Origin of the sequence: Streptomyces laurentii, assembly GCF_040635425.1 — a bacterium.
In the GTDB taxonomy this organism is placed as follows: Bacteria; Actinomycetota; Actinomycetes; order Streptomycetales; family Streptomycetaceae; genus Streptomyces; species Streptomyces laurentii.
This window is the reverse complement of record NZ_JBEYHT010000053.1, coordinates 606-55,554: the sequence shown is the minus strand read 5'-3', so window position 1 is coordinate 55,554 and position 54,949 is coordinate 606. Positions and strand designations below refer to the sequence as shown.

At 73.7% G+C, this 54,949-nt stretch carries 53 protein-coding genes and 1 pseudogene; 18 read left to right on the top strand and 36 right to left on the bottom strand.

Features of this window, described 5'->3' with window-relative positions; genetic code table 11:
- Nucleotides 1-102: 102 nt before the first annotated feature.
- From ABZ693_RS27510 to ABZ693_RS27500, 3 genes are all read right to left on the bottom strand, one after another.
- Nucleotides 103-294 carry an I78 family peptidase inhibitor gene (locus tag ABZ693_RS27510; RefSeq protein ID WP_359882454.1) on the bottom strand — a complete coding sequence of 64 codons (192 nt, stop codon included), beginning with the start codon at nucleotides 292-294 and terminating at the stop codon, nucleotides 103-105.
- Between the two features lie 250 nt (nucleotides 295-544).
- A complete protein-coding gene (locus tag ABZ693_RS27505; protein WP_359882451.1) occupies nucleotides 545-1,822 on the bottom strand; it encodes a glycosyltransferase in 1,278 nt (425 codons plus the stop codon).
- 88 nt (nucleotides 1,823-1,910) lie between these two features.
- A complete protein-coding gene (locus tag ABZ693_RS27500; protein WP_359882448.1) occupies nucleotides 1,911-2,438 on the bottom strand; it encodes a transglycosylase family protein in 528 nt (175 codons plus the stop codon).
- A gap of 226 nt (nucleotides 2,439-2,664) precedes the next feature.
- Here ABZ693_RS27500 and ABZ693_RS27495 point away from each other — a divergent pair, with 226 nt between their 5' ends.
- The gene (locus ABZ693_RS27495) at nucleotides 2,665-3,447 is read left to right on the top strand and encodes a DUF8842 C-terminal domain-containing protein (protein WP_359882446.1); all 783 of its coding nucleotides are present in this window, start codon (nucleotides 2,665-2,667) and stop codon (nucleotides 3,445-3,447) included.
- Nucleotides 3,448-3,635: 188 nt separating this feature from the next.
- A complete protein-coding gene (locus tag ABZ693_RS27490) occupies nucleotides 3,636-3,962 on the top strand; it encodes a hypothetical protein (RefSeq protein WP_359882444.1) in 327 nt (108 codons plus the stop codon).
- A 94-nt stretch (nucleotides 3,963-4,056) separates the two neighbouring features.
- Here ABZ693_RS27490 and der read toward each other — a convergent pair whose 3' ends face one another.
- The 4 genes from der to ABZ693_RS27470 all read right to left on the bottom strand — a co-directional run bounded on the left by der (nucleotide 4,057) and on the right by ABZ693_RS27470 (nucleotide 8,191).
- Complete coding sequence (gene der / locus ABZ693_RS27485) at nucleotides 4,057-5,505, bottom strand: ribosome biogenesis GTPase Der (RefSeq protein ID WP_359882441.1); 1,449 nt, start codon at nucleotides 5,503-5,505, stop codon at nucleotides 4,057-4,059.
- Between the two features lie 78 nt (nucleotides 5,506-5,583).
- Entirely contained in the window at nucleotides 5,584-6,228 is a 645-nt protein-coding gene (locus ABZ693_RS27480) for a lysophospholipid acyltransferase family protein (RefSeq protein WP_359882439.1), read from the bottom strand.
- Entirely contained in the window at nucleotides 6,225-6,917 is a 693-nt protein-coding gene (gene cmk / locus ABZ693_RS27475; protein WP_359882436.1) for a (d)CMP kinase, read from the bottom strand. The genes ABZ693_RS27480 and cmk overlap by 4 nt, the downstream gene beginning before the upstream one ends.
- Before the next feature lie 185 nt (nucleotides 6,918-7,102).
- Nucleotides 7,103-8,191, bottom strand: coding sequence for a prephenate dehydrogenase (locus tag ABZ693_RS27470; protein WP_359882433.1), 1,089 nt, complete (start codon nucleotides 8,189-8,191; stop codon nucleotides 7,103-7,105).
- Between the two features lie 171 nt (nucleotides 8,192-8,362).
- Here ABZ693_RS27470 and ABZ693_RS27465 point away from each other — a divergent pair, with 171 nt between their 5' ends.
- From ABZ693_RS27465 to ABZ693_RS27455, 3 genes are read left to right on the top strand one after another with little or no spacing between them, the layout of a single operon-like run.
- Nucleotides 8,363-8,698, top strand: a complete 336-nt coding sequence (locus ABZ693_RS27465) for a DUF952 domain-containing protein (RefSeq protein WP_359882431.1) — start codon at nucleotides 8,363-8,365, stop codon at nucleotides 8,696-8,698.
- Nucleotides 8,699-8,744: 46 nt separating this feature from the next.
- The gene (locus ABZ693_RS27460) at nucleotides 8,745-9,212 is read left to right on the top strand and encodes a Rieske (2Fe-2S) protein (RefSeq protein WP_359882429.1); all 468 of its coding nucleotides are present in this window, start codon (nucleotides 8,745-8,747) and stop codon (nucleotides 9,210-9,212) included.
- A gap of 25 nt (nucleotides 9,213-9,237) precedes the next feature.
- The gene (locus ABZ693_RS27455; RefSeq protein ID WP_359882427.1) at nucleotides 9,238-9,945 is read left to right on the top strand and encodes a nucleotidyltransferase domain-containing protein; all 708 of its coding nucleotides are present in this window, start codon (nucleotides 9,238-9,240) and stop codon (nucleotides 9,943-9,945) included.
- A gap of 37 nt (nucleotides 9,946-9,982) precedes the next feature.
- Here ABZ693_RS27455 and ABZ693_RS27450 read toward each other — a convergent pair whose 3' ends face one another.
- Together ABZ693_RS27450 and ABZ693_RS27445 are read right to left on the bottom strand one after the other, a co-directional pair.
- Nucleotides 9,983-10,864 (bottom strand): ABC transporter permease, encoded by an 882-nt coding sequence (locus ABZ693_RS27450; RefSeq protein ID WP_359882425.1) that lies wholly within the window; start codon nucleotides 10,862-10,864, stop codon nucleotides 9,983-9,985.
- Nucleotides 10,861-11,772, bottom strand: a complete 912-nt coding sequence (locus tag ABZ693_RS27445; RefSeq protein WP_359882423.1) for an ABC transporter ATP-binding protein — start codon at nucleotides 11,770-11,772, stop codon at nucleotides 10,861-10,863. Before ABZ693_RS27445 ends, ABZ693_RS27450 begins: the two co-directional genes overlap by 4 nt.
- 132 nt (nucleotides 11,773-11,904) lie before the next feature.
- On the opposite strand from ABZ693_RS27445, the gene ABZ693_RS27440 reads away from it, so the two are divergent.
- Both ABZ693_RS27440 and ABZ693_RS27435 read left to right on the top strand, forming a co-directional pair.
- A complete protein-coding gene (locus ABZ693_RS27440; protein ID WP_359882420.1) occupies nucleotides 11,905-13,215 on the top strand; it encodes a sensor histidine kinase in 1,311 nt (436 codons plus the stop codon).
- A complete protein-coding gene (locus ABZ693_RS27435; RefSeq protein WP_359882417.1) occupies nucleotides 13,212-13,874 on the top strand; it encodes a response regulator in 663 nt (220 codons plus the stop codon). Before ABZ693_RS27440 ends, ABZ693_RS27435 begins: the two co-directional genes overlap by 4 nt.
- Here ABZ693_RS27435 and ABZ693_RS27430 read toward each other — a convergent pair.
- From ABZ693_RS27430 to pnuC, 5 genes are read right to left on the bottom strand one after another with little or no spacing between them, the layout of a single operon-like run.
- Nucleotides 13,865-14,608: a nucleotidyltransferase domain-containing protein gene (locus ABZ693_RS27430; protein WP_359882476.1), complete on the bottom strand. Its 744-nt coding sequence runs from the start codon at nucleotides 14,606-14,608 to the stop codon at nucleotides 13,865-13,867. The genes ABZ693_RS27435 and ABZ693_RS27430 overlap by 10 nt on opposite strands.
- 41 nt (nucleotides 14,609-14,649) lie before the next feature.
- Nucleotides 14,650-15,678, bottom strand: coding sequence for an ADP-ribosylglycohydrolase family protein (locus ABZ693_RS27425; RefSeq protein ID WP_359882415.1), 1,029 nt, complete (start codon nucleotides 15,676-15,678; stop codon nucleotides 14,650-14,652).
- Nucleotides 15,675-16,451 (bottom strand): NUDIX hydrolase, encoded by a 777-nt coding sequence (locus ABZ693_RS27420; RefSeq protein ID WP_359882413.1) that lies wholly within the window; start codon nucleotides 16,449-16,451, stop codon nucleotides 15,675-15,677. Before ABZ693_RS27420 ends, ABZ693_RS27425 begins: the two co-directional genes overlap by 4 nt.
- On the bottom strand, nucleotides 16,448-17,533 hold the full coding sequence (locus ABZ693_RS27415) for an AAA family ATPase (protein ID WP_359882411.1): 1,086 nt from the start codon (nucleotides 17,531-17,533) through the stop codon (nucleotides 16,448-16,450). Before ABZ693_RS27415 ends, ABZ693_RS27420 begins: the two co-directional genes overlap by 4 nt.
- Nucleotides 17,530-18,204 (bottom strand): nicotinamide riboside transporter PnuC, encoded by a 675-nt coding sequence (pnuC, locus tag ABZ693_RS27410; protein ID WP_359882409.1) that lies wholly within the window; start codon nucleotides 18,202-18,204, stop codon nucleotides 17,530-17,532. The genes ABZ693_RS27415 and pnuC overlap by 4 nt, the downstream gene beginning before the upstream one ends.
- 287 nt (nucleotides 18,205-18,491) lie before the next feature.
- Between pnuC and ABZ693_RS27405 the strand changes: the two genes are divergently transcribed.
- From ABZ693_RS27405 to ABZ693_RS27390, 4 genes are all read left to right on the top strand, one after another.
- Nucleotides 18,492-19,025, top strand: coding sequence for a hypothetical protein (locus ABZ693_RS27405; protein WP_359882406.1), 534 nt, complete (start codon nucleotides 18,492-18,494; stop codon nucleotides 19,023-19,025).
- A gap of 120 nt (nucleotides 19,026-19,145) precedes the next feature.
- On the top strand, nucleotides 19,146-19,988 hold the full coding sequence (locus tag ABZ693_RS27400) for a DUF4097 family beta strand repeat-containing protein (RefSeq protein ID WP_359882403.1): 843 nt from the start codon (nucleotides 19,146-19,148) through the stop codon (nucleotides 19,986-19,988).
- Between the two features lie 119 nt (nucleotides 19,989-20,107).
- Nucleotides 20,108-21,151 (top strand): ATP-binding cassette domain-containing protein, encoded by a 1,044-nt coding sequence (locus ABZ693_RS27395; RefSeq protein WP_359882400.1) that lies wholly within the window; start codon nucleotides 20,108-20,110, stop codon nucleotides 21,149-21,151.
- Nucleotides 21,148-21,939 carry an ABC transporter permease gene (locus ABZ693_RS27390; protein WP_359882398.1) on the top strand — a complete coding sequence of 264 codons (792 nt, stop codon included), beginning with the start codon at nucleotides 21,148-21,150 and terminating at the stop codon, nucleotides 21,937-21,939. The genes ABZ693_RS27395 and ABZ693_RS27390 overlap by 4 nt, the downstream gene beginning before the upstream one ends.
- 106 nt (nucleotides 21,940-22,045) lie before the next feature.
- Here ABZ693_RS27390 and ABZ693_RS27385 read toward each other — a convergent pair whose 3' ends face one another.
- The 7 genes from ABZ693_RS27385 to ABZ693_RS27355 all read right to left on the bottom strand — a co-directional run bounded on the left by ABZ693_RS27385 (nucleotide 22,046) and on the right by ABZ693_RS27355 (nucleotide 30,343).
- Nucleotides 22,046-23,185, bottom strand: a complete 1,140-nt coding sequence (locus tag ABZ693_RS27385) for a pseudouridine synthase (protein ID WP_359882396.1) — start codon at nucleotides 23,183-23,185, stop codon at nucleotides 22,046-22,048.
- Complete coding sequence (scpB, locus tag ABZ693_RS27380) at nucleotides 23,185-23,826, bottom strand: SMC-Scp complex subunit ScpB (protein ID WP_435842561.1); 642 nt, start codon at nucleotides 23,824-23,826, stop codon at nucleotides 23,185-23,187. Before scpB ends, ABZ693_RS27385 begins: the two co-directional genes overlap by 1 nt.
- The gene (locus ABZ693_RS27375) at nucleotides 23,814-24,983 is read right to left on the bottom strand and encodes a segregation and condensation protein A (protein ID WP_359882394.1); all 1,170 of its coding nucleotides are present in this window, start codon (nucleotides 24,981-24,983) and stop codon (nucleotides 23,814-23,816) included. The genes scpB and ABZ693_RS27375 overlap by 13 nt, the downstream gene beginning before the upstream one ends.
- A 44-nt stretch (nucleotides 24,984-25,027) precedes the next feature.
- On the bottom strand, nucleotides 25,028-25,537 hold the full coding sequence (locus ABZ693_RS27370; RefSeq protein ID WP_359882470.1) for a hypothetical protein: 510 nt from the start codon (nucleotides 25,535-25,537) through the stop codon (nucleotides 25,028-25,030).
- A complete protein-coding gene (locus ABZ693_RS27365; RefSeq protein WP_359882392.1) occupies nucleotides 25,534-26,577 on the bottom strand; it encodes a ParA family protein in 1,044 nt (347 codons plus the stop codon). Before ABZ693_RS27365 ends, ABZ693_RS27370 begins: the two co-directional genes overlap by 4 nt.
- 441 nt (nucleotides 26,578-27,018) lie before the next feature.
- Entirely contained in the window at nucleotides 27,019-28,134 is a 1,116-nt protein-coding gene (ald, locus tag ABZ693_RS27360; protein ID WP_359882389.1) for an alanine dehydrogenase, read from the bottom strand.
- Nucleotides 28,135-28,327: 193 nt separating this feature from the next.
- Nucleotides 28,328-30,343 (bottom strand): tetratricopeptide repeat protein, encoded by a 2,016-nt coding sequence (locus tag ABZ693_RS27355; protein ID WP_359882387.1) that lies wholly within the window; start codon nucleotides 30,341-30,343, stop codon nucleotides 28,328-28,330.
- Nucleotides 30,344-30,676: 333 nt separating this feature from the next.
- On the opposite strand from ABZ693_RS27355, the gene ABZ693_RS27350 reads away from it, so the two are divergent.
- On the top strand, nucleotides 30,677-31,183 hold the full coding sequence (locus ABZ693_RS27350) for a DUF6790 family protein (protein ID WP_359882385.1): 507 nt from the start codon (nucleotides 30,677-30,679) through the stop codon (nucleotides 31,181-31,183).
- A gap of 129 nt (nucleotides 31,184-31,312) precedes the next feature.
- Here ABZ693_RS27350 and ABZ693_RS27345 read toward each other — a convergent pair whose 3' ends face one another.
- The gene (locus ABZ693_RS27345; protein ID WP_359882382.1) at nucleotides 31,313-31,939 is read right to left on the bottom strand and encodes an NUDIX domain-containing protein; all 627 of its coding nucleotides are present in this window, start codon (nucleotides 31,937-31,939) and stop codon (nucleotides 31,313-31,315) included.
- Nucleotides 31,940-32,071: 132 nt separating this feature from the next.
- A complete protein-coding gene (gene pyrG / locus ABZ693_RS27340; RefSeq protein ID WP_359882379.1) occupies nucleotides 32,072-33,730 on the bottom strand; it encodes a CTP synthase in 1,659 nt (552 codons plus the stop codon).
- A gap of 772 nt (nucleotides 33,731-34,502) precedes the next feature.
- Here pyrG and ABZ693_RS27335 point away from each other — a divergent pair.
- From ABZ693_RS27335 to ABZ693_RS27325, 3 genes are all read left to right on the top strand, one after another.
- Entirely contained in the window at nucleotides 34,503-36,305 is a 1,803-nt protein-coding gene (locus ABZ693_RS27335) for a glycoside hydrolase family 15 protein (RefSeq protein WP_359882377.1), read from the top strand.
- 80 nt (nucleotides 36,306-36,385) lie between these two features.
- Nucleotides 36,386-37,795 (top strand): FAD-binding protein, encoded by a 1,410-nt coding sequence (locus tag ABZ693_RS27330; RefSeq protein WP_359882375.1) that lies wholly within the window; start codon nucleotides 36,386-36,388, stop codon nucleotides 37,793-37,795.
- Between the two features lie 109 nt (nucleotides 37,796-37,904).
- Entirely contained in the window at nucleotides 37,905-39,527 is a 1,623-nt protein-coding gene (locus ABZ693_RS27325; protein WP_359882373.1) for a PucR family transcriptional regulator, read from the top strand.
- 34 nt (nucleotides 39,528-39,561) lie between these two features.
- Here ABZ693_RS27325 and ABZ693_RS27320 read toward each other — a convergent pair whose 3' ends face one another.
- On the bottom strand, nucleotides 39,562-40,449 hold the full coding sequence (locus tag ABZ693_RS27320; RefSeq protein ID WP_359882370.1) for an NAD(P)-dependent oxidoreductase: 888 nt from the start codon (nucleotides 40,447-40,449) through the stop codon (nucleotides 39,562-39,564).
- Between the two features lie 113 nt (nucleotides 40,450-40,562).
- On the opposite strand from ABZ693_RS27320, the gene ABZ693_RS27315 reads away from it, so the two are divergent.
- On the top strand, nucleotides 40,563-40,928 hold the full coding sequence (locus tag ABZ693_RS27315; protein WP_359882368.1) for a MerR family transcriptional regulator: 366 nt from the start codon (nucleotides 40,563-40,565) through the stop codon (nucleotides 40,926-40,928).
- A 60-nt stretch (nucleotides 40,929-40,988) separates the two neighbouring features.
- On the opposite strand, the gene ABZ693_RS27310 is transcribed toward ABZ693_RS27315, so the two are convergent.
- The 6 genes from ABZ693_RS27310 to ABZ693_RS27285 form a co-directional block, all read right to left on the bottom strand.
- Nucleotides 40,989-42,056, bottom strand: coding sequence for a glycosyltransferase family 4 protein (locus ABZ693_RS27310; RefSeq protein ID WP_359882365.1), 1,068 nt, complete (start codon nucleotides 42,054-42,056; stop codon nucleotides 40,989-40,991).
- A 73-nt stretch (nucleotides 42,057-42,129) separates the two neighbouring features.
- On the bottom strand, nucleotides 42,130-42,900 hold the full coding sequence (locus ABZ693_RS27305; protein WP_359882362.1) for a hypothetical protein: 771 nt from the start codon (nucleotides 42,898-42,900) through the stop codon (nucleotides 42,130-42,132).
- A complete protein-coding gene (gene recN, locus ABZ693_RS27300; protein WP_359882360.1) occupies nucleotides 42,900-44,645 on the bottom strand; it encodes a DNA repair protein RecN in 1,746 nt (581 codons plus the stop codon). Before recN ends, ABZ693_RS27305 begins: the two co-directional genes overlap by 1 nt.
- Nucleotides 44,646-44,895: 250 nt before the next feature.
- A complete protein-coding gene (locus ABZ693_RS27295) occupies nucleotides 44,896-45,873 on the bottom strand; it encodes an NAD kinase (RefSeq protein ID WP_359882357.1) in 978 nt (325 codons plus the stop codon).
- Nucleotides 45,870-46,685 carry a TlyA family RNA methyltransferase gene (locus ABZ693_RS27290; protein ID WP_359882355.1) on the bottom strand — a complete coding sequence of 272 codons (816 nt, stop codon included), beginning with the start codon at nucleotides 46,683-46,685 and terminating at the stop codon, nucleotides 45,870-45,872. Before ABZ693_RS27290 ends, ABZ693_RS27295 begins: the two co-directional genes overlap by 4 nt.
- Nucleotides 46,686-46,692: 7 nt before the next feature.
- Nucleotides 46,693-47,031 (bottom strand): hypothetical protein, encoded by a 339-nt coding sequence (locus ABZ693_RS27285; RefSeq protein WP_359882353.1) that lies wholly within the window; start codon nucleotides 47,029-47,031, stop codon nucleotides 46,693-46,695.
- A 43-nt stretch (nucleotides 47,032-47,074) separates the two neighbouring features.
- Here ABZ693_RS27285 and ABZ693_RS27280 point away from each other — a divergent pair, with 43 nt between their 5' ends.
- Nucleotides 47,075-47,422 carry an SCP2 sterol-binding domain-containing protein gene (locus ABZ693_RS27280; RefSeq protein ID WP_359882351.1) on the top strand — a complete coding sequence of 116 codons (348 nt, stop codon included), beginning with the start codon at nucleotides 47,075-47,077 and terminating at the stop codon, nucleotides 47,420-47,422.
- Between the two features lie 92 nt (nucleotides 47,423-47,514).
- On the opposite strand, the gene ABZ693_RS27275 is transcribed toward ABZ693_RS27280, so the two are convergent.
- The 4 genes from ABZ693_RS27275 to ABZ693_RS27260 form a co-directional block, all read right to left on the bottom strand.
- Complete coding sequence (locus tag ABZ693_RS27275; RefSeq protein ID WP_359882467.1) at nucleotides 47,515-48,369, bottom strand: ABC transporter ATP-binding protein; 855 nt, start codon at nucleotides 48,367-48,369, stop codon at nucleotides 47,515-47,517.
- A gap of 38 nt (nucleotides 48,370-48,407) precedes the next feature.
- Nucleotides 48,408-49,445, bottom strand: coding sequence for a FecCD family ABC transporter permease (locus tag ABZ693_RS27270; RefSeq protein ID WP_435842558.1), 1,038 nt, complete (start codon nucleotides 49,443-49,445; stop codon nucleotides 48,408-48,410).
- On the bottom strand, nucleotides 49,442-50,497 hold the full coding sequence (locus ABZ693_RS27265) for a FecCD family ABC transporter permease (RefSeq protein WP_435842557.1): 1,056 nt from the start codon (nucleotides 50,495-50,497) through the stop codon (nucleotides 49,442-49,444). Before ABZ693_RS27265 ends, ABZ693_RS27270 begins: the two co-directional genes overlap by 4 nt.
- A gap of 85 nt (nucleotides 50,498-50,582) precedes the next feature.
- Nucleotides 50,583-51,659 (bottom strand): HAD hydrolase-like protein, encoded by a 1,077-nt coding sequence (locus ABZ693_RS27260; RefSeq protein ID WP_359882460.1) that lies wholly within the window; start codon nucleotides 51,657-51,659, stop codon nucleotides 50,583-50,585.
- 79 nt (nucleotides 51,660-51,738) lie between these two features.
- Here ABZ693_RS27260 and ABZ693_RS27255 point away from each other — a divergent pair, with 79 nt between their 5' ends.
- Nucleotides 51,739-53,025, top strand: coding sequence for a DUF1015 family protein (locus tag ABZ693_RS27255; protein WP_359882348.1), 1,287 nt, complete (start codon nucleotides 51,739-51,741; stop codon nucleotides 53,023-53,025).
- 73 nt (nucleotides 53,026-53,098) lie between these two features.
- Here ABZ693_RS27255 and ABZ693_RS27250 read toward each other — a convergent pair whose 3' ends face one another.
- Both ABZ693_RS27250 and ABZ693_RS27245 read right to left on the bottom strand, forming a co-directional pair.
- Nucleotides 53,099-53,911 (bottom strand): tetratricopeptide repeat protein, encoded by an 813-nt coding sequence (locus ABZ693_RS27250; RefSeq protein WP_359882457.1) that lies wholly within the window; start codon nucleotides 53,909-53,911, stop codon nucleotides 53,099-53,101.
- A 357-nt stretch (nucleotides 53,912-54,268) separates the two neighbouring features.
- A pseudogene (locus ABZ693_RS27245) lies at nucleotides 54,269-54,949 on the bottom strand (hypothetical protein); the annotation flags it as partial.

Below are 54,949 nucleotides of genomic sequence, written 5' to 3'. Positions count from 1 at the left end.
GGGGGGGCTGCCACAAACCACAGCAATGGGCGGGGCGGCCCCCGGCCGATCGGCCGGGGCCCTCCCGTCATATGGCCTCGATACCTCCCCGGACCGGTCGGCTCAGCCGCGCCAGGCGCGGGTGACGACGCCGTTCTCGGCCTCGAAGTCGATGCGCCCTTCCATGTACTCCATCGTGACGACCGCGCCCGGCGGCAGGATCCGGACGACCCGCCAGCCGCGGATCCTGGCGAGCCGTTCGGCCTCCTCGACGCGGAGTCCCACATACGTTTCGGGTGCGTGTTCGGGTGTCATACAGATCACGTTAGTACCTTGCCGGTCACGCTTGTGTCACAGCTTCCCGACATACGTTTGACATGGCCCCGTTCTTCACCAACCGTGTCTCCGGGGTCGGATTCCAGCCGTTTACCCGGAATTTCACGCACCGGGAACGCACCGGTGAATATCCACTCCCGAATTCCGCACGAATGCCCCCGACGGGGAATTCCACGCCCGCTCCCCGCACCGTATTCACAGGATCCCCACAGTTTCCCGCGGCGGGCGCTCAGCGGAAGCGGCGGACCAGGGCACCCGCCCGGGACTTCGCCGTGTAGACGGCGTCGACGACGGTGCCGACGGCACGGTGCAGCGCGGCCCGGGCCGGGGCGTGGGCGCGCGGCCGGCCGGCGCCCGCGGCGGCGAGCCCGGTCCAGATCTCCTCGTGCCGGACCGCCGTCCGCGAGGGGTCGAAGCGCTCGGAGGCGGCCAGGGCCGCCTTCGCCGCCCGGGCCCGGGCCTCGTCGTCGTTGATGAGCGCGAGCAGCGCGCCCGCGACGGCGGCCGTGTCGTCGACCGGGACGAGCCGGCCGTCGACGCCGTCCTCGATGATCTCCGCCGGGCCGTACGGGCAGTCGGTGGAGACCACCGGCAGCCCGCAGCGCATCGCCTCGACGATGGTCATGCCGAAGGACTCGCGCCGCGAGGTGACCGCGGCCAGCGAGCCCTTGACCCACTCCGGCTCCATCGGGTGCGCGGTGCCCATGAGGCGGACGTTCTCGCCGAGGCCGAGCCGGTCGATCTGCCGGGCCAGGGTCTTCTTCAGGTTGTCGGCGGCGTCGCCGGTGCCGTAGATCCGCAGCGTCCAGTCGGGGCGGGCGGCGGCCACCTCGGCGAAGGCGTCGATCAGCAGGTCGTACCGCTTGACCGGGGTGAGCCGGCCGGCCGCGACGACGATCTTCGCGGCGGGGTCGGCGGGCGGCACCCGCGGCGCGGGCACGCTGTTGGGCACCGCGTCGATCCGTACGCCGGGCAGCGCGAGCGCCCGGTAGGAGCGGGCGTCGGCCTCGGTGACGGTGGTGACGGCGTCGAGCAGCGCGTACTCGTGGCCGATGTCGCGGCGCAGCCGGTAGCTGTGCCCGTCGAGGATCAGGTGCTCCTGCCCCACGAGCACCGGCCCGCGCGGCGCCTGCCGGGCGAGCTGCACGTTGAGCCCGGGGCGGGTGGCGACGACGACGTCGGCCTCGACGGCGGCGAGGTGCGCGCCGATGCGGGCGTCGGTGAGGGCGCTGTACTGCTTCCAGCGGCCGTCGCCGCGCGGGAAGACCCGGGCGGGGCGGTGGAAGTCGGGGTGGTCGCCGTCGTACCCGGGGCTGTTCTTCCGGATGTCGACCAGATGACGCAGGCTCACTCCGTCGGGGACGCCGAGCACGGGTTCGTCGCGGTGGCGGAACACCGAGACGATCTCGACCTCGTGACGGGCCGCCAGCTCGGCGGCGAGCGTGAAGGTCGCCTGGATCGTGCCGCCGATGTGGTAGCCGTTGTGGAGCAGGAAAGAAACGCGCATGGCTGTGCCGGTCCCCCTGGGGCAAGCGTATGTGGTCGTGGCCGACTGTAGCCGGGTCGCGTCCCCGCGCCCGCCGCCCCCGGCCCTGTCACGAGGGCAGGCTCAGCATCATGCCGACGGCGATGCGGTCCGGGTCCGGGCCGATCACCGAGCGGTTCGCCGCGTACAGCGCCTGCCATCCGCCTTCGACCGAGAAGCGGGCGGCGATCCGGTCGAGGGTGTCCCCGGGCTGGACGACATGGGCGCGGCCGCTCAGGCCGTACCGCCGCGAGCAGACCGGCCAGGCCTGCCAGCCCTGGACGCGCAGGACGTCCTCGGCGACCGTGATCTGCTGGGCGCGGGTGGCGAGGTCGGCGCGCGGGGCGTACCGGCCGCCGCCGAACTCCTCCCAGGTCGACTGCCGGAACTGCAGCCCGCCGAAGAAGCCGTTGCCGGTGTTCGCGTGCCAGTCACCGGCGCTCTCGCAGTCGGCGACGCACCCCCACGGCCAGTGGTCGCGGACGCACGGCTCGACCGGGGTGGGCGCGGCGGCCGCGGCGCCGGGGGCCGGGAGGAGGAACGCTGCCGCGGCGCCGGCGGCGGCCGTGCGCCATCGGAGTGCTCGGGTCTTCGCCATGGGGCAGGCTAGGCAGCCGTTCCGGGCCCCGGCGGGGCCGCCGCGCGGAACACCGTTCACATGTCACCCGGCCGGCGCCGACGCTCCGCGAGGGCGCGCGGCCGTTTCCGCGCAACTTGGCGGCGCTTCACGCGTGACCCCGGCCGAGGGTTCCCCGTTGAACTCGGCATGAGACGACCGGGAGCCGCCCGGCCCGTCACCCCGCGAAGAGTCCAGGGAGCCACCCGTGCCGCGCATGCTCGACGTCAGTGAGGACGTACGCGCCGAGATCGGCGACGAAGAAGCCGACCGACTGCTCGCCGGGGAGAACGCCCCGGGCAGCTACGACTGCACCTCCTGCCGTACGCCCGGCGACTCCGAGCGCGAGCGCACCAGCACCGTGCTGTTCGTCGGCGAGGAGACCGCCGTGCTCGCCTTCGCGCACGCCGGCTGTATCCGGTCCCAGGTGGTCCGGGTCGCCGAGGAGCAGCTCCAGGGCGCGGTCGCCTCGATCACGGCCGCCGACGCCGCCGAGTCCCTCGCCACCGAGAACCCCCGGCAGGCGGTCCTCGGCGTCACCAGCGGTCTGGTGCTGATCGAGGGCGAGCTGCACCCGGCGCTCGTCGTGGAGCCCACCGCCCCGGTCGCCCGCCCCGGCTCGGACGGGCTGACGGACGAGTTCCTGACGCTCCTCGTCGAGCAGGGCTTCCAGCCCGTCGCCGACGTCAACAGCAAGCCCGCGCCGCTGCCCGGCTGGTCGGTGCTGGTCGCGATGGGCCGGCTGCACTCGGTCCTGCAGCCGGGCATGAGCGGCACGGGCCAGGTCGCCTGGTGGCAGGCGCACCAGCCGCTCCAGGTCACCGAGGGCTGGCGGACGGCGGCCAACAAGTCGCACACGGTGCTCGTCTTCGCCGCCCCGGTGGGCGCCATCGGCCAGCAGCCGCGCGAGGACCTGCTGCGCGACGCCCTGGAGAAGGCGGCGGCCAACGGCTGCCTGGTGGCCGCGGCGCTGCCGCTGGCCGGCACGTGAGCGAGCGGCCCGTACCGCGAGGGGAGGACGGGTACGGGTACGAGTACGGCGCGCGGTCCGGGCGGGCGGCGGCTCATTCCGGGCCCCGCCCGCATCCCGCGGACGCCGGGGTCGTTGGCAGATATGTGCACGCATACGACCCATTTCCGCAGCCGTACCCGACTCCGGGCCTCGCCCCCATCCCCGGCATGCGCCCGGCCCGGGACAGCGCGCCGGGATTCCCGGCGTTCTCCACGACGCCGATCTACGACGCCCTGTACGCCGAGTTCCGCCGCGCCTTCCGCACCCTGCCGGGCGACCGCGGCGGCGAGGACGACCTGCTCTTCCGCCCCTTCGGTACGGGCCGGGGTCTCGGCCCCGGTCCCGCCCCGGCCGGCCCGAGACCCGGCGGACACGCCGGCCCGGGCCCCACGGCCGCGGGCACGGGCCCGGGGGCGCTCCCCCGGGCGGGCACCGGCACCGGCCGGGGCTGGTCGGCGTACGCGCTGCCGCCCGGCACCGGGGGCGGTGCCTGAGCGCCCCGTACGGGCGCGTCCGACGCAGGAAGCGGTACGGCCGAGGGCCGGGGTGTCCGACGACGCCCCGGCCCTCGGCCGTACCGCTGTGTGCTTACTTCTTCTTGCCGCGCTTCTCGCGGACGCGCACCGACAGGTGCAGCGGGGTGCCCTCGAAGCCGAACTCCTCGCGCAGCCGGCGCTCGATGAAGCGGCGGTAGCCGTGCTCCAGGAAGCCGGAGGCGAAGAGCACGAACCGGGGCGGCTTGGTGCCCGCCTGCGTACCGAACAGGATGCGGGGCTGCTTGCCACCGCGGATCGGGTGCGGGTGGGCGGCGACCAGCTCGCCGAGGAAGGCGTTCAGACGGCCGGTGGGGACGCGGGTCTCCCAGCCTTCGAGCGCGGTCTCGATCGCCGGGACCAGCCGGTCCATGTGGCGGCCGGTCTTCGCGGAGACGTTGACCCGGGGCGCCCAGGAGACCTGCTGCATCTCGGTCTCGATCTCGCGCTCGAGGTAGTAGCGGCGCTCCTCGTCCAGCTCGTCCCACTTGTTGTACGCGATGACGAGCGCGCGGCCGGACTCGACGGCCATGGTGATGATCCGCTGGTCCTGGACCGAGATGGAGTCGTTGGTGTCGATGAGGACGACCGCGACCTCGGCCTTCTCGATGGCGGCGGCGGTACGCAGCGAGGCGTAGTAGTCCGCGCCCTCCTGGAGGTGGACCTTCTTGCGGATGCCCGCGGTGTCCACGAACTTCCAGGTCTTGCCGCCCAGCTCGATCAGCTCGTCGACCGGGTCGCGGGTGGTGCCGGCCAGCTCGTTGACGACGACCCGCTCCTCGCCGGCGACCCGGTTGAGGAGGGAGGACTTGCCGACGTTCGGGCGGCCGATGAGGGCGATGCGGCGGGGGCCGCCGACGGCGTTGCCGAAGCGCTGCCCGGGCGCCTCGGGCAGGGCCTTCAGGACCTCGTCGAGGAGGTCACCGGTGCCGCGGCCGTGCAGCGAGGAGACCGGGAACGGCTCGCCGAGGCCGAGCGACCACAGCATGGCGGCGTCGGCCTCGCCGGACTGACCGTCGACCTTGTTGGCGGCCAGGACGACCGGCTTGCCGGCGCGGCGGAGCAGCCTGACGACGGCCTCGTCGGTGTCGGTGGCGCCGACGGTGGCGTCCACGACGAACAGGCAGGCGTCGGCGGCGTCGATGGCGAACTCGGCCTGGGCGGCGACGGAGGCGTCGATGCCGAGGACGTCCTGCTCCCAGCCGCCGGTGTCGACGACCTTGAAGCGGCGGCCGGCCCACTCGGCCTCGTAGGTCACCCGGTCGCGGGTGACGCCCGGGCGGTCCTCGACGACGGCCTCGCGGCGGCCGATGATCCGGTTCACCAGGGTCGACTTGCCGACGTTCGGACGGCCGACGACGGCGAGGACGGGCAGCGGGCCGTGCCCGGCCTCCTCGATCGCGCCCTCGACGTCCTCCGGGTCGAAGCCCTCTTCCGAGGCGAGCTCCATGAACTCCGCGTACTCGGCGTCGCCAAGTGCCCCGTGGTCGTGCTGGTCGTTCATGAAGTCCGTTCCTTGATCTTGGTGGTCGGTGGGTCCCCGTCGCCGGGGCCCACTACTGAGCACTACTGAGAGTGTCGCTCAGCGCCCGGTGAGGCGCCTGGCGTTTTCCAGATGGCCGGTGAGCCGGTCCTGGATGCGGTGGGTGGCCTCGTCCAGCGCCTTGCGGGTGCGCCGGCCGCTGCCGTCCCCGGCCTCGAAGGCGTCGCCGAACACGACGTCGACGCGGCTGCGGAACCGCGGCAGCGCCTTGACCAGCCGTCCGGGCCGCTCGGTGCTGCCCAGCACCGCGACCGGGACGATCGGCGCGCCGCTGCGGACCGCGAAGTACGCGAGGCCGGCGCGCAGCGACGCGAAGTCGCCGTCGCCCCGGGTACCCTCGGGGAAGATCCCGAGCACGCCGCCGTGCTCGAGGACCGCGAGGGCGTTGCCTATGGCGGTGCGGTCGGTGCCGGAGCGGTCGACCTTGAGCTGCCCGATGCCCTCGAGGAAACCGCCGAGCGGCCCGACGAACGCTTCCTTCTTGATGAGGAAGTGCACGGGCCGCGGCGCGGTGCCCATGAGCATGGGGCCGTCGATGTTGTGCGCGTGGTTGACGGCGAGGATGACGGGGCCGGCGGCCGGCACCCGCCAGGCGCCGAGGACGCGCGGCTTCCACAGGCCGTACATCAGCCCTATGCCGATGCCACGGCCGACGGTCGCACCCTTCGCGGAGGGCTCGGTCACCGGGCGGCCGCCTCGCTCCGCCGCTCTTCCACCAGGGTCACGACGCACTCGATGACCTGGTCGAGGGTGAGCTCGGTGGTGTCCACCTCGACGGCGTCGCCGGCCTTGGCGAGCGGGGAGGTCTTACGGGAGGAGTCGGCGGCGTCGCGCTTGACCAGGGCCTCGCGGGTGGCCGTCACGTCGGCGCCCCTCAGCTCGCCGGAGCGGCGGGCGGCGCGGGCCTCGGGCGAGGCGGTGAGGAAGATCTTCAGGTCGGCGTCGGGCAGCACGGTGGTGCCGATGTCCCGGCCCTCGACGACGATGCCGTGCTCGGCACCGCGGGCGATGGTCCGCTGGAGTTCGGTGATCAGGCTCCGCACCTCCGGGACCGCGCTGACGGCGCTGACCCGGGAGGTGACCTCCTCGGTACGGATCGGCCCGGAGGCGTCGACGCCGTCCACCGTGATGGTGGGGTGGGACGGGTCGGTGCCGGAGACGATGACGGGCTTGGCGGCCGCGTTGGCGACGGCCTCGGCGTCCTTCACGTCGACGCCGTTGCTGATCATCCACCAGGTGATGGCCCGGTACTGGGCACCGGTGTCGAGGTAGCTCAGCCCCAGCTTGGCGGCGACCGCCTTCGATGTGCTCGACTTGCCCGTGCCGGAGGGGCCGTCGATGGCGACGATCACGGTTTCCACGGTGGGGAACACCTTCCTGGGTGAGCGGCAGACCCCGGCGGACGTGCGGGGACTCCCCCAAGGTTACCGAGTCCCCCGCACCCGTTCGGCCCAGTGGGGCCCAGGGCCGGGCGGGGACCCGTCACCGGGCCCCCGCGTCCGGCCTTGCCGGACCTTGCCGGACCTGGCGTCGGACCTGGTCGGCCGTACGCGCCGGGTCAGCCGGTGCGCAGCGACCAGCCCCGCTCGCGCAGCGCCTCGCCGAGGGCCTGGGCCGCCGCGGGCTCCACCATCAGCTGGACCAGACCGGCCTGCTGGCCCGTGGCGTGCTCGATCCGGACGTCCTCGACGTTCACGCCCGCGCGGCCCGCGTCGGCGAAGATCCGGGCCAGCTCGCCCGGCTGGTCGCTGATGAGGACGGCGACCGTCTCGTACGCGGCCGGGGCCGCGCCGTGCTTGCCGGGGACCCGGGCGCGGCCGGCGTTGCCGCGGCGCAGGACGTCCGCCACGCCCGAGGCGCCCGCGCGGCGGTCCGCGTCGTCGCCGGACTCGAGCGCGCGCAGCGCCCGTACCGTCTCGTCCAGGTCGGCCGCCACGCCCGCGAGGACGTCGGCGACGGGCCCGGGGTTGGCGGACAGGATGTCGACCCACATCCGGGGGTCGGAGGCGGCGATCCGGGTGACGTCGCGGATGCCCTGCCCGCACAGCCGTACCGCCGTCTCGTCCGCTTCCTCCAGGCGGGCCGCGACCATCGAGGAGACGAGCTGCGGGGTGTGCGAGACGAGCGCGACGGCCCGGTCGTGGGCGTCGGCGTCCATGACGACGGGGACGGCACGGCAGAGCGCGACCAGTTCCAGGGCGAGGTTGAGGACCTCGGTGTCGGTCTCCCGGGTCGGGGTGAGCACCCACGGGCGGCCCTCGAAGAGGTCGCCGCCGGCCGCCAGCGGCCCGGAGCGCTCCTTGCCGGCCATCGGGTGCGTGCCGATGTACGCGGTGAGGTCGAGGCCCGTCCGCTCCAGCTCGCGCCGGGGGCCGCCCTTGACGCTGGCCACGTCCAGGTAGCCGCGGCCGAGCCCGGCGCGCAGGGCCTCGGCGAGGGTGCCGGCGGTGAGCGCGGGCGGTACGGCGACGAGGACGAGGTCCACCGGGCCCTCGGGCGCCGCGTCCGTGCCGGCGCCGAGAGCGGCGGCCGTACGGGCGCGGCCGGGGTCATGGTCGCGGAGGTGCACGGTGACGCCACGCGCGGCGAGCGCGAGCGCCGCCGAGGTGCCGATCAGACCGGTTCCGATGACGAGCGCGGTTCTCACTGGGCGATGTCCTTGCGCATGGGGCAGATCCGGGGCGACGCGCGCGTGGAGCCGTACCTCCGGGTGGGCCGGGCTCCGCGTGGCGCTCCGGCCAGCCTAGTCAGCCGCCGGGGGCGGCCGCGTCCCCGCCCGCTCTCCGAGACGGCGGGTGCCGGGGGTAGAAACGTACCCATGCTGCTGCACCTCGTACTCCTGGACGACTGGTCCGCCGATCCCGACCGCCCCTACGCCCCGCCGTCGCTCGCCGACGAGGGGTTCACGCACTGCTCGCCGGACGAGCCGACGATCCTGGCCAACGCCGACACGTACTTCCGGGACGCGCCGGGGACCCTCCTGGTCCTCGTGCTCGACGAGGCGCGGCTGCGCTCCGAGGTCCGCTGGGAGGAGTCGCGGGGCGTGCTCTTCCCGCACGTCCACGGGCCGCTGGACCGGGACGCGGTCACGGCGGTCCTGGAGGTACGGCGGGATGCGGACGGCCGTGCGAGGGAGCTGGTTTCCCGGTCGTAGCGTGTTGCGGCGCGGGGCGCGGCGGGCGCGGGCCAAGCTGGGCGGCATGGAGAGCCCTGAGAGCCTTGAGAGCCCGGAGACATCCCCGACGCCGTCCGAGGCGCCCGCGCACCCGGGGGCCTCGCCCCGCTGCCCGTCCCGCCGGACCGCGCTGGCCGCCGCCGGTGCCCTCGGGGCGGCGGCGCTGGTGGCCGGCTGCTCGGGCGGCGGCAGCGACGACGAGTCGGGCGCGCAGCTGGCGCGGGTCTCCGACATCCCGGTCGGCGGCGGGAAGGTCCTCAAGGACCACAAGGTCGTGGTGACCCAGCCGGTGGCGGGCGAGTTCAAGGCGTTCTCGGCGGTCTGCACGCACCAGGGCTGCACGGTCACCCGGGTCGCCAACGGCATGATCGAGTGCCCGTGCCACGGCTCGCGGTTCCGGATCACGGACGGCGTGATGACGTCCGGCCCGGCGCCCCGCCCGCTGCCGGCCGAGGAGATCAAGGTCACGGGGGACACCATCGTCCGCGCGTGAGCGCCCCCGTTCTAGGGTGACGCGCATGACTCCCGAGGAACTGGTGCGCGATCACACGGTCTACACGTGCGTGATGGGGTCGCGCGCGTTCGGTCTGGCCACCGAGGACAGCGACACGGACCGCCGGGGCGTCTATCTCGCCCCGACGCCGCTGTTCTGGCGCTTCGACAAGCCGCCGACGCATGTGGACGGCCCGGCCGAGGAGCAGTTCAGCTGGGAGCTGGAACGCTTCTGCGAGCTGGCGCTGCGCAACAACCCCAACGTCCTGGAGTGTCTGCACTCCCCCGTCGTCGAGCGGGTCGACGCGACCGGCCGCGAACTCCTCGCGCTGCGCGGCGCGTTCCTGTCCCGCCAGGCCCACGCCACCTTCGTCCGGTACGCCGGGGGCCAGCGCCGCAAGCTCGACGCCGACGTGCGCCAGTACGGCGCTCCGCGCTGGAAGCACGCGATGCACCTGCTACGGCTCCTGGCGAGCTGCCGCGACCTGCTGCGCACCGGCGAGCTGCGCATCGACGTCGGCGCCGACCGGGAGCGGCTGCTCGCGGTCAAGCGCGGCGAGGTGTCCTGGCCGGAGGCCGAGTCCTGGATGAACCGTCTCCAGGACGAGGCCGACCGCGCCCTCACCGCCAGCCCGCTGCCGGCCGCGCCGGACCGGGCCCGGGTGGAGGACTTCCTCCTGCGTACCCGCCGCGCCTCGGCCCTGCGCGACCCGCTGCCGGTCCCGGGCGCCTGACGAAGCCGGGGCGCACCGGCGCCGGCGTCGCGGTCCCTCACACGTCGCGGCGCCGCACCACGTACAGCGTGACGGCCACCGCCGCGACCGCCCACGCCCCGTAGACGATCCACGCCTCGGTGACGGACAGCGGATACCGGCCCAGGCCGTACGGCCGCTCCGGGTTCATCACCAGCCGCTGCCAGGCGCTCAGCGGCATGGCGTTGCCGATCTCCTTGACCCAGCGATAGCGCTCGCCCTGGAACAGCGCCGGTACCAGCAGCAACAGGCCGACGGCGGTGACGATCGAGCCGGCGGCATGCCGGACGGCGGCGCCGACCGCCATGCCCACAAGGGCGCAGAGCGGCGCGAGCAGCGCGCCGGCGGCGACGGCGCGCAGAGCGCCCGGGTCACCGAGCGACAAACCGCCGTAGTCCTTCAGCAGGGACTGGGTGACGCCGAAGGAGACACCGGAGACGACAGCGCCGAGCACGAGCATGACCGCCGCAACGACGGTCGCCTTGGCGGCTACCACCGCCTGCCGGCGGGGCACGGCGGCGAAGGTCGTACGGATCAGCCCGCTGGTGTACTCGCCGAAGACGGTGATCCCGCCCACGGTCGCGGCGATGATCATGAAGAGCTGCCAGGCCGGCGGGACGAACGCCGTGTGCAGCGGATCGAACATCACCTCGGGGAGCGGCGGAGCGCCCGGCTTGACCGGGGGCAGCGCCGGCTGGTGCGCGAGCAGGTCCGCGTTGGACACGGCGGAGTTCACGTTGATGCCGATCACGGTCAGCCCGCCGGTGCCGAGCACCCAGGAGGTCGACCGCAACGAGCGGAGTTTGATCCACTCGGCGGCGAGGAGCTGCCGGAAGCGGGGCGGGGCGACGGCCGGGGGGCGGTAGGCCGGGGCAGGGGCGTGGTCCGGTACGGCGGTCATCGGGCGGCCTCCGTGGCGTATTCGACGCTGTCCTCGGTGAGCGCCATGAACGCCTCCTCCAGGGAGGCCGCGCGGGGGCCGAGTTCGTACAGCCGCGCCCGGTGGGTGAAGGCGAGATCGCCGATCCGGTCGGCGGTCAGTCCGGTCACGGTGTACGAGCCGTCGTCCTCCGCCCGGACCGTCGCGCCCTCGCCGGTCAGCGCCGCGACGAGGGCGTCCGCGTCGGGGGTGCGGACGGCGACCCGCGGCGGTGTGCCGCCGGCCGCGAAGTCCCGCAGGCTCCCGGCCGCGATCAGCCGGCCGCGGCCGATGACGATCAGCTCCTCGGCGGTCTGCTCCATCTCCCGCATCAGATGGCTGGAGACGAGCACGGTGCGGCCCTCGTCCGCCAGCCGTCCGAACAGGCCGCGCACCCAGCGCACCCCCTCGGGGTCGAGGCCGTTGAGCGGCTCGTCGAAGAGCAGCACGGGCGGGTCCCCGAGCAGGGCGGCGGCGATCCCGAGGCGCTGTTTCATGCCCAGGGAGAAGCCGTCGATCCGGCGGCCGGCCGCGTCCGCCAGGCCCACCTCGGCGAGCACCTCGGCCACCCGCCCGCGCGGCAGGCCGTTGCCGGCCGCCAGCGCGGCCAGATGGGCGCGGGCGGTGCGCCCGCCGTGCACGTCGTGGGCGTCGAGCAGGGCGCCGACGTGTCGCAGGCCGCGCGACAGGCCCGCGAAGGGGCGGCCGTCGACGGTGACGGTGCCGGAGGTGGGCCGGTTGAGGCCGAGGACCATGCGCAGGGTGGTGGTCTTCCCGGCACCGTTCGGGCCCAGGAACCCGGTGACCACCCCCGGGCGCACGGTGAAGGTCAGCCGGTCGACGGCGAGGGTCCGGCCGTAGCGTCTGGTGAGTTCGGTCGCTTCGATCACGAGGTCCACGCTGCCGGGCGGGCCGCGCCGGGGCATGGGGCCACGGGCCGCAATCGAGGCGCTCCGGGTAGCCCGTGGGCGTAGGTCCGCGGGCTACTGCCGGGGCCCGGGCCGGCTGCCTATGATCGGCCCATGACAGCCCCGCAGGATGCCGCGCGGCCGCTCCTCGCCGAGGTCCTGTTCTGGTGCGCGGGCATCGCCTACGTCGTCCTGCTCCCCCTGCTCGTGTCGGGCGCCGGCCCCGAAGCGACCGGCCTGCGCCTGCTGCCCGCCGCCCTGCTCGCCGTCCTGCTCGTTCCGCTCGCGCTGCGGCGGCCCCTCCCGGCCCTGGCGCTGCTGGTCGCGGTCTCGTTCGTGGTGACCCTGCGGGCGGACTCGGCGATGGCGGCCGGGCAGCACCTGCTGGGCGGTCCGTATCCGGTGAGCGGGCGGGACCTGGTGAGCGGGCCGCTGCCGGTGGACGGGGCGTTGTCGGGGGGCGGCATGCCCCTCGTACCGGTGCTGCCGGAGACGCAGGCGTGGCAGATCGCGTCCGTACAGGCGGTTCTCACCGATCTCGCCGTCGGCTGGATCGCCGCCGGCACCCGGCCCTGGCGGACCACGGTCGCCGCCGCGCTCGCGGCGCTCGGCGCGCAGCTCGTGGGCGCCGGGTTCTACCGGGAGGGCCGGTCGGCGTTCCTCGCCACCTCGGTCCTCCTCGTCCTGATGGCGGTCACCGCGTGGACGGTCGGCCACTCGGTCCGCGAACGCCGCCGGCACACCGCCGAACTGCGGACCCGGGCCGCCGAACAGGCCGTCGTCGCCGAGCGGTTGCGGATCGCCCGGGAACTGCACGACATGGTGGCGCACAGCATCGGGGTGATCGCCATCCAGGCCGGGGTGGGCCGGCGGGTCATCGACACCCAGCCGGCCGAGGCCCGCAACTCCCTCGCCGCCATCGAGGACACCAGTCGCGACACCCTGGCGGGCCTGCGCCGGATGCTCGGGGCGCTGCGCGCGGCGGACCGCGCGGACGGTGCGCCCCTCGGTCCCGCTCCGGGGCTCGCCGCACTCGACGCGCTGGTGCGGCGGACCCGGGACGCGGGCGTGCGGGTGGACGTCGAATGGCGGGGCGAGCGGCAGACGTTGCCGGCGGAGATCGAGCTGTCCGGCTACCGCATCGTCCAGGAGGCGCTCACCAACGTCGTCCGCCACTCGGGCGCCCCCGCCTGCCGGGTGACCCTCGACTACGGGAAGGACGGTCTGGCCATCGAGATCACCGACGAGGGCCGCGGCCTGCCCGGTCCCGCCGGGGCGCCGAAGCTGCCCGGCGCGGACGGCTACGGGCTGACCGGCATGCGGGAGCGGGCCGCGCTGCTGCACGGCGAGTTCACGGCCGGACCGCGCGTCGAGGGCGGCTTCCGGGTGGCGGCCCGGCTCCCGCTGCCGGCGGCGGTCGCATGACCCGGGTGCTGCTCACCGACGACCAGCCGCTGGTCCGGCACGGGCTGCGGGTGCTGATCGCCGACCGGCCGGGGCTGGAGGTGGCGGGCGAGGCCGCGAACGGCGAGGAAGCGGTACGGCTCGCGGAACGGCTGGCCCCGGACGTGGTGGTGATGGACATCCGGATGCCCGGCATGGACGGCATCGAGGCCACCCGCCGGATCACCGCGGCGCCCGGCACGCCGCCGAAGGTGCTCGTCCTCACCACGTTCGACGACGACGCGTACGTCCATGGCGCGCTGCGCGCCGGGGCGAGCGGCTTCCTGGTGAAGGACATGGACATGGACCAGATCCTCACCGCCATCGAGGTCGTCGCCGCGGGCGACGCCCTCATCGCCCCGAGCGTCACCCGCCGTCTGATCGCCGAGTTCGCCGCCCGCCCCGCCGCGGCCCCGGCGACACCGCGCCCGGTGGACGGTGTCACCGCCCGCGAACAGGAGGTCCTCACCCTCGTCGGCCGCGGGCTGTCCAACACGGAGATCTCCGCGGAACTCCACATCAGCACGGCCACCGCGAAGGCCCACGTCGGCCGGCTGCTGATGAAGCTGGACGCCCGGGACCGGGTGCAGCTCGTCATCACGGCGTACGAGTGGGGGCTGGTGACACCGGGTCAGGGCTGAGCCCGGGCCCGTACGACGAAGTCGTCCAGGGCGGCGAAGGCGCTCGGCTCGTCCGGGAGGGCCGAGGCGTCCTGCGCCGCGTCGAGCACCAGGTGCAGCCGCTCCGTCTCCTCCCGTACGGCGGCGGGGTCCGTCCGCGCCGCCGCGTGTTCGGCCGCCGCCTTGGCGGCGATCAGCCCGGGGAGCCGGGCGGGCGCCTCGGGGACCTCGGCCGCGAGGGTGGGCAGATGGGCCTGGATCTCCCCCGTCCGCATGAGGTGGATGCCGGTGAGCAGGGCCCGGTAGGTGTAGAGCAGCGGCTTGAGTTCGCCGGTCTTCTCGTGGAGCCGCCCCTGGGTGCGCGCGAACCCCCGGTAGTGGTGGGCGTGGTGGGAGGTGAGGACGCCGGGCGCGAGGGCACGCAGCTCCTCGTGGGCGGGGGACGTGTGGACGACCAGCGGCGACAGGAGCTGTTCGAGGACGTAGCCGTTGCGGCGCAGCATCAGCCGGACGAACTTCCGCAGGTCGTGGGTGACCAGGTCCATCTCGACCCCGTCCCGGATCCCCATGCGGGTCCGGGTCTCGTCCGGCTCTCGCAGCCCGAGCAGCGCGGCGACGGGCAGCAGGTGCGCGCCGCGCAGGTCGATGTCCGAGTCACGGGAGGGGAAGCCGTAGAGGTGCGCGCCGGAGACGGTGGCGAAGAGGAGGGGGTCGGGCTGCTCGGCGACGACGGCGGACAGGCCGGCCGGGTCCATGGGGGTGGCGAGGCCGGGTACCGGAGCCGGGGTCGTCATGTTCACGCGTCCCAGTGCGCGCCCAGGGAGCGCAGTTCGGGGCCGTGTTCGATGGGGTCCGCCCACGCTCCCGGCCAGGCGTCGGCGCCCAGGTGGGCGCCCGCGAAGGCGCCGGCGAGGGCGGCGATCGAGTCGGAGTCGCCGCGGGTGCAGGCGGCGCGGCGCAGGGCGGTGAGCGGCTCGTCGGGGAAGAGGAGGAAGGCGAGCAGGCCGGTGGCGAGGGCCTCCTCGGCGATCCAGCCGTCGCCGGTGTACGTGCAGGGGTCGATCTCGGGGTCGGCGGTGCGCTGGACGGCGTCCAGGCGTTCCAGGACGGCCAGGCACTCGTCCCAGCCGCGCCGGATGAAGTGCAGCGGGTCGGGGTCCTGGGAGCGGGTCCACAGGTCGCCGAGCCACTCCTCGCGGTAGTGGGAGCGGTGGTCGTACGCGTACGAGCGGAGCTGTCCGACGAGTCCGGTCGGATCGGCGCCCTGGGCGAGCAGGTACACGGCACGGGCCGTCAGGTCGGAGGCGGCGAGGCCGGTGGGGTGGCCGTGGGTGAGGGCGGCCTGGAGTTGCGCGGCGCCGGCCCGCTGGTCGTCGGTCAGGCCGGGGACGAGGCCGATGGGCGCGACGCGCATGTTGGCGCCGCAGCCCTTGGAGCCGATCTGGCTGGCGTCCTGCCAGGGCCGGTGGGTCATCAGCAGCCCGCAGGCCGTCAGGCAGGTGTTGCCCGGGGCGCGGTTGTTGTCGGGCGAGCGGTACCAGTCGACGTACTCCTCCCGTACGGTCTCGGCGAGCCGCTCCGGAAGCAGTCCGCCGTCCGTCATGGCGGCGCGGATGCCGCGCGCGAAGGCGAGGGTCATCTGGGTGTCGTCGGTGATGCGCGCGATCCCCTCGGTCACGCGCGGCTTCAGTTCCCGCCAGGGCCCGTAATAGGCGATGATCCTCGGCACGTCGATGAACTCGGTGGGAAAGCCCAGCGCGTCGCCGAGCGCGAGCCCGATCAAGGTGCCCTCGGCGGCCCGCTTCCTGGTCGCGATGAGGTTCATTCCGTCCGTCCTTCCGGTCGCAGCAGTGGCGGGTGCAGCGTCGTGGCCTCGCCCGCCCGGTAGAGAGCGGCCGGTTTCCCCCGTCCGCCGGTGCGGCGCGGGGGTGCCTCGACCGGCCGGACGAAACCGGGAGTGGCGAGGACCTTGCGCCGGAAATTGGGGCGGTCGAGCGGCACGCCCCAGACCGTCTCGTACACCTCCCGCAGCTCGCCGAGGGTGAACTCGGGCGGGCAGAAGGCGGTGCCGAGGCAGCTGTACTCGAGCTTGGCGCCGACCCGCTCGCGGGCGTCGGCGAGGATGCGGTCGTGGTCGAAGGCGAGGCCGCGGGCCTCGTCGTACGGCAGCCAGCGGGCCTGCGCCGCGTCGCCGCCGCCGCGCGGTTCGGGCAGGTCGGGGACGAGCGCGGTGAACGCGACGGACACCACCCGCATCCGGGGGTCGCGGTCCGGCTCGCTGTAGGTGCGCAGCTGTTCCAGGTGGAGGCGGGCGGCGGTGGCGCCGGACAGGCCGGTCTCCTCGGCGAGTTCGCGGCGCGCGGCCTGTTCGGCGGACTCGTGGGGCAGTACGAAGCCGCCGGGCAGCGCCCAGGCGCCGGCGTACGGCTCCTGGCCGCGTTCGACGAGCAGGACGTGCAGGGTGCCCGCGCGGACCGTGAGGACGGCGAGGTCGGCGGTGACGGCGAACGGCTCGAAGGCGTGCTTGTCATAGCCCTCGGGCACGGACGGTGCCGGCGGCGGAACGGGGGGCGGGGGCGGGGTCGGGGTCGGGGTCATCGTCGCTCCGGGAGCGGGTCGGTGAAGTGCCAGCCTTCGGCGAGCAGCGCGTCCACGGCGGCGACGGCGGTCGCCAGGCGTTCCTCGTGCGGGCCGGTGAGGACGACGGTGCGGCGGCCGGTGTGGGCGAGCTGGGCACGGAAGCGGGCGGTCATCCAGGGCCGCAGGTGTGCCCCGTCGCGCAGGCCGTCGTCCTCGAAGGCGACGCCGTGGTGGTCGGTGAGGAGCCACAGGTGCCCGGTGCCGCGGGCGGCGACCTCGCCGGTGGCGGCGCTGGCGGTGCCCAGGTAGCGCTCGTGCCAGATGGTGGTGGCGAAGGCGTCGGTGTCGCAGAAGAGCACGGGCGAGCCGGCGCGGGCGGCCGCCTCCTCCAGCTCGGCCTGGCGCAGCGCGATGACGGGGAAGTCGGTGGTGTGGAAGGTGACGTCGGACCAGGTGGCGTCGGGGCGCTCGGCGCGCAGTTCGGCGAGTCTGAGCGCACTGTACTCGCGGCCGTACTCGGGGACCCAGCGGGTGTCGGCCCACACGCCGCCGCGCCGCCGGTAGTGGTCGGCGAGGGCGCGGGCCATGGTGGTGGTGCCGGTGGACTCGGCGCCGAGGACGACGACGCGGCGGGTGAGCGCGGCCCGTACGGGGGCCTCCAAGTGGCCCCAGTGGGCGACGGGGTCGGCGCGGACGGCCGTACCGGAGACGGGGTGCCGGGTCCGGCCGGGGTCGACGCAGACGGACGCGGCGCCGAAGCGGCGGCCCAGCTCCTCGCCGTACGCCTCGGAGGTGAAGACGGCGTCGACAGGTTCGGGCACGGCGGCGCGGAAGACCCGCATGTGGGCGTCCCACACGTCGGGGTCGTGGACGTCCATGGGGATGTCGTCGACCGTGCCGACGACGAGCGCGTCGGGGTGCGCCTCGCGCATCCAGGCGACGCGGTCGGCGAGCGGTACGGACTCGACGGAGGCGGCGCAGACCAGCACGGTGAGCCGGTCGCACCGGGCGCGGGCGGTGCGGACGAGATGGTGGTGGCCGGCGTGCGGCGGATAGAACTTGCCGAGGACGAGGCCGTGACCGTAGCGGGGCGTGGTCATGCGCGGGCCTCCGACGTCCGGGGCACGCCGTCGGCATCAGCGGCAGCGGCGGTGGCCAGGTCGCGGCGCCAGCCGAGCAGGCCGACGACGCAGAGCGTCATGAAGCCGACGTACAGCAGCGAGGTGAGGTAGAGCTCCTTGTACGCGTAGAGGGGCACATACACCACGTCGGCGGCGATCCACAGCCACCAGGACTCCAGGCGCTTGCGGCACTGGCCGTAGGTGGCGGTCAGGGAGAGGGCGGTGGTCAGGGCGTCCCAGAAGGGGACGGTCGAGTCCGTGGCCCGGTCGAGGAGCAGGGTGAGCGCGAGTGTCGCCACCGCCCCCGCCGCGAGCAGCCAGATCCACTCGGTGCGGCTGGTGCGCCGTACCGGCAGTGTGTCGGAGCCTGGTCCACCCCCGTGGGTCCAGGTCCACCAGCCGTACGCGGCGAGGGCGATGAAGACGAACTGGAGACCGGCGTCCGCGTACAGCCCGCTCTGGGTGAACAGCAGGATGAAGAACAGGTTGTTGGCGATGCCGATCGGCCAGTTGGCGAGGTGCTGGCGGGCGACGAGCCACACACAGAGGGCACCGCTCCCGAAGCCGAGCACCTCGGTCCAGCTGACCGGGGTGTCGAGCAGGGTGAAGAGCGGCTGCTGGAGCGGCTCCAGGATGTGCGCGAGGCTCATGCCCGCCTCCTTAAGAGTCAGCCTGACTATAAATACGGGCGCGGTGGCATCGCAAGGCCGATTACACCGGCCCCACGTGGCACACCGGATGGCATCACGTGGCACCACATGGCACCACCATGTGCCACTCCACCCCTCCAGGGGGACCTGAGACTCACCCGACACCACCGCGACGCCATCACCTCCACTTCTATTTCCGCAGGTCAGGGCGTATACATCAGCAATGGCACCCCCCATGACGCCACTCAGGCTTGCGAATGGCGCCATCCTGGTGCCATGATGACGTCATGGACCTCACCCCGTACGTCGACAATCTCCGCCGCGAACTCGCGGTGGCCGCCGAAGCCGGCGGCGAAGAAGCCCGTGACCTGGCCGAGCGGCTCACCGCCCCCTTGGAGTCGGCGACCCGCCTGACCATGCTCAACGTGCTCTCCGCCGCGATGAGCGAGATCACCCGTGAACTCGCCCCCGGCTCGGTCGACGTACGGCTGCGCGGACTCGACCCCGACTTCGTGGTGACGCTGCCGCCCGCCGGCACCGGCCCCGCGGACCCCACCGTCGCCGTCGCCGCCCCCGCCGAACCGCTCCGGCCCCAGTCGCCCGCCGAGGGCGACGAGGGCGCAGTCGCCCGCGTCAACCTCCGGCTCCCCGCGCACCTCAAGGCCCGCGCCGAGGAGGCCGCGGGCCGCGAGGGCCTGTCGGTCAACGCCTGGCTCGTCCGGGCCGTGTCGGCCGCCGTCGACGGCGGAGCCGGCCGGCCGGCGGGCACGGCGGAGAAGAGCCGCAACGTCGGCAACAGCTTCACTGGCTGGGTGCGCTAGCGCCCCGGAGCGGCCGCCCCGAACCACCGCCCCCTCAGCTCACGCGCCACCCGCACCACTTCACCCACACCACGTCCCACCAGCGGGGACGCCCTGAAGACCCAAGAGGACGGGACAGCCATGCCTACGTTCGAGACCCCCCAAGCGATCTCCGTCACCTCCCGCGTGGACGCCGGCTCCATCCAGTTCACGGCGAGCGAGCGCACCGACACCGTCGTCACGGTGCGCCCCCGCTCCCCCAAGAAGGACGCGGACGTACGGGCCGCCGGCCAGACCGAGGTCGCGTACACGAACGGCGTCCTGACCATCCGGACGCCCAAGCCCGGCCTGCTCGGCCGCTCCGGCGTCGTCGAGGTGACCGTCGACCTGCCGGCCGGCTCGCACGTCGACACGACCGGCGCCTGGACCCAAGTGCTGGGCGAGGGGCGGCTCGGCGAGGTCCGCGTGAAGACCTCGTCCGGCGACGTCCGCCTCGACGCGACCGGCCCGCTGACGCTGGCCGCCTCCCACGGCTCGATCACCGTCGGCCGGGTCGACGGCCCGGCCGACATCTCCACCAGCTCCGGCAGCCTGCGCGTCGGCACCCTCGGCGGCACCGCCGTCCTGAAGAACTCGCACGGCGCCACGGCCGTCGAGGCCGCGCTCGGCGAGCTGCGCGTCAGCGGCGCCAACGGCGACATCGACATCCGCCGCGCCGAGTCCTCGGTCACCGCCACCACCGCCCACGGCACCCTGCGGGTGGCCGAGGTGGCCCGCGGCACCGTCCAGCTGGAGACGGCGCACGGCGCCATCGAGATCGGCATCCGCGAGGGCACCGCCGCCTGGCTCGACGTCCACTCGGACAACGGCCAGGTGCGCAACACGCTCACCTCCACCGAGAGCCCGGCGGAGGCCGAGGACACCGTCAAGGTCCACGCCCGCACCCGCTACGGCACCATCGACATCCGCCGCGCCCGGGCATGACCCCGCACCACCCCGTATCGGCGCCGGTTCCGGGCCCGCCCCCGGTCCCGGCGCACCCCCTCCCCGCCGTACCGCACCTCTGACGCCTCCCGCCCCACTCCTCGAAACCGGAGTACTCCATGCCTTCATCTGTCATGCCCACGCCTAGGAGCGCCGCCGACGGCCGGCCGTCCTCCACCGCCATTTCCGCCACCGGTCTGCGCAAGGCGTACGGGGACAAGACCGTCCTCGACGGCGTCGACCTGCACATCCCGGCCGGATCCGTCTTCGCGCTGCTCGGCCCCAACGGCGCCGGCAAGACCACCACCGTGAAGATCCTCTCCACGCTCGTCACCCCGGACGCCGGACAGGCCCGGGTCGCGGGTCACGACCTCGCCGCCGAGCCGCAGGCCGTACGCGCCGCGATCGGCGTCACCGGGCAGTTCTCCGCCGTCGACGGGCTGATCACCGGCGAGGAGAACCTGCTCCTCATGGCCGACCTGCACCATCTGTCCCGGCACGAAGGCCGGCGGGTCGCCGCCGGACTCCTCGAACGCTTCGACCTCGTCCAGGCCGCGAAGAAGCCCGCGTCCACCTACTCGGGCGGCATGAAACGCCGCCTCGACATCGCCATGACCCTCGTCGGCGATCCGCGGATCATCTTCCTCGACGAGCCGACCACCGGCCTCGACCCGCGCTCCCGGCACGCCATGTGGGGCATCATCCGCGAGCTGGTCTCCGGCGGCGTCACCATCTTCCTCACCACCCAGTACCTGGACGAGGCCGACGAACTCGCCGACCGCATCGCCGTCCTGAACGGCGGCCGGATCGTCGCCCAGGGCACCGCCGAGGAGCTCAAGCGGATCGTCCCCGGCGGCCACGTCCGGCTCCGCTTCTCCGCCCCGGACGTCTACCAGCGGGCCGCGGCCGACCTGCGCGGGGCCGCCCGCGACGACGAGGCGCTGACGCTGCGGATCCCCAGCGACGGCAGCCAGCGCGAACTGCGCTCCGTCCTGGACCGGCTGGACGCGGCCGGCGTCGAGGCGGACGAACTGACCGTCCACACCCCCGACCTGGACGACGTGTTCTTCGCCCTCACCGACGGCGACGCCACCCCGCACCCGGCCCCACAGACCCGGCAGACCCAGAACCAGGCCCGTACCCAGCAGGAGGACGCCCGATGAGTTCCCTCTCCCTCGCCGCCCGCGACACGTCCACCATGCTGCGCCGCAACCTCCTGCACGCCCGGCGCTACCCGTCCCTGACCCTCAACCTGCTGCTGACCCCGGTCGTCCTGCTGCTGCTCTTCGTCTACGTCTTCGGCGACGTGATGAGCGCGGGCATCGCGGACGGCGGACCGGACCGCTCGGTCTACATCGCGTACATCGTCCCGGGTCTGCTCCTGATGACCATCGGCAGCACCACGATCGGCACCGCGGTCTCGGTCTCCAACGACATGACCGAGGGCATCATCGCCCGTTTCCGCACGATGGCCATCCACCGCGGCTCGGTGATCACCGGGCATGTCATCGGCAGCGTCCTCCAGGCCGTCCTCAGCGTCGTCCTCGTCGGCGCCGTCGGTGTCGCCATCGGCTTCCGCTCGGTGGACGCCACGCCCCTGGAGTGGCTGGCGGCGTTCGGACTGCTCGTGCTGTTCGCTCTGGCCCTGACCTGGATCGCCGTCGGGATGGGCATGGTCAGTCCGAACGTCGAGGCCGCCAGCAACAACGCCATGCCGCTGATCTTCCTGCCGCTGATCTCCAGCGCCTTCGTGCCGATCGACGCGATGCCGGGCTGGTTCCAGCCGATCGCCGAGTACCAGCCGTTCACCCCGGCCATCGAGACCCTGCGCGGCCTGCTGCTCGGCACGGAGATCGGGAACAACGGGTGGATCGCCATCGCCTGGTGCGTGGGCCTCACGGTCCTCGGCTACCGCTGGTCGAAGGCGGTGTACAACCGCGACCCGAAGTGACGGACGGCCCGCGCACCGGGCCCGTACGAACAGAGAACGGCCCGTGGCCGCCCCTGAGGAGGGGCGGCCACGGGCCGTATGGCCGTACGGGCCGGGCAGGCGATGCCTACAGGCCGACTTCCTTCATCAGCATGCCGACCTCGGTGTTGCTGAGCCGGCGCAGCCAGCCCGACTTCTGGTCGCCCAGGGTGATCGGACCGAACGCGGTGCGGACCAGCTTGTCGACCGGGAAGCCCGCCTCGGCGAGCATCCGGCGCACGATGTGCTTGCGGCCCTCGTGGAGCACGACCTCGACCAGGTAGTTCTTGCCGGTCTGCTCGACGACCCGGAAGTGGTCGGCGCGCGCGTAGCCGTCCTCGAGCTGGATGCCGTCCTTGAGCCGCTTGCCGACCTCGCGGGGCAGCGGGCCGGTGATGGCGGCCAGGTAGGTCTTCTTCACGCCGTACTTCGGGTGGGTGAGACGGTGGGCCAGCTCCCCGTGGTTGGTGAGCAGGATGATGCCCTCGGTCTCGGTGTCGAGCCGGCCGACGTGGAAGAGCCGGGTCTCGCGGTTGGTGACGTAGTCGCCGAGGCACTGGCGGCCGTCGGGGTCCTCCATGGTGGAGACGACGCCGGCCGGCTTGTTGAGGGCGAAGAACTGGTACGACTGGGTGGCGACGGTCAGACCGTCGACCCGGATCTCGTCCTTGTCCGCCACCCGCAGACCCTGCTCCAGCACGATCTCGCCGTTGACCTCGACGCGGGCCTGCTCGATCAGCTCCTCGCAGGCACGGCGCGAGCCGTAACCGGCACGGGCCAGCACCTTCTGCAGGCGCTCGCCCTCCTGCTCGGCGCCCGGGAAGGTCTTGGGCGTCTTGATCTGGGGCTTGTCCGCGTACCGCTCGCGGTTGCGCTCCTCCGACCGGGTGTCGTACTCGCGCGAACGCGCCGGGGCGGTCCAGCCGCCGCCGCGCTTCGGGGACTGCTTGGGGCCGCCCTTGGCACCACCGCGGGCCGCGTCGCCGCGGCCCCGGCGGTCGCCGCCGCCCGTGCCGCCGCCGCGCCGCTCGTCGGAGGGCATGGAGACGTCGTAACCGCGCTCCTCCGGGCGGGTCCGGCGCGGGCGGCCCGCGCTCTGGCCCTGGCCCTGGCCCTGGCCGCGCTCGTCGCGCTGGTTACCGGCTCCCCGGTAGTTGCCGCGGCCGCCGCTCTTGGCACCACGGCTCCCGCCGTTGTTTCCGCTGTTCCTGCCGCTGCTGCTTCGCATCAAACTTCCGTCGTCTTCTCGTCCGGCTGACCGACGCTGTCGTCCGCGTCGGGATCGAACGACGGTACGCCCTCCAGGGAGTCCGGCTCGACCGCCTCCGCCTCGGGGAGGAAGGGCGCGAGTTCCGGCAGCTCGTCCAGGCCGCGCAGGCCCATCCGCTCCAGGAAGTAGTTCGTCGTCCTGTACAGGATCGCACCTGTTTCGGGTTCCGCGCCCGCCTCGGCCACCAGACCGCGCTGGAGCAGGGTCCGCATGACCCCGTCGCAGTTCACTCCGCGGACGGCGGAGACCCTCGAACGGCTGACCGGCTGGCGGTACGCGACGACCGCCAGGGTCTCCAGGGCCGCCTGGGTCAGCCGCGCCTGCCGGCCGTCGAGCACGAAGGCCTCGACGGCGGCGGCGTACGCGGGGCGGGTGAAGAAACGCCAGCCCCCGGCGACCAGGCGCAGCTCGAAGCCGCGGCCGGCGGCCGTGTACTCGTCCGCCAGCTCGCGCAGGGCGTCGCCGACCTCGCGCGGGGTGCGGTCGAGGACCTGGGCCAGATGGGCCTCGGTGGCGGGCTCGTCGACGACCAGGAGGACGGCTTCGAGGGAGGGCTTGAGCGCGGGCCTCGGATCGCTCAGATTACTCAGATCGCTGATGGTGCGGCCTCCCGATCGTGGTCCCGGTCCTGGTGACGGCTCCGGTCCTGGTCCTGGTCCCGGTCCTGATCGAATTCGTCGGTCACGGCCGCCGAGAAGTCCAAGGGGTCCCCCTCGCCGCCGGTCCAGGAGACGGTCAGCTCGCCGAGCGCGGTCTCCTGGTCGAGCGCCACGGCCTTCTCGCGGTACAGCTCCAGGAGGGCGAGGAAACGGGCGACGACGGTCAGGGTGTCGCCGGTGCCCTCGGTCAGCTCCCGGAAGGTCAGGGTGCCGCGCTCGCGCAGCAGGACGGCGACGACGCCCGCCTGCTCGCGGACGCTCACCAGCGGCGCGTGGATGTGGTCCACGTACACCTGCGGCACGGGCTTCGGCCGCATGGCCTGGGCCGCGAGCCGGGCGAAGCCCTCGGCGCCGATGGAGAGGACGACCTCGGGCAGCAGCTCGGCGTGCTGCGGCTCCAGGCCGACGGTCCGCGGGTGCCGCCGGCCCTCGGTCTCCCAGCGCTCGGCGAAGATCTCGGCGATCTTCTTGTACGCGCGGTACTGCAGCAGCCGCGCGAACAGCAGGTCGCGCGCCTCCAGGAGCGCCAGGTCCGCCTCGTCCTCGACCTCGGCGACCGGCAGCAGCCGGGCGGTCTTGAGGTCCAGCAGGGTGGCGGCGACGACCAGGAACTCGGTGGTCTGGTCGAGGTCCCAGTCCGGGCCCATGGCCCGGATGTGTGCCATGAACTCGTCGGTCACCTTCGACAGGGCGACCTCGGTGACGTCCAGCTTGTGCTTGGCGATCAGCTGGAGCAGCAGGTCGAACGGGCCCTCGAAGTTCGCGAGCCGGACGGTGAACCGCCCGTCCCCGTCGGCGGAGCCATCCGCCGGTCCGCCCCCGGGACAGCCCTCGGAGCTCTCCTCGGCCGTCTCCGGGGCCGTGGGGCCCACCGGGACCGCCGCCACTCCCCCGGGCGCCCCGGGCGCCGCCGTACGGCCCGTACGGCCGTCGGGAGCGTCGAGCCCCTCCGGCCCGGGGCCTGGGCCGCCGTCCTGCGCGGCGGCGGGTTCCGTCCGTACGGGCGGCGTCGGCGCCGCGACCGGTGCCGTCCCCGGACCGCGGCCGAGGGCGCGGCGGCGGGGCGGGCCGGACGTCTCGTCGGGGGGTGGCGGCATGAGGATCCTGGTGGAGCGGGGGTGCGGCAGGCCGCAGGCTACCGTCAGCGGCCGCGCAGCCGGCGGACGAGGATGCTCGCCTCGCCGCGCGACTCCAGATCCGCCAGGACCACGGCGACCGCCTCGCGGACGATGCGGCCGCGGTCGACGGCGAGGCCGTGCTCGCCGCGCAGCACCAGCCGGGCGTGCTCCAGGTCCATCAGTTCCTCGGCGGAGACGTAGACCGTGATCTTCTCGTCGTGGCGCTCGCGGCCGCTCGGGCGGCGGTTGGCGGGCTGGCTCCGCCGCCGCGCCTGGCCGGCGGCCTGGGCCGGGGGCTTCGCCGCCGCGGCGGGACCGGCGGGCGCGGACTGCGCCGGGGCCTCGGTCTCCCGGGCGCGCGGCTCGGCCGCCTCGGTGCCGGCCGGGGCGTGCTCCGGCTTCCCCTCGGCGCCCGTGACGGCCGCCGGGTCGCTCTCGCCGGCCGGTGCCGGAACGGTCCGGCGCGGCGTGGAGGACGTCAGCGACGTCCCACCGGTCGTACGGAACAGTTCGTCGGCGCCGGGCAGACTCACTCGGCGTGACACCGGGCGAGCACCTCCCTGGCGAGCTGACGGTAGGCGGCGGCACCCACGGAGTTGGAGGCGTACGTGGTGATGGGCTCGCCCGCGACGGTGGTCTCCGGGAAGCGCACGGTCCGGCCGATGACGGTGTGGTAGACGTGGTCGTCGAAGGCCTCGACGACACGCGCCAGCACCTCGCGCGAGTGCACCGTACGGGAGTCGTACATGGTGGCGAGGATGCCGTCGAGCTCCAGCTCCGGGTTGAGCCGCTCCTGGACCTTCTCGATGGTCTCGGTGAGCAGGGCCACGCCGCGCAGCGCGAAGAACTCGCATTCCAGCGGCACGATGACCTTGTGAGCGGCCGTCAGGGCGTTCACGGTCAGCAGGCCGAGCGAGGGCTGACAGTCGATCACGATGTAGTCGTAGTCGTTCATCAGCGGCTTGAGCGCGCGCTGGAGCGTCGACTCGCGCGCGACCTCGCTGACCAGCTGGACCTCGGCGGCCGACAGGTCGATGTTGCTCGGCAGCAGGTCCATGTTGGGAACGGCCGTCTTGAGCAGCACCTCGTCCGCCGCCATGCCCCGCTCCATGAGCAGGTTGTAGACGGTGAGGTCGAGCTCCATCGGGTTGACGCCGAGGCCGACCGACAGGGCACCCTGCGGGTCGAAGTCGACGAGCAGCACCCGGCGGCCGTACTCGGCGAGCGCGGCACCCAGGTTGATGGTCGACGTGGTCTTGCCGACGCCGCCCTTCTGGTTGCACATCGCGATGATCTTCGCGGGGCCGTGGTCGGTCAGCGGGCCCGGGATCGGGAAGTACGGCAGGGGCCGTCCGGTCGGGCCGATCCGCTCGCGGCGCTGGCGGGCAGCGTCCGGGGCGAGGGTGGCCGCGTACTCGGGGTCGGGCTCGTACTCGGCGTCGGGGTCGTAGAAGTGCCCCTCGGGCACCTCGTCGTAGGCGGCGAAGTGGGTGGACTCTCGGCCCATCTCGTTGCCGGCCGTGGCGTTCACGTGTAGGCCGTCCGTCATCTTCATCGTATGGGCTGTCGTCATGGGCTGGTGCGTCGCGAAGGTCCGCACCGCGACGGAGCCGATCGGGGCCCCTGGACCGCCACCCCCGGGAGTAAATGTCGACTCATTCACAAGTCGTCTTACCTCCTTGGATGTGGTCAGGAACATTTATCGATAGGTCAGCGTGGCACCATGCCGACGGTTGGCGACTCTATGGCGTGTCACCGGTCCGCAGCAACACAATCCGCCGGACCCGGCCCGATGTGTCGGTAACCGAACACCTTTCTGTCAAGGGTGCGCGGGCGGTGAACCGGGGTTTTCGAGGGTGCGCGAAACGGTTGAAGAGTCACCTTCGCGGCGAGTCGTGCGCCCGCCGGACGGGATCGGACGGTGCCGGACGCACAGCGGGCCGGACCTTGCTCGACAAGGTCCGGCCCGATGCGTGAGGTTGACGACGGGGGTTGACCCCGGCGCCGGCGGGCGTCAGCCCAGGAGGGTGCTCAGCTCGACGTGCTCGTAGCCGTGAGCCTCGGCGACCTCCTTGTAAACGACCTTGCCGTCATGGGTGTTGAGACCCTTGGCCAGCGCGGCGTCGCGGCGCAGCGCCTCGGCCCAGCCGTTGTTCGCCAGCGACACGATGTAGGGCAGCGTGGCGTTGGTGAGGGCGTAGGTGGAGGTGTTCGGAACCGCGCCCGGCATGTTGGCGACGCAGTAGAAGACCGAGTTGTGGACCGGGAAGGTCGGCTCGGTGTGGGTGGTCGGGTGCGAGTCCTCGAAGCAGCCGCCCTGGTCGATCGCGATGTCGACAAGGACACTTCCGGGCTTCATCTTGGCGACGAGCTCGTTGGTGACCAGCTTCGGGGCCTTGGCGCCCGGGATGAGGACGGCACCGATGACGAGGTCGGCCTCGACGACGGCCTTCTCCAGCTCGTAGGCGTTGGAGACCATCGTCTGCACCTTGGAGCCGAAGATCTTGTCGGCCTCGCGGAGCTTGTTGATGTCCTTGTCGAGCAGGGTCACGTGGAAGCCCATGCCGACGGCGATCTGGGTGGCGTTCCAGCCGGAGACACCGCCACCGATGACGACGGCCTTGCCGGCGTGGGTGCCGGAGACGCCGCCGGGGAGCACGCCGCGGCCGCCGGCCGGACGCATCAGGTGGTAGGCGCCGACCTGCGGGGCCAGGCGGCCCGCGACCTCGGACATCGGGGCGAGCAGCGGGAGCGCGCGACCCGCGGTCTCCACGGTCTCGTACGCGATGGAGGTGGTGCCGGACTCGAGGAGGGCGTCCGTGCACTCCTTGGAGGCGGCCAGGTGCAGGTAGGTGAAGAGCGTCTGGTCCTTGCGGAGACGGTGGTACTCCGAGGCGATCGGCTCCTTGACCTTGAGGAGCAGGTCGGCGGTGGCCCAGACCTCGTCGGCGGTGGCGAGGATCTCGGCACCGGCCGAGACGTACTCCTCGTCCGTGATGGAGGAGCCGACACCGGCGTTCTGCTCGACGAAGACCTGGTGGCCGTTGCGGACGAGCTCGTGGACGCCGGCCGGGGTGATGGCCACACGGAACTCGTTGTTCTTGACCTCGCGGGGGATGCCGACCTTCATCGTCGATCACGGTCCTTGAATCAGGGGAATAAACAGGGGGGTACTGCGTGGGGGTGCGTTGCCCGCGGCCCGTACGGACCGCAGACACAGCCATACATACCCGGAGGCAACACGGCACACCGGGACAGACCGCGCCTCAACGCGACGCACCCAGTCTAATGAAGGAGTTCCACCTGTCTAGCCTTTCAAAGTACTAATCTTCTTCAGAAGTACTACGGATTTCGTAGGCGGAACCTTTGATTCCAAGGAGTCGGTCGGCCGCGGACCGGTGCAGACCGGCCGCCGCCGGGTCGCCGAGGCGGTCCAGCGTGTCCGCCAGCCGGAGCCGCAGCGCCGCCTGGAGCCGCGCGTCCCCCGCCCGGCGGGCCCAGTCGACCGCTTCCTCGCAGGTCCGCAGGCTTTCCTCGGGCCGGCCCGCGTACTCCTGGACCCGGGCCGCCTCGCTCAACGCCCGTGCGTAGCCCGGGAGATCGGCCAGCCGGCGGTAGCCCGCGGCAGCCGCCCGCCAGTTGCGCAGCGCCTCCCCGTAGCGGCCCGCGTACGTCTGGACGGCGCCGATCCGGCCGTAGAGCCGGGCCTGGTCGGCCCGCTCGTCCCGGGCCAGCCGCTGGGCCAGCGCACGCCCGTACCAGTCGCCGGCCCGCTGCCAGTCTCCCAGCTCCTGGTACGTGCCGCCTACGGATTCCATCGCCCGACCGGTCGCGTACGGATCATTTGCCACCCTGCCCACGTCCAAAGCCAACCGATATCGCAGCAGAGCCTCCCGCGTGCGCCCGGTCCGGGCGTCGAGGTCGGCCAGGTTCAGCAGGGCCGCGGCGCGCTCGCGGTGCAGCTCACGCCGCTCGGCCACGTCCAGGACCAGGCGGTGCAGCCCGTACAGGTCGGGGGCGGCGGCCTCCGCGCCCCGGTGCGCGGCCAACGCCCGTACCAGAGCCGCGATCAGACGGCGTGCCAGCGTGTCGAACTCCCCGTCGGCGACGGCCAGCCGGGCCGCCGCGAGCAGCATCGGACGACGGCTCTCCAGCCACGCGGCTGCCTCGATCACGTTCGAGAAACGCAGCGCGCGGGGCAGCCCTTCGAGCTTGCGGCGGGACGGGGACTCCTCGGGTTCGGTGACCGCGCGGCTGGACTGGAGGAGGCGGACGGTCCGCTCCAGCATCCGGGCCCGGGCGAGCTGCACCTCGGCGGGCCGGTCGTGCTCTTCGAGCCCGGAGCGGAGCAGCGGCATCAGATAGCCGGGGACGTCGTACTGCCCGTCCCCCTCCGGGGTCTCCTGGACGAGCCCGAGCGCGGCGAAGTCGGCGAGGGTGGTCGTGGCGGCGGAGACGGAGCAGCCGGCCAGGGCGGAGGCGGTGTGGGCGTCGACCCGGCCGAGCGGGGCGAGGCTCAGGTGTCGCAGTATCCGGGCGGCGGGCTGCGGCAGCACGTCGTGGAGCAGGGCGAAGGTACGGACCACCGGGTCGCCGGTCTGGGCGCGCAGCCGCTTGGCGAGGTCCGCGACGGACGCCCGGGGGCGGGTGGCGAGCCAGCCGCCGGCCAGCACGAGCGCGCCGGGCAGCCCGCCGCACTCCTCGGCCAGGCTCTCGGCGGCTTGCGGGTCGACGGTGACCCGGACGCTGCCGGTGTACGAGGTGAGCAGTTCGATGGCCGACTTGGAGTCGAGGCCGCCCAGGGTGCAGGGCCGGACGTCCGGGATGCCGGTGAGCGGGCCGCGGGCCACGCCGATGACGAGGACGTCGGGATTGTCCGGGAGCAGCGGGTCGACCTGTTCGGCGTCGACGGCGTCGTCGAGCAGGAGCAGCGCCCGGCGGCCGGCGAAGGCCTCCCGGACCAGGGCGGTCAGTTCCTCCTCGGCGGCGCCGGGCGGCTCGGCGACGTTGAGCGCGGCGAGCAGTTCCCGGGCGGCCCGGGCGGTGGGCACCGGGTCCCCGCCGGGTTCGGTGAGCCGGGCCCGGAACACTCCGTCCGGGTACGTGGCGGCGAGCGAGTCCGCCAGTTCCGCGGCGAGCGCGCTCCGGCCGGAGCCGGGCTTGCCGGCGATGAGCAGGACGCGGGCGCGCGGGGCCTTGCGGCCGGTGAGGGTGTCGAGTCCGGTGCGTTCGATGTCCGCCCGCAGCGCCTTGAGCTCGCGCTGGCGGCCGTAGAACCGGGCAGCGCCGACCTCCCCCGGACTTCGTCCGGGGGGACCCCCAACCGCTTGATCCGTCACGGGCCACGCTCCCGTCCACCTGCGCACGACTGCCCGCGGGGGCTCCGCACGGGCGATCCCGAGCGTAGTTCAGCCCGGGTGGTGGACCGGGCGGAGCGCGGCGGGTGGATCCCTCAATCGGATCAGCAGATTGTCAGACTGGTACAGGGTGAAGGGCCGCCCCGTACGGCCGTACGGACAGGGCCGGACGGAGGGCAACGGCGTCACCCGGGGCCGGGGACGGCGCGGGGCCGGGGCCGGAGCCGCGTCGCACGGCTTGGCCTCTCTGAACCCTCTGGGCCCTCTGGCCTCTCTGGACTCTCGGCGAGCGGGGACGCGACGCACACTCAGCTCATGGGCAACTTCCCCTATGCCGTTCAGACCACCTTCCCACTGCTCTTCATGATCGTGCCCGCTCTCGGAGCGATGCTGAGCTGCCGCCGTCGCGGCCCGGGCCGGCCGGCGGCCGAGATCTGGCAGCGCTGGTGGGCCGTGGGCGCCCTTGGTGTCGGAAGCCTGTGGATCACCGTCTCGTTCCTGGCGGACCCCGAGGGCATGGCCGACGCCATCGGCTTCGCCCACTCGCCGTTCCAGTTCGAGATCGCCTTCACCAACCTCGGCCTCGCCGTGCTGGGTTTCCGCGGTGCGTCCGCCTCGCCCCGCGAGCGTCTTACCAGCGGGCTGGCGGCCGCCGCGTTCCTGTGGGGAGCCGCGATCGGCCACGTCCACCAGTGGTTCGCCCACGGCGACCACGCCGCCGGGAACACCGGCGGCATCCTCGCGGCCGACATCCTCGTCCCCGCCGTCATGATCGCCCTCGCCGCCCGGGACGTCCGCCGCACCGCCGGCCAGGCCGCCTGACCTCCCCCGTCCTGCCGGGGAGCTTGAGCAGCGGACCGGCCTGTCCGCCGTGGTCCACCGCGTCCAGGGACAGGGAACGCGGAAAACCTCGCCGCCGGTCCCTGGACAGGCCGTTCACCAGGGGCCTCGCTACGCCTCGAAGGGCCGGGCCGGCCAGGGCGCGTCCGCCGGGCGCAGGGTGTCGAGAGCGTCGGCCGCGCGGGCCGCCGCCAGCGAGAGGACACCGACGACCAGGCAGTTGTTGTGCAGCTCGCCGGCGAGCACACCGCGCACCAGCTCGGCGAGCGGCACGCGCGCGTACTCCATGTCGGCCTCCTCCTCGGAGACCTCGAAGCGCTCGCCGTCCGCCTCGGACAGGCCGCGGGCCAGGAAGATCCGCACGGCCTCGTCGCAGCCGCCCGGGGTGGTGTAGACGTCGGTGAGGACCCGCCAGTCCTCGGCCTTGACGTGCGCCTCCTCGTACAGCTCGCGCTGCGCGGCGTGCAGCGGGTTCTCGCCGGGCACGTCGAGCAGGCCGGCCGGGATCTCCCACAGCTTCTGCCGCACCGGGTGCCGGTACTGCTTGAGCAGCAGGACCCGGTCCTGCTCGTCGAGGGCGAGGACCGCGACCGAACCGGGGTGCACCTGGTAGTCGCGGCGGGCGACCCTGCCGTCCGGCATGACCACGTCGTCCGTGCGGACACTCGTCTTGTTTCCGGTGAACGGGGTGGCGGTGGCGGTGATCCGCCACTCCTCCGGGGTGTCCTGCACCTGCATCGGTAGTCCTTCCAGATGTCCGCGTGACATGCGCGGCCCGCGTACGGGAGCCGCACGCGTGGCCGCAGACGAAAGCCGGGGCGCGGACCCCCGGAAAGGGACCCGCACCCCGGCAACGGTAACGCCCGGCGCTTACTTGGCCGGCTTCCCCGTCTTGCGCTCGACGGCCGCCTTCACCAGGCCCGCGAACAGCGGGTGGGGGCGGGTCGGGCGGGACTTGAGCTCCGGGTGCGCCTGGGTGGCGACCAGGTAGGGGTGGATGTCGCGCGGGTACTCGACGAACTCGACGAGCTTGTTGTCCGGGGAGGTGCCGGAGAAGACCAGACCGGCCTTCTTCTCCAGCTCCGCGCGGTACGCGTTGTTCACCTCGTAGCGGTGACGGTGGCGCTCCTCGACGTACGGCTCGTCGGCGTAGGCCTCGCGCACGACGGAGCCCTCGGCGAGCTTCGCCGGGTAGAGACCGAGACGCATGGTGCCGCCCAGGTCGCCCGCGCCCTCGACGTACGCCAGCTGCTCCTCCATCGTCGAGACGACGGGGTGCGCGGTGGCCGGGTCGAACTCGGTGGAGTTGGCCTCGGGGATGTCGGCCAGGTTGCGCGCGGCCTCGATCACGATGCACTGGAGGCCCAGGCAGATGCCGAGCAGCGGGACCTTGTTCTCGCGGGCGTAGCGGATCGCGCCGACCTTGCCGGCCACACCGCGGTCGCCGAAGCCGCCGGGGATCAGGATGCCGTCGACGTCGCCGAGGTGCTTCTCGGCGCCGGCCTGGGTCTTGCACTCGTCGGAGGGGACCCACTTGACCTTGACCCGGGCGCGGTTGGCGAAGCCGCCGGCGCGCATGGCCTCGGTGACCGACAGGTAGGCGTCGGGCAGGTCGATGTACTTGCCGACGAGCGCGACGGTGACCTCGTGCTCCGGGTTGTGGACGCGGTCCAGGAGGTCCTCCCAGACGGTCCAGTCCACGTCGCGGAACGGCAGGTCGAGCTTGCGGACGACGTAGGCGTCCAGGCCCTCGGTGTGCAGCACCTTCGGGATGTCGTAGATCGACGGGGCGTCGATCGCGGCGACGACCGCGGCCTCGTCGACGTCGCACATCAGCGAGATCTTGCGCTTGATGGCGGTGGGGACCTCGCGGTCGGCGCGCAGCACGATGGCGTCCGGCTGGATGCCGATGTTGCGCAGGGCGGCGACCGAGTGCTGGGTCGGCTTGGTCTTCAGCTCGCCGGAGGGGCCGATGTAGGGCAGCAGCGAGATGTGCACGACGAAGACGTTGTCGCGGCCGACCTCGTGGCGGACCTGACGGACGGTCTCCAGGAACGGCAGCGACTCGATGTCGCCGACCGTGCCGCCGACCTCGGTGATGACGACGTCGACGTCGTCGGTCGCCATGCGGCGGATGCGGGACTTGATCTCGTTGGTGATGTGCGGGATGACCTGCACGGTGTCACCGAGGTACTCGCCGCGCCGCTCCTTGGCGATGACCTGCGAGTAGACCTGGCCGGTGGTGACGTTGGCCGAGCCGTCGAGGTCGACGTCGAGGAAGCGCTCGTAGTGGCCGATGTCCAGGTCGGTCTCGGCGCCGTCGTTGGTGACGAACACCTCACCGTGCTGGAAGGGGTTCATCGTGCCCGGGTCGACGTTCAGGTAGGGGTCGAGCTTCTGCATCGTGACCCGCAGGCCCCGGGCCTTGAGAAGCGCGCCCAGGCTGGAGGCGGTCAGGCCCTTGCCGAGGGAGGAGGCGACACCCCCGGTGACGAAGATGTGCTTGGTCGTCGTGTTTTTGGGCGGCATCGCCAAGAGGGGGCTCCCGTGGGTCGCGTTCTGGAGGTGCGTACCGGCGTTGCCTCCGGAAGAATCGGGGGTCGCCGTCGCTGCGGTTTCGGTGTCCTCGGCTGTTGCCGTTTCCCACCGGTCCACGGGGTACCAGGGTATCAGCGACATCGGGAGACCGCTTCCGGCCACACGGGGGAGTCGGGCGCGCACGGTCCGCGACGCGCCGGCGCGCGGAGGACGGAAGCGGCGCGGAACGGGCACGGGAAGCACACCGTACGCGCGCGTGAAGCGCGTGGTCCGGGCGCCGGAAGAGCGTGGTCCGGACGGCGCGGCGACCGAGGGAAGGGAGTGGAACCGGCGCGATGCCGATCGTGACGCGGAGACAGGACGGATGCCGTACGGGACCCTCGCGGGCGCGGTCCGGGACGGCCGGGCCCGCCGGCCGGAGGCGGGAGCGCGCGTCGCGCGTCGCCCGCCCGCCCCCGTCCGGCGCCCACAGTCAAGACCGTTCACCCGATCGGAGCAGTCCCGCCGATCGCCCCGGCACCCTGTCCGCCCGGCCCCGCCGGTCGCCGGACCCGCCATATCCTGCTCGGAAACGCACCGCCGGGCCTGCCGGGCAGCGCGTCGCCCCGTCTCCTTTCCTGGAACGTCGCCTGGGCGGTGCCCCCAATCTGGTAATCAAGACCCCGTCAACGGTCCCTTGACCGCTGACCTGCCGTCTGACCTGTCGTCGGCGCCCCGCTGCGCGGGGTGGCGGACGTGGCCGTTCTGTCTGGAGTGAAAGCACGTGGCCGGGCGCATCGAGGATTACGCACTCATCGGAGACATGCAGACCGCCGCCCTGGTCTGCCGGGACGGCAGTGTCGACTGGCTCTGCCTGCCCCGCTTCGATTCGCACGCCGTGTTCGCCGGGCTGCTCGGCACCGAGGAACACGGGCTCTGGCGGATCGGGCCGGCCGGTACCGAGGGGACACCCGCGGCCTCCGCCGACCGCCGCCGCTATCTGGGCGACTCGCTCATCCTGGAATCCGAGTGGGACACCCCGCGCGGCACCATCCGGGTGACCGACTTCATGCCCCCTCGCGAGGACACCCCGCAGCTGATCCGGATCGTCGAGGGGATCAGCGGCCGGGTGGCGGTGCGCTCCAGCCTGCGGATGCGGTTCAGCTACGGCCGGGTGGTGCCGTGGGTGCACAAGGTCGGCGACCGCACGGTGGCCGTCGCCGGCCCGGACTCGGTCTGGTTCGACACGGCCGCCGAGACGCACGGCCGCGACCTCACCACGTACTCCGACTTCACCGTCACCCCGGGCGAGAAGGTCGCCTTCACGCTCTCCTGGCAGCCCTCCCACAAGGAGCCGCCGGCGCTGCCGGACCCGGAGGGCTCGCTGGAGGCGACGGCCGAGTTCTGGCGCGAGTGGGTCGAGCACTGCACGTACCACGGCCCCTACCGGGAGGCGGTGGTCCGCTCGCTGATCACCCTGAAGGCGCTCACGTACGCGCCGACCGGCGGCATCGTCGCCGCGCCGACCACCTCCCTGCCCGAGGAGATCGGCGGCGTCCGCAACTGGGACTACCGCTACACCTGGCTGCGGGACGCGGCGATCACCCTCTCCTCCATGCTGCGCACCGGCTACCGCGAGGAGGCCCGCGCCTGGCGGGACTGGCTGCTGCGCGCGGTCGCGGGCGACCCGGAGAACCTCCAGATCATGTACGGCATCGCCGGCGAGCGCGAGCTCGGCGAGGCGGAGCTGGACTGGCTGCCGGGCTACGAGAACTCCGGCCCCGTCCGGATCGGCAACGGCGCGGCGGGCCAGCTCCAGCTCGACGTGTACGGCGAGGTCACCGAGGCCCTCCACCTGGCGCATATGACCGGCCTGTCCCGCAACGACTACGCCTCCCTCCTCCAGATCAAGCTGATCCAGTACCTGGAGACCCACTGGAACGAGCCCGACGAGGGCATCTGGGAGGTCCGCGGCCCGCGCCGCCACTTCACCCACTCCAAGGTCATGGCCTGGGTGGCGGTCGACCGCACGATCAAGCTGATCGAGTCCGGCGACGCCGACGGCCCGCTGGAGCGCTGGCGCGCGCTGCGCGACGAGATCCACCGGGACGTGTGCGAGAAGGGCTACGACCCGGAACGCAACACCTTCACCCAGTCGTACGGCTCGCGGGAGCTGGACGCCTCGCTGCTGCTGATCCCGCAGATGGGCTTCCTGCCGCCGGACGACAAGCGGGTCATCGGCACGATCGAGGCGATCCAGCGCGAGCTGGCCACGGAGGACGGCTTCGTCCTGCGCTACCCGACCGCCGGCGAGGAGGCGGGCGTGGACGGTCTGGAGGGCGACGAGGGCGCGTTCCTGGCCTGCTCGTTCTGGCTGGCCGACGACCTGGCGATGATCGGCCGGGTCGACGAGGCCCGCAAGCTCTTCGAGCGGCTGCTGTCGCTCCGCAACGACCTGGGCCTGCTCGCCGAGGAATGGGACGCCCGGCTCCAGCGCCAGGTGGGCAACTTCCCCCAGGCGTTCAGCCACGTCCCGTTGATCGACACGGCCCTGCGGCTGACCGCCTCGGGCGCGTACGGCGGCTGACGGCCGTTCGACACGCGGCGCGCGGGGGCCGGATCTACGATGAAAGGGTCCTGTCCCCCCGTACGAAAGGGGGGCATCCCATGGCTCCCCGGACCAGTGCTTCCGCCGTCGCTCTCGACGCCCTGCGCGAGGACCTCGCCGGGCAGGTGCGTGTACCGGGCGATCCGGGCTACGACGAGGCCCGGATCGTCTTCAACGCGATGGTCGACCGGCAGCCGGCGGTCATCGCCCAGTGCGAGACGCCGGAGGACGTCGCCAACGCGGTGGTCTTCGGCCGGGAGGCCGGTCTGCCGATCGCGGTGCGCGGCGGCGGACACAGCGTGGCCGGTACGGCCCTCGGCGACGGCGCGCTGGTGGTGGATCTGCGGCGGATGCGCCAGGTGGTCGCGGACCCCGAGCACATGACGGTACGGATCGCGGGCGGGGCCACGATCGGCGATCTGGACCGGGCCTGCGAACCGTTCCACGTGGCCGTGACCGGCGGGCGGGCGTCCACCACCGGGGCCGGCGGGTTCGTCCTGGGCGGCGGATCCGGCTGGCTGGAGCGGAAGTACGGGCTGGCCTGCGACAACCTGCTGGCCGTGGAGCTGGTGACGGCCGAGGGCGGGCATGTGCACGCGGACGCCACCGAGAACCCCGAACTGTTCTGGGCGCTGCACGGAGGCGGCGGGAACTTCGGGGTCGTCACCTCGATGACCCTGCGGGTGCATCCGCTGCCGGAGTTCGGCTTCGTGCTGCTGTTCTTCCCGCCGGAGAAGGGCCCCGAGGTCCTCCGGGCGTACCGGGACCTGCTCGCGGACGCGCCCGGCGAGGCCGGCGGCGGCGGGATCTACCTCGTCGCGCCGCCCGAGCCGTTCGTGCCCGAGGAGATCCAGGGCACGCTGGTCTGCGCCACCCTGGTGACCTGGGCGGGCCCGGCCGCCGACGCCCGCGCGTTCGCCGCGCCGCTGTTCGCCCTCGGGCCGTCGGTGGAGGTGGCCATGGCCGTCCCGTACGCCGACTTCCAGTGCATGCTGGACGACCCGCCCGGGATGCGGAACTACTGGTCGGCCGAGTATCTGGCGGAGTTCCCGGACGCCGCCGTGGACGCGTTCTGCGCCCAGTCGGCCGGGATGATCGTGCCCTCGGGCACCCAGCACGTGCTGTTCCCGATGGGCGGGCGGATGGCCGACGACCCGGCCGGATCGCCGATCGGCTGGCGGTCGGCGGCCTGGGCGGTCCACCCGTTCGGGGTGTGGGCCGATGCGGCCGACGACGAGCGAGGGATCCAGTGGGTGAAGGACGTCCGCGCCGCCGTGCGGCCGTGGTCGACCGGCGCCGTCTATCTGAACTTCATCGGCACCGAGGGCGAGCAGCGGGTGGTCCGGGGCTTCGGCGAGGACAACCACCGGCGGCTGGCCCGGGTGAAGGCCCTGTACGACCCCGACAACGTCTTCCGCTTCAACCACAACATCGCGCCGGCCCCCGACCCGGGCCTGTTCCGGGCCTGACACACAGCCGACAGAGGCCGGAACCACCCCTGACCTGCTTCTGACCTGCGCATGTCGAGACACATCCGAGACGTGACGCGGCGGGGAACCCCGGGTAGCGTCCGGCTCCATGGAGAGTCAGGGCGGGATCACCGTGCAGCGGGCGCTGGAACTTCCGGGGCTGCGCGGCGGTCTTCCGGAGGTCGTGGCGGGCGCCGACCGACTGCACCGTACGGTGCGCTGGGTGCACGCGGGCGAGACGTCGAACATCGCCTCGCTGCTCAAGGGCGGGGAACTGCTGCTCACCACCGGCCTCGGGCTCGGTACCCGGCCGGCCGAGCAGCGGGCGTTCGTCCGGCGGCTCGCCGATCGGGGCATCGCCGCGCTCGTGGTGGAACTGGGCTCGCGGTTCAGCCGGCTGCCGGCCACCGTCGTCGAGGCGGCCAGGACGGCCGGGCTGCCCCTCGTCCAGCTGCACCGCGAGGTCGCCTTCGTCGCCGTGACGGAGGAGATCCACACCGAGATCGTCAACGGCCACTACGCCCTGCTGCGCCGGGCCGGCGAGGTCCACCGCACCTGCACCGAGGCGCTGCTCGGCGGCGGCGGGATCCCGCAGGTGCTGCGCATCCTCGCGGACTTCTCGCTCAACCCGGTGTTCCTGGAGACCCCGGACGGCCAGCTGCTGTACGCGGCGGGCACCGGGTCCGCGCCCGCCGACCCGCTCCAGGTGTGGGAGGGGCTGCGCGGGCAGCGGGCGGCGCGCGAGTCCGGGCCGCCGACGGGCGCGGTCCTCGTGGACGTGCCGGGCGGCGGGCCGGGGACCTCGTCCGTACGCGCCCGGCTGGTGCTGCTCGCCGTCTCCTCCCCCATGACGCCGGTGCACCGGATGGCGGCCGAGCGGGCCGCCGGGCTGATCGCCGTCGTCCTCATGCAGGCCCGGCAGGAGGAGGAGCTGGCCGCGCGCGGCCGGGGCGACTTCCTGACCGACCTCGCCGAGGGCCGGGTGTCGGCCGAGGACGCCCCCGCCCAGGCCCGGGTACTGGGTTTCCGGCCGGGCGACGGCCCGCTCCTGCCGGTCGTGATGCGGCTGGCCTCGGAGTTGTCCGCGTCGGGCAACTGGGCGCTGCTGGCCCGCGCCGTCCTGGAGGAGCTCGGGACCATCGGGGTGCCGGTGCTGCTCGGGGTGCGTCCGGTGGAGGGCCGGGTGCCGCTGCTGCTCGGGCTGCGCGCGGAGTCGGAGCGTACGGCGGTCGCGGATCGGGTCGCGGCGGCGCTGCGGGCCGGGGTCGAGCGGGCCGGTCTGGAGCGCGCGGGCGTCCATCCGCCGGTCGTGGTGGTGGGGGTCGCGGGCGGCTGGGCGGCGGCCTCGGCGGGGCTGCGGCACGCGGCCGAGACGGCGACGGCGGCCCAGGGCCTGTCGGACCAGCCGTGGTACGACGCCCGGCGCCTGGACACGGACCTGCTGCTGTGGCGGCTGCGGGACCATCCGGACCTCGCGGCCTTCGTGGACCGCGCGATCGGCCCGCTGCGCGATCACGACCGCACCTCGCGGCCGCCGCTGCTGCCCACCCTGGAGACGTATCTCGCGCACGCGGGCCGCAAGGCCGAGACCGCCCGCGAGCTGCATCTCAACCGCCAGACCCTCTACAACCGGCTGGCTCGCATCTCCGAACTCCTCGGCACCGACCTCGACGACCCGCAGACCGTCCTGGCCCTGAGCCTGGCGCTGCGGGCCCGGCGGCACACCGGCTGACGGGCCGGGGCCGGCCGGGCGTCCGCGCGGCGGTTCACGGCCTGCGGAAGTACCGGATCAGCGTCGCGTAGCCCTCGCCGCCCCGCCCGTCCGCCATCGCCCGCGCCGCCGTCTCCCGGACGAGGCGCGGCAGTTCGGTGCTGACGCCGAGGGCCTCGCTCTCGTGGACGAGGTGGTCCATGGCGGCGACGTGCGTGTCGAGGCCGGCGTCGTCGCCCGGGAAGGCGCCCTCGTCGATCTGCCGCGCGTACCCGGCCAGCCAGCCGGCGACGGTGCCCACGCCCGGCCCGGCGACCTTCTCGAACGCGGCGGCGTCCACCCCCGCGGCGCCGAGCAGGGCGGCCCCCTGGAGGAAGCCGTTGAGGACGCTCCACATGAGGCCGAGCATGGCGACGTCGTACAGGGCCGCCAGGCCGTGGTCCGCCCCGAGGTGCTCGGCTCCCCCGCCGAGCGCGCGCAGCGCCGGCCCGTACGTGTCGAACGATGCGCGCGGCCCGCTGAACAGGAGCGCCGCGTCCGCGGTGCCGATGCCCTGCGGAACGGTCAGGATCGCCCCGTCCAGATACGCGGCGGCGCCCCGCTCCGCCGCCCACGCGGCGGTCTCGCGGGCCTCCTCCGAGGTGCCCGAGGTGAGGTTGACCAGGGTGCGGCCCGCCAGGGCCGGGGCGGCGGGACCGAGGAGGGTGCGGACGGCCGCGTAGTCCGAGACGCAGACGATCACGAGCCCGCTCGCCGCGACGGCCTCGGTCACCGATGCGGCGGCGACGGCGCCCCGCCCGGCGAGTTCCGCCGCCTTGGCCGGCGTGCGGTTCCACACGGTCACGGGATGCCCGGCGGCCAGGAGCGCCGCGGCCAGGGCCCGGCCCATCAGGCCGAGGCCGAGGACCGTGACGGGAACGGGGGTGGTGTCGTGCTGGGGCATGGGTCAGCTCCTTCCGAAAAAGGGTGGTCGCCCGAAGGGGCCGTGGCACGATCCTGAACGTTCACACCGGTATGAAGGTCAAGCGGAGAATCCGGGGACGAGGGGAAACGGCCATGCGGATCGGGGAGTTGAGCCGGCGGACCGGCGTGCGCACGCACCAGCTGCGCTACTACGAGGCCCAGGGCCTGCTGCACCCGGAGCGCGCGCCCTCCGGGTACCGCGCCTACGGGGAGGACGCCGTGGCGACCGTGCGCCGGATCAGGCGGCTGCTCGCGGCCGGCCTGTCGACCGAGGACATCGCCTATCTGCTGCCGTGCGCGACGGGCACGGGCCCCGATCTGGCGCCCTGCGACGAGCTGCTCGACTTCCTGCGCACCCGGCTGGACGGCATCGACCAGTCCATCGACACGCTCCAGCGCTCCCGCGAGGCGCTGCACGGCTACCTCGAACGGACGGAACGGCTCCTGCGGGCCGCCTGAGGCGGGCGCGAACCCGGCGGCCCCAGGCCCGAGTTCGCGTCCGTCTCATTCGCGCCCGTCTCAGCGGCCGGTGAGCTCGTCGTACACGCTCAGGACGTGCGCGATCGTCTCGTCCTCCGTCGGCCAGCCGCGCGCCTGCACCCGTCCCGCCGCCGCCAGGTCGAGGCGCCGGTCGGTGTCGTCGAGGAGGCCGCGGACGGTGCCGGCGAGCGCGGCGGCGTCGCCGTACGGGACCAACTCGGCCGCGTCGCCGACCAGTTCGGGCACGCCGCCGACGGCCGTGGCGACGAGCGGCACGCCGAGCCGCAGCGCCTCCTGGGCCAGCATCGAGCGGGCCTCCCACCGGGACGGAAGGACGGCGACGTCGGCGGCGGCGAGGAGTTCGGCGATGTCGGTGCGGCGGCCGAGGAGCCGCACGGCGAGGCCCTCCGTCTCGATCCGCCGCTGCAGTCCGGCCCGTTCGGGCCCCTCCCCCGCGATGACGAGCAGCGGCTGCGGGTCGAGATCGCGCCAGACCCGGGCCGCGTCGAGCAGTGTCCGATAGCCGCGCCCGGGCCGCAGCGCGCCGACGGCCATCAGCAACGGCCGGTCCACGGCGCCGAGTTCGGCCCGCGCCTTGCCGTCGTGCAGACAGACCGGGGCGTGTGCGGCAGGTATGGTCACGGGCGCGAGCCGGGCGTCCCGGGCGCCGCGCCGCCGGGCCCGGTCGACGAGCTCGGAGGAGGTGCCGAGCACGACGGCCGCCGCCCGTACGGTCCGCCGTTCCAGCATCCGTACGAGCCCGGCGCGGGCGCCCTCGGCGTGACCGCGGGTGTGCCAGGTGGTCACGAGCGGGGTGGCGGGCTCGGGGGTGCCGGACAGCGCGAGCGCGGCCCGTACCGAGGCGTTGAGGCCGTGCGCGTGGACGACGTCGGCGCCGATGCACGCGTTGCGCAGCGCGGCGACGCTCGGCACCGGGACGACGTCCGCGCCGGCGCCCAGGAAGTCGTAGGCATGGTCGAGCCCGGGCGGCGCGCACACGGTCACCCGCACACCTCGCGCCACCAGCCCCGAGGCGAGTGATCTGACGTGCGCGCCGCTTCCCGCGCTGCCGCCGCCCAGCACTTGGACCGTACGGAGCTGAGTCACGCGCCCAAGGATGCCAGTCCGTACGCGCGTTCCGGCACCGAAGAGGCTGCCTGGCCGGGTCCGCCGCCGTAACTCAGGCCTCGGATTCACTCACACGAGTGAAGTCGAGCGTGCGTGCGACCTCGCTGATCCGGTCGCCGTACGCCGCGGCCGCGACCAGCCCGGCCGCGTGGGCGGCGAGCCCGAACCGCCCGTTGGCGGCGGCGATCGCGCTGCCCAGGGCGGCCCCGAGCGCGTGCGCCCCCATGTCCCCGAGCATGCCGCGTTCGCCCAGGTCGTCGGCGAGGACCGCGGCCGCGGCGCCCATCGGCGCGGCGGCGAGCGAGCCGCGCAGCAGCCCCGGCGCACCGAGACCCAGGACCAGCAGGCCGGCCCGCCCTGGCCGGACGTCGACCAGGTTGACCAGGTGCGCGGTGCCCGCGACGACGACCCCGGCGAGGATCTTGTCGACGGGCCGCTCCTTCAGCAGCGCCCCGGCCACCAGCCCGGCGGTGGCGACGCCGATCAGCTTGACGGCCCCGCTGGTCACCTCGCCGCCCCGCAGCGCCGTCAGATGCGCCCGGAACCCGCGCCGTTCGTCCCCGCGCAGATCGTCGTACCGCCCGCAGACGGCCCCGGCGGCGGTGGCGACCACGGCGGGCACCACCGGCAGGGCGGCGAGGGCCGTACCGCCGGCCGCGGCGGCGCCGGCCAGCGCGGAGACGGTGCGGCCGGCGTGGTTGGTGTGCTCCCAGCTCGCCGGATCGCCGGGCGGCCGGGGGCTCATCGCCCGGTGCGCGGCACGGGTCGCGGCGAACGCGGCGGCGAACCGGACGGCCCGCCCGGCTCGGTACGGCAGTCGCATCAGGCGCCCGCCGTCCGCGCCGTGGCGAGCAGTTCCTCGGCGTGCGCCCGCGCGGTCTCCGAGTCCTCCTGCCCGGCGAGCATCCGGGACAGCTCGCGCACCCGGTCCTCGCCTTCCAGGACGGTGACACCGGAGCGGGTGACGGAACCGTCGTTGGTCTTCTCGACGAGCAGCTGACGGTCGGCGAAGGCCGCCACCTGCGGGAGGTGGGTGACGACGACGACCTGCGCGGTCTTCGCCAGCTTGGCGAGCCGGCGGCCGATCTCGACCGCCGCCTTGCCGCCGACGCCCGCGTCGACCTCGTCGAACAGGTACGTGGGCACCGGGTCCGTACCGGCGAAGACGACCTCGACCGCCAGCATCACCCGGGACAGCTCGCCGCCCGAGGCGCCCTTGGCGATCGGCCGCGGCGGGGCACCGGGGTGCGGCGCGAGAAGCAGTTCGACCTCGTCGGCGCCGGCCGGCCCGTAGGCGACCCGGCGGCCGCCGACCTCGACGCCCTCGGGGTCCTCGGTCTGCCCGAGGGCGAACGAGACCCGGGCGTGCGGCATGGCGAGCGAGGCCAGCTCGGCGGTGACGGCTCCGGCGAACCGGTCGGCCGCCTCGGTCCGCGCGTCGGTGAGGCGCTGGGCGAGCACCGACAGCTCGTCGCGCAGCCGGTCGCGTTCGGCGGTCAGTTCGTCGATCCGCTCGTCGTCGCCGTCGAGCTCGGCGAGCCGGGCGCCGCTCCGCTCCGCCCAGGCGAGGACGGCGGCGACGTCCTCGCCGTACTTGCGGGTGAGCTGGGTGAGCGCCGCGCGCCGCTCCTCGACGGCGGCGAGCCGCCGCGGGTCGGCGTCCAGGTCGTCGGCGTATCCGGCGAGTTCGCCGGCCACGTCGGAGAGCAGGATGGAGATCTCGCCCATCCGTTCGGCGAGCGCGTCGAGCGCCGGGTCGTGCGACCGTACGGCCTCCAGGGCCCGGCCCGCGCCCGCGACGAGCGTCGTGGCGTCCACGGCCTCCGGGTCCTCGGGCTGCCCGGCGAGCGCCGCGTGCGCGAGGGCGGCGGCGGAGGCCAGGGCCTCGGCGTGGCCGAGCCGCTCGGCCTCGGCGGCCAGTTCGACGTCCTCGCCGGCGCGCGGCTCCACCGCCTCGATCTCACCGAGCCCGAAGCGCAGCAGATCGGCCTCCTGCGCCCGCTCCCGGGCCCGGGTGGTGATCTCCTCCAGCTCGGTGGTGACGGCCCGCAGCCGCCGGTACGCGGCCCCGTACACGGCCAGCGGCCCGGCGACCGCCTCGCCCGCGTACCGGTCGAGCGCGCCCCGCTGCCGGGCCGGCTTGAGCAGGCCCTGCTGGTCGGTCTGGCCGTGCACGGCGACGAGTTCGTCGGCGAGTTCGGCCAGCAGCCCGACGGGCACGCTCCGGCCGCCGAGATGGGCGCGGGAACGCCCCTCGGCGGAGACGGTACGGGTGACCAGCAGCGCGCCCTCGTCGAGCGCGGCCCCCGCCTCCTCGGCGCGCACGGCGACCTGCGCGCCCGGGGGCAGCGCGATGCGCCCCTCGACCACGGCGGCCCCGGCGCCGATCCGCACCAGGGCGGGGTCGGCGCGCCCGCCGAGCAACAGCCCGAGACTCGTCACGACCATCGTCTTGCCCGCACCGGTCTCGCCCGTCACCGCGGTGAAACCGGGCGACAGCTCGACGACAGCGTCGTCGATGACTCCGAGTGACCGTATCCGCATCTCCTCCAGCACGCCCATGACCATACGAGGTTTTCCCCACCCGATGCCACGCAGCCCCGCCCGCACCACCCACGGCACCGGCCGAGGCCACTCCACCCCGCCCTCTTCCTCGTACGCCAGGAAGCACGGCCCGAGGGAGTGGCCACCGCCCTCGTGATTGACGGCCGCACCTGCCCCCTCGGCTCCCCCACCGGCGGACGGGGGCCCATGACCCGCACCCCCGAAAACGCCAAAGGGCGGCGCCCGCCACGGCACCGCCCTCCAGAAGTCCGGCTCAGCGCTGCGACCCGCCCCTCCACCCGGACACCGGCAGCGCGAACTTCGCCACCAGCCGGTCCGTGAAGGACGCGTGGTGCAGCCGGGCGAGCCGGACCGGTACGGCGCCGCGCCGGACCTCGACGCGCGCGCCGGCCGGGAGCTCGACCGTGCGGCGCCCGTCGCACCAGAGCACGCCGTGCGGGGTGTGCGGTTCGACCTCGACGGCGAGGACGGAGTCGGGGGTGGTGACGAGCGGCTTGGCGAACAGGGCGTGCGCGCCGATCGGCACCATGAGGAGCGCTTCGACCTCGGGCCAGATGACCGGCCCGCCGGCGGAGAAGGCGTACGCGGTGGAGCCGGTCGGCGTCGCGCAGATCACCCCGTCGCAGCCGAAGCCGGTCACGGGACGGCCGTCGATCGCGAGGACGACCTCCAGCATGCGTTCCGGGGACACCTTCTGCACGGCGGCCTCGTTGAGCGCCCAGTCGCGGTGCAGGACGTCGCCGTTCTGGTAGACGGCGACGTCGAGGGTCATCCGTTCCTCGACCTCGTACGCGCGGGTGACGACCCGGTCGACGACCTTGTCGAGGTCGTCGCGTTCGGCTTCGGCGAGGAAGCCGACGCGGCCCAGGTTGACGCCGAGCATCGGCACGCCGGAGGCGCGGGAGAGTTCGGCGCCGCGCAGGAGGGTGCCGTCGCCGCCGAGGACGACGAGGAGTTCGCAGCCGTCGAGGGGGTCGGGGCAGCCTTCGGCCACACGTTCGACGGAGGGCGGCAGCGGCAGATCGGCGGCCTCGGCTTCGAGGACGCGGACGCCGATGCCGCAGCGCAGCAGGCCGAGGACGACGAGTTCGGCGCTGCGTACGGCGGCGGGCCGGCCGGTGTGGGCGAGCAGGAAGACGGTACGGGCGGGTGCGCGGTCCCGGTCGTGGTCGTGGTGGTCACCACGGGGATCGCGGGTGTTTCCGGTCGCTGTGTTCGAGGGTGTGGTCAACGAGGTCCTTCCGCCACGGCGCGGTCGACGTCCGCGGGATCGAGGGCGGGCCCCCCGGCCCGCAGCCACAGAAAGTACTCGACGTTGCCGGACGGGCCGGGCAACGGGCTGGCGGTGACGCCGAGGACGCCGAGCCCGAGTTCGCCGGCCCGCCGGGCGACGTTCTTCACGGCGTCGGCGCGCAGCTCGGTGCTGCGGACGACGCCGCCGGTACCGAGCCGTTCCTTGCCGACCTCGAACTGCGGCTTGACCATGAGGACCAGGTCGGCGTCGGGGGCGGTGCAGGAGACGAGGGCGGGCAGGACGAGCCCGAGCGGGATGAAGGACAGGTCGCCGACGACGAGGTCGGCGGGGATGCCGTCGATGTCGTCGAGGGTCATCTCGCGGACGTTGGTGCGGTCCTTGACGGTGACCCGTTCGTCGCTCTGCAGCGACCAGGCGAGCTGTCCGTAGCCGACGTCGACGGCGACGACGTGGGCGGCGCCGGCGCGCAGCAGCACGTCGGTGAAACCGCCGGTGGACGCGCCGGCGTCGAGGGCGCGCCGGCCTTCGACGCGCAGCCCCTGGGGCACGAACGCGGCGAAGGCGCCGGCGAGCTTGTGGCCGCCGCGCGAGACGTAGTCGGGGTCGCTGTCGTCGGCGGCGACGACGATGGCCGCCGCGGTCTCGACCTGGGTGGCGGGCTTGGTGGCGACGGTCTTGCCGACGGTCACCCGGCCCGCGGCGATCAGCTGGCTGGCGTGCTCGCGCGAGCGCGCGAGTTTGCGCCGTACCAGCTCGGCGTCGAGACGGCGGCGTGCCGGTCCTGCCACGTTCGGTTCAGCTCCTGTTGTCGTACGGACGGGGTGGTGCGGGGGCCGGCGGTGTGTCGAGCGCGGTGAGCTCGGCACGCAGGCCCCGGTGTACATCCTCGTACACGCCGAGGTGTCCGTCCGCCGTGAGGTGGTCCGCGGCGGCGAGCCGGTCGAGCAGCGTGTCGACGGCGGGCCGCCCGGTGGGGGTCCGTACGACCCCGAGGGGCGCGGCCGCGGCGGCCTCGTTCGGGTCGCCGGTCTCCTCACGCGGACCTTCGGGCGGGCCCTCGTACGGGGCGTCACCCGGCCGGTCCGGGGCGGCGGGCTCCGCCGTGCGCGGGGCTTCGGGGGTCGCGTCGCTCATGCCCCGACGCTACCGCGAACACGCTGGGGTACGGTCGACGGCGATGGCGACGATCATGGAGTGCCGTACGGCACTGAGCAGGCTTTCGGACAGTCTTTCGCGCGCGAACGGTACGGCGCGCGGGGCCTCCGCCCTCGACCGCACCCTGAGCTGCCACCTCACCGACCTGGACACCACGTTCACGGGCCGACTGGCGGGCGGCCGGATCGAGGTCGACGGCACGGCGCCGGGAGCTCCCCGTGACAAGGCGCAGATCCGGCTGCGGATGACCGGCGACGACCTGGTCGCGATGGTCGACGGCCGGCTGGACTTCGCGCGGGCCTGGGCCTCGGGCCGGGTGGGCCTGGAGGCGGGTTTCCGTGATCTGCTGCGCCTGCGGTCGCTGCTGTAGAAGGCCCCGCCGAGGGCAGATTCCCGACATATGCCCGACCGGTAGGCATGTGCCCAGTCATCGCCTCTCGGATCTCAAGGTCAGGCTCAGGTTCAGACTTTCAGCGCCGGCCGCGCCCGGCGGGCGGCCGGCACGACGAGCGGGGTGCCCGTCTCCGGGTCCTCGATGACCTGGCAGCGCAGCCCGAAGACGTGCTCGACCATGGCGGCCGTGACGACCTCGCGCGGCGGACCCCCGGCGACGACCTCGCCGTCCCGGCAGGCGATGAGATGGGTGGCGTACCGGGCCGCGTGATTGAGGTCGTGGAGCACGGCGACGAGCGTGCGGCCCTGGTTCTCGTGGAGTTCGGCGCACAGGTCGAGGACGTCGATCTGGTGCTGGATGTCGAGGAAGGTCGTCGGCTCGTCGAGCAGCAGCAACGGCGTCTGCTGGGCCAGTGCCATGGCGATCCAGACCCGCTGGCGCTGACCGCCGGACAGCTCGTCGACGTACCGCCCGGCCAGAGCGTCGACGCCGGTCGCGGCCATCGACTCCTCGACGATCCGCTCGTCCTCGGGCGACCACTGGCGCAGCAGCCCCTGGTGCGGGTAGCGGCCCCGGGCGACCAGGTCGGCGACGGTGATGCCGTCCGGCGCGAGGGAGGACTGCGGCAGCAGTCCGAGCGTGCGGGCGACCTTCTTCGCCGGCATCGTGTGGATGGCCTGCCCGTCCAGCAGCACCCGCCCCCGCGTGGGCTTCAGCATCCGTGACAGGGCGCGCAGCAGGGTGGACTTGCCGCACGCGTTGGGGCCGACGATCACGGTGAAGGAGCGGTCGGGGATCTCGACGCTCAGGTCGCGGGCGATGACCCGCTGGTCGTACGCGAGCGTGACCGCGTCGGCGCGCAGCCGCGCCGCCCCCTCCCCCGCCCCGTACCCCTGGCCCTGGCCCTGGTCGTCCGTGCCCATGCTCGCGCTGCCTCCGCCGTCGACGATGTTCCGGATGGTCATATGCGTCCCGCCTTCCGTTCGCTGACGAGCAGCCACAGCAGGTAGCAGCCGCCGAGGACGCCGGTGACCACGCCCACCGGCAGCTGTCGCTCCCCGAACGCGTGCGTGGCGGTCCAGTCGGCGACGAGCAGCAGCGCCGTGCCCATGAGCGCGGACGCCGCCAGGTTCGGCCCGGGCGCGCGGGTCAGCCGGCGGGCCAGCTGCGGGGCGCTGAGCGAGACGAAGACGATCGGTCCGGCGGCGGCCGTGGCGACGGCCACCAGCAGCACCGCCGCGCCCATCAGCAGGAGCCGGGTCCGTTCGACCGGTACCCCGAGCGCGTACGCGGCGTCGTCGCCCATCTCCAGCATCCGCAGCGCCCGGCCGTGCCCGAGGACCAGCGGCAGCAGCACGCAGCTGACGCCGAACAGCGGCCAGAAGTGCGCCCAGTCGCGCCCGTCGAGCGATCCGGTCATCCACACCACGGCCCGGGTCGCGTCGGCGAGCTGGGCCTTGGTGAGGAGGTAGTGGATGACGGCGGTGAGCATGGCGGCGGCGCCGATGCCGACGAGCACGAGCCGGTAGCCGTGCACCCCGCGCTTCCAGGCGAGCAGGTAGATCACGACGCCGGTGACGAGTCCGCCGACGATCGAGCCGCCCGCCGCCGCCCACGTGCCGCCCTGGAAGAGGACGATGACGATGAGCGCGCCGACGGCGGAGCCCTGGCCGAAGCCGATGACGTCGGGGCTGCCGAGCGGGTTGCGGGAGAGGGACTGGAAGACCGCGCCGCCGACGCCGAGCGCCGCGCCGGTGAAGACGGCGACGAGGACGCGCGGCAGCCGCAGGTCCATGACGGCGAACCGCTGCACCTCCGTGCCGCCGCCGAGCAGGGTGGCGACGACGTCGCCGGGCGCGACGGGGAAGTCGCCGCTGCCGATGAGCACGACCGCGGCGGCGAGGGCGAGCAGCAGCAGGCCGAGCAGGCAGGCGAGGGTGCGCGGCGCGTACCGGACGGACAGGCCGCCGGTGGCCGAGCGCAGCGTCTTGGTGGTCACAGCCGGGCCATCCTCTTGCGGCGGACGAGATGGATGAAGACGGGGCCGCCGAGGAGCGCCGTCATGATGCCGACCTGGAGTTCGGCGGGCCGGGTGACGACCCGCCCGATGACGTCGGCGCCGAGCAGCAGGACCGGCGAGAGCACGGCGGCGTACGGCAGGATCCAGCGCATGTCGGGGCCGGTGAGCGCCCGGACGAGGTACGGGACCATCAGGCCGAGGAACACGATCGGGCCGCAGGCGGCGGTCGCCGCGCCGCACATCAGGGTGACGGCCACCATGGCGACGACCCGGGTCCGGTTGAGGTGAGCGCCCAGCGCGCGGGCGGTGTCGTCGCCCAGCTCCATGGCGTTCAGGGGCCGTGCGATGAGCAGCGCGAGGACGGCGCCGACGAGGATGAAGGGGGCGACGCGGACGACGGTGTCCGTGTTCGCGGAGGCGAGCGAGCCGACGGTCCAGAAGCGCAGCCGGTCCAGGGCCGCGGAGTCCAGCAGCTGTACGGCGTTGACGTAGCCGTAGAGGGCGGCGGTGGCCGCGGTGCCGGCGAGCGCGAGCCGCACGGGCGTGGCGCTGCGGCTGCCGCCGAGGACGTACACGGCGACGGAGACGACGGCGGCGCCCGCGAACGCGAACCACACGTACGCGTCGGCGTCCGTGACACCGAGGAAGGAGATCGCGGACACGACGGCCGCGGCGGCACCGGCGTTGACGCCGAGCAGGCCGGGCTCGGCGAGCGGATTGCGGGTCAGCCCCTGCATGACGGCGCCGGACAAGCCGAGGGCCAGGCCGACGAGCAGACCGAGCAGGGTGCGGGGGACGCGGACGTCGCGGATGACGATGTCGTTGCCGGCCCCGGTGGAGTGGAACAGGCCGTGCCAGACGTCGGCGAGCGGCACCGGTTTGGCGCCGATCATGATGCTCAGGACGCAGACCAGCAGCAGGACGGCGACGGCCGCGGCCAGTCCGGCCGCCCGCAGAGCGGTGCGGCGCGGGGGCGTCGGGGCAGGGGGAACCGGCTCCGCGCTCGTACGGGAGGAACTCTCGACCAACACGAAGTTAGGTTAGCCTACCCTGCCTTGGGGGTGGGGGTGCGGTCTCCGAGCCGGGGCCCGCACCCCTCACCTCACCCCCGGCGCGTCACGCGAGCCCGAGCCGCTCCAGCGCCTTGCCCGCGTCCAGCCCGCACGCCCCGGCGCCGGCGTCGGTCCACGCGGCGGCGCACAGCGCCCGTACCCCGTCCAGCGGGTCCAGGCCGTCGCCCTCGACCTCACCGTCGAGGAGCAGCGCTCCCCCGCTCACCGACGCGGTCCAGCCCCCGCACGCGAACGCGGCACCGTCGGCGCCCGCCGTCTCGGTCACCTCCGGTTGCGGCACGAGCAGCCCGCGCAGGTCCGCCGCCACGTACGTCGGCCGGTGCTCGGGCACCGCCGCGAGCAGCAGCGCCACATCCGTCACGCCGGTGAGCACGAGCAGCGAGTCCACGCCGCCGTTGAACGCCCCCTCGATGTCCGTGTCCAGCCGGTCGCCGACCACCAGCGGCCGCTCGGCCCCGGTCCGCAGCACGGTCTCCCGGTGCATCGGGGGCAGCGGCTTGCCCGCCACCTTCGGCTCCGCACCCGTGGCGATCCGGACGACCTCCACCGCCGCGCCGTTCCCCGGCCCGATCCCGCGGGCGCTCGGAATGGTCCGGTCGGTGTTCGAGGCGTACCAGGGCAGCCCGCGCCCCACCGCGTAACTCGCCTCCGCGAACCGCCCCCACGGCAGCTCCGGCCCGCCGTACCCCTGCACCACGGCGACCGGGCCGTCGTCCGCCGACTCCACCGGCACCAGGCCGCGCTCGCGCAGCGCCACCCGCAGTCCCTCGCCGCCGATCACCAGGACCCGCGAGCCGGGCGGCACCTCGTCGGCCGCCAGCCGGGCCACCGCCTGCGCGGAGGTGATCACGTCGGACGGCTCGGAGGGCACCCCGAGCTCCGTCAGGTGCGCCGCAACGGTGTCGGGGGTGCGCAGCGCGTTGTTGGTGACGTACGCGAGACGCATCCCGCCGGCCCGGGCCGCGCCCAGCGCCTCGACCGCGTGGGCGATGGCGTGCCCGCCCGCGTAGTACACGACTCCGTCCAGGTCGAGCAGCGCCGTGTCGTACGCCTCGCTCAGCGCGACCGCGCTGCCGTCCGGCCGATTCCTGTCGCGCCGGCCCCGGCCGCTTCCCGTCATCGTCATGTACTCCTCAAATCCCTGGGCGAAATCCCCGCTCTCCCGATCATCGCTCATGGCCACCGCCTACGATGTCGAGATGAACACCTCAGGTCACGCGGCCGACGACGTCCGCGCCCCCGGTCTCCGGCTGAGCCCCTTCCGGGGCCTCAGATACGTCCCCGAGCGGGTCGGCAGCCTGGCCGCCGTGACCTCCCCGCCGTACGACGTCATCGTCCGGCCCGACGGACTGCTGCATCTGGAGTCCGCCGACCCCCACAACATCGTGCGGCTGATCCTGCCGCAGGCCATCACCGCCGGCACCCGGCACCGCAAGGCCGCGGTCACCCTGGACCGCTGGATCGCCGACGGCATCCTCGCCCCGGACCCCGAGCCCGCCCTGTACGTGTACGAGCAGCGCGGCGACGGCCTCCTCCAGCGCGGCCTGATCGGCGCCCTCGCGCTCTCCGAGCCCGCCGAAGGCATCGTCCTCCCGCACGAGGACGTCATGCCGCACGTCGTCGAGGACCGGGCCGCCCTGATGCGCTCCACCGCCGCCAATCTGGACCCGCTGCTGCTCACCTACCGCGGTGAGGGCGACGGCGCGGCCGCGGTCGTCGACCGGGTGGCCGCGACCGAACCACTGCTCTCCACGACCACCGAGGACGGCTTCCGGCACAGTCTCTGGGCGGTCACCGACCCGGCCGACCTCGCCACCATCGACACCGAACTCGCCCGCCACCAGGCCCTCATCGCCGACGGCCACCACCGCTGGGCGACGTATCTGCGGCTGCGCGACGAACACGCCGAGCCCGGCCCCTGGGGCCTCGGCCTGGTGCTGCTCGTCGACACCGCGCGCTACCCCTTGCGGGTCCGCGCCATCCACCGGCTGCTCCAGCGGCTGCCGGTCGCGAACGCCCTGGCCGCGCTCGGCGACGGCTTCCGGGTCACCCGGATCGACGGCCCGCTGTCCGCCGCCCAAGAGGCGCTGGCCGCGGCCGCCGCCGAGGGCAACGCCTTCGTCCTCGCCGGCGACGGCGCCTTCCACCTCCTCGACCGGCCCGACCCGGAGCTGCTCGCCCGCACGATCCGCACCGACCGCCCGGAGGCCTGGCGCACGCTGGACGCCACGGTCCTGCACGCCACCCTCCTGGAGCACGTGTGGCACATCCCGGACGCCCCGGAGGACATCGCGTACATCCACGACACGGCCGCCGCCGTCGCCCAGGCGGAGCGGCGCGGCGGTACGGCGGTCCTCATGCACCCGGTGAAGGAGGAGGTCGTCCGGGACCTGGCCCGGCAGGGCGTCACCATGCCCCGGAAGTCGACCTCGTTCGGGCCGAAGCCGGCGACGGGTCTGGTGCTGCGGAGTCTGGCGCTCGACTGACCCCTGATACGCCGAAGGGCGGCACCCCTCGGGGTGCCGCCCTTCATTCATGCGCGCGTATCCGCGAGGGACGTCAGTTCTTGTCGTCCTCGTCGGCCTTGGGGGCCTCGTCCGCTTCGTCCGCCTCGTCGGCGAGCTCGGCCGTGTCCTCGTCCTCGTCTTCGTCCGCCGTGGCGTCGGCGGCGGCCGGCTCCTCGTCGTCCGACTCGTCGAGCGCGTCGACGAACTCGACTCCGTCCATCTCGGCGAGCCGGTCGGAGGCGTCCGTGGAACCGTCCTTGTCGGCCTCCACCGCCTTCGCGAACCACTCGCGCGCTTCCTGCTCACGGCCGGCCGCGAGCAGCGCGTCGGCGTAGGCGTAGCGCAGACGGGCGGTCCACGGGTGGTGGGCGCTGGAAGCCAGCTCGGGGCTCTGCAGGGTCACGATGGCCGCGTCGAGCTGGTCCATGTCCCGGCGGGCGCCGGCGGCGACGAGCCGCATCTCGACCTGTCCGGCCCGGTCCAGCTTCTGCACCTCGGGCTCGCCGGCCATCGCCAGCGCCCGCTCCGGACGGCCGAGGCCGCGCTCGCAGTCCGCCATGACGGGCCACAGCTCGACGCTGCCGGTCATCCGCCGCGCGGCACGGAACTCGGCCAGCGCCTCGGAGTACTTCTGCGTCGCGTACGCGGCGAAGCCGGCGGCCTCGCGGACGGCGGCGACACGGGAGGCGAGCCGCAGCGCGATCCGGGAGTAGTCGTACGCCCTCTCCGGGTCCTCGTCGATGAGCTGGGCGACCATGACCAGGTTGCGGGCGACGTCCTCGGCCAGCGTCTTGGGCAGGCTCATCAGCTCCTGACGCACGTCCGGGTCGATCTCGTCACCGGTGACCTCCGGGGGGATCGGCAGACGCTTGACCGGCGGACGATCGTTGCCCCGGTCGTCGCGGTAGCCACCGCCGCGGTTGTCGTCACGGCGCGGACCGCCGCGGAAGCCGCCGCGGTCGCCGCCGTCCCGACGGTCGTCCCGCCCACGGAACCCGCCGCCGCCACGCCGGTCGTCCTCACGACGCGGCCCACGGGGCCGCTCGTCGCGACGGTCGTCACGACGGAAACCACCGCGGTCGTCCTGCCGGTCATCACGACGGAACGACGGACGCTCGTCACGGCCGCGGCTGTCGCCGCCACGGTTGTCGTCACGACGGAACGACGGACGGTCGTCACGACGGTCATCGCGACGGAAACCGCCCCGGTCGTCCTGACGGTCATCACGACGGAACGACGGACGCTCGTCGCGACGGAACGAGGGACGCTCATCCCGACGCTCGTCGCGACGGAACGACGGGCGGTCGTCACGGCGGAAACCGCCCCGGTCGTCCTGCCGGTCATCACGACGGAACGACGGACGGTCGTCACGGCGGAAGCCGCCACCACGGCTGTCGCCGCCACGGTCGTCACGGCGGAAACCGCCCCGGTCGTCCTGACGGTCATCACGACGGAACGACGGACGGTCGTCACGGCCGCGGCTGTCGCCGCCACGGTTGTCGTCACGACGGAACGACGGACGGTCGTCACGGCCGCGGCTGTCGCCGCCACGGTTGTCGTCACGACGGAACGAGGGACGGTCGTCACGACGGTCATCGCGACGGAAACCGCCCCGGTCGTCCTGACGGTCATCACGACGGAACGACGGACGGTCGTCACGACGGAAGCCGCCACCACGGCTGTCCCCACCGCGGTTGTCATCGCGACGGAAACCACCACCACGGCTGTCCCCACCGCGGTTGTCGTCACGACGGAAGCCGCCGCCACGGTTGTCGTCACGACGGAAACCACCACCACGGCTGTCACCGCCACGGTTGTCGTCACGACGGAAACCACCACCACGGCTGTCACCGCCACGGTTGTCGTCACGACGGAAACCACCACCACGGCTGTCACCGCCACG

Coding starts and splice junctions, on each gene's coding strand:
- ABZ693_RS27510 (WP_359882454.1), bottom strand. CDS start 294: ATGACACCCGAACACGCACCCGAAACGTATGTGGGACTCCGCGTCGAG.
- ABZ693_RS27505 (WP_359882451.1), bottom strand. CDS start 1,822: ATGCGCGTTTCTTTCCTGCTCCACAACGGCTACCACATCGGCGGCACG.
- ABZ693_RS27500 (WP_359882448.1), bottom strand. CDS start 2,438: ATGGCGAAGACCCGAGCACTCCGATGGCGCACGGCCGCCGCCGGCGCC.
- ABZ693_RS27490 (WP_359882444.1), top strand. CDS start 3,636: ATGCGCCCGGCCCGGGACAGCGCGCCGGGATTCCCGGCGTTCTCCACG.
- der (WP_359882441.1), bottom strand. CDS start 5,505: ATGAACGACCAGCACGACCACGGGGCACTTGGCGACGCCGAGTACGCG.
- ABZ693_RS27465 (WP_359882431.1), top strand. CDS start 8,363: ATGCTGCTGCACCTCGTACTCCTGGACGACTGGTCCGCCGATCCCGAC.
- ABZ693_RS27460 (WP_359882429.1), top strand. CDS start 8,745: ATGGAGAGCCCTGAGAGCCTTGAGAGCCCGGAGACATCCCCGACGCCG.
- ABZ693_RS27455 (WP_359882427.1), top strand. CDS start 9,238: ATGACTCCCGAGGAACTGGTGCGCGATCACACGGTCTACACGTGCGTG.
- ABZ693_RS27450 (WP_359882425.1), bottom strand. CDS start 10,864: ATGACCGCCGTACCGGACCACGCCCCTGCCCCGGCCTACCGCCCCCCG.
- ABZ693_RS27440 (WP_359882420.1), top strand. CDS start 11,905: ATGACAGCCCCGCAGGATGCCGCGCGGCCGCTCCTCGCCGAGGTCCTG.
- ABZ693_RS27435 (WP_359882417.1), top strand. CDS start 13,212: ATGACCCGGGTGCTGCTCACCGACGACCAGCCGCTGGTCCGGCACGGG.
- ABZ693_RS27430 (WP_359882476.1), bottom strand. CDS start 14,608: ATGGACCCGGCCGGCCTGTCCGCCGTCGTCGCCGAGCAGCCCGACCCC.
- ABZ693_RS27425 (WP_359882415.1), bottom strand. CDS start 15,678: ATGAACCTCATCGCGACCAGGAAGCGGGCCGCCGAGGGCACCTTGATC.
- ABZ693_RS27420 (WP_359882413.1), bottom strand. CDS start 16,451: ATGACCCCGACCCCGACCCCGCCCCCGCCCCCCGTTCCGCCGCCGGCA.
- ABZ693_RS27415 (WP_359882411.1), bottom strand. CDS start 17,533: ATGACCACGCCCCGCTACGGTCACGGCCTCGTCCTCGGCAAGTTCTAT.
- pnuC (WP_359882409.1), bottom strand. CDS start 18,204: ATGAGCCTCGCGCACATCCTGGAGCCGCTCCAGCAGCCGCTCTTCACC.
- ABZ693_RS27405 (WP_359882406.1), top strand. CDS start 18,492: ATGGACCTCACCCCGTACGTCGACAATCTCCGCCGCGAACTCGCGGTG.
- ABZ693_RS27400 (WP_359882403.1), top strand. CDS start 19,146: ATGCCTACGTTCGAGACCCCCCAAGCGATCTCCGTCACCTCCCGCGTG.
- ABZ693_RS27395 (WP_359882400.1), top strand. CDS start 20,108: ATGCCTTCATCTGTCATGCCCACGCCTAGGAGCGCCGCCGACGGCCGG.
- ABZ693_RS27390 (WP_359882398.1), top strand. CDS start 21,148: ATGAGTTCCCTCTCCCTCGCCGCCCGCGACACGTCCACCATGCTGCGC.
- ABZ693_RS27385 (WP_359882396.1), bottom strand. CDS start 23,185: ATGCGAAGCAGCAGCGGCAGGAACAGCGGAAACAACGGCGGGAGCCGT.
- ABZ693_RS27375 (WP_359882394.1), bottom strand. CDS start 24,983: ATGCCGCCACCCCCCGACGAGACGTCCGGCCCGCCCCGCCGCCGCGCC.
- ABZ693_RS27365 (WP_359882392.1), bottom strand. CDS start 26,577: ATGACGACAGCCCATACGATGAAGATGACGGACGGCCTACACGTGAAC.
- ald (WP_359882389.1), bottom strand. CDS start 28,134: ATGAAGGTCGGCATCCCCCGCGAGGTCAAGAACAACGAGTTCCGTGTG.
- ABZ693_RS27350 (WP_359882385.1), top strand. CDS start 30,677: ATGGGCAACTTCCCCTATGCCGTTCAGACCACCTTCCCACTGCTCTTC.
- ABZ693_RS27345 (WP_359882382.1), bottom strand. CDS start 31,939: ATGCAGGTGCAGGACACCCCGGAGGAGTGGCGGATCACCGCCACCGCC.
- pyrG (WP_359882379.1), bottom strand. CDS start 33,730: ATGCCGCCCAAAAACACGACGACCAAGCACATCTTCGTCACCGGGGGT.
- ABZ693_RS27330 (WP_359882375.1), top strand. CDS start 36,386: ATGGCTCCCCGGACCAGTGCTTCCGCCGTCGCTCTCGACGCCCTGCGC.
- ABZ693_RS27325 (WP_359882373.1), top strand. CDS start 37,905: ATGGAGAGTCAGGGCGGGATCACCGTGCAGCGGGCGCTGGAACTTCCG.
- ABZ693_RS27320 (WP_359882370.1), bottom strand. CDS start 40,449: ATGCCCCAGCACGACACCACCCCCGTTCCCGTCACGGTCCTCGGCCTC.
- ABZ693_RS27315 (WP_359882368.1), top strand. CDS start 40,563: ATGCGGATCGGGGAGTTGAGCCGGCGGACCGGCGTGCGCACGCACCAG.
- ABZ693_RS27305 (WP_359882362.1), bottom strand. CDS start 42,900: ATGCGACTGCCGTACCGAGCCGGGCGGGCCGTCCGGTTCGCCGCCGCG.
- recN (WP_359882360.1), bottom strand. CDS start 44,645: ATGGTCATGGGCGTGCTGGAGGAGATGCGGATACGGTCACTCGGAGTC.
- ABZ693_RS27285 (WP_359882353.1), bottom strand. CDS start 47,031: ATGAGCGACGCGACCCCCGAAGCCCCGCGCACGGCGGAGCCCGCCGCC.
- ABZ693_RS27280 (WP_359882351.1), top strand. CDS start 47,075: ATGGCGACGATCATGGAGTGCCGTACGGCACTGAGCAGGCTTTCGGAC.
- ABZ693_RS27275 (WP_359882467.1), bottom strand. CDS start 48,369: ATGGGCACGGACGACCAGGGCCAGGGCCAGGGGTACGGGGCGGGGGAG.
- ABZ693_RS27260 (WP_359882460.1), bottom strand. CDS start 51,659: ATGACGGGAAGCGGCCGGGGCCGGCGCGACAGGAATCGGCCGGACGGC.
- ABZ693_RS27255 (WP_359882348.1), top strand. CDS start 51,739: ATGAACACCTCAGGTCACGCGGCCGACGACGTCCGCGCCCCCGGTCTC.